This window comes from Streptomyces sp. NPDC057010 (assembly GCF_042673805.1).
Classification (GTDB): Bacteria; Actinomycetota; Actinomycetes; order Streptomycetales; family Streptomycetaceae; genus Streptomyces.
In genome coordinates this window covers 1-41,161 of sequence record NZ_JBHUSC010000057.1, presented here as the reverse complement: position 1 = coordinate 41,161, position 41,161 = coordinate 1, and the positions used below count along the sequence as shown (strand labels likewise).

At 73.6% G+C, this 41,161-nt stretch carries 41 protein-coding genes and 1 riboswitch; of the genes, 21 read left to right on the top strand and 20 right to left on the bottom strand.

Features of this window, described 5'->3' with window-relative positions; genetic code table 11:
* The 3 genes from ACFTXQ_RS31310 to ACFTXQ_RS31300 all read right to left on the bottom strand — a co-directional run.
* Positions 1–540 (bottom strand): reverse transcriptase-like protein (locus ACFTXQ_RS31310; protein WP_382647334.1); only part of this gene is annotated, 540 nt, incomplete at its 3' end.
* Positions 540–1,283 (bottom strand): zinc ribbon domain-containing protein, encoded by a 744-nt coding sequence (locus ACFTXQ_RS31305; protein WP_382647339.1) that lies wholly within the window; start codon positions 1,281–1,283, stop codon positions 540–542. The genes ACFTXQ_RS31305 and ACFTXQ_RS31310, both read right to left, overlap by 1 nt.
* Positions 1,280–2,137 carry a Nif3-like dinuclear metal center hexameric protein gene (locus ACFTXQ_RS31300; protein ID WP_382647331.1) on the bottom strand — a complete coding sequence of 286 codons (858 nt, stop codon included), beginning with the start codon at positions 2,135–2,137 and terminating at the stop codon, positions 1,280–1,282. The genes ACFTXQ_RS31305 and ACFTXQ_RS31300 overlap by 4 nt, the downstream gene beginning before the upstream one ends.
* 256 nt (positions 2,138–2,393) lie before the next feature.
* Here ACFTXQ_RS31300 and ACFTXQ_RS31295 point away from each other — a divergent pair, with 256 nt between their 5' ends.
* Positions 2,394–3,491, top strand: coding sequence for a hypothetical protein (locus ACFTXQ_RS31295; protein WP_382647329.1), 1,098 nt, complete (start codon positions 2,394–2,396; stop codon positions 3,489–3,491).
* Here ACFTXQ_RS31295 and ACFTXQ_RS31290 read toward each other — a convergent pair.
* From ACFTXQ_RS31290 to ACFTXQ_RS31280, 3 genes are read right to left on the bottom strand one after another with little or no spacing between them, the layout of a single operon-like run.
* Positions 3,478–4,419 carry a 3-oxoacyl-ACP reductase gene (locus ACFTXQ_RS31290; RefSeq protein ID WP_382647326.1) on the bottom strand — a complete coding sequence of 314 codons (942 nt, stop codon included), beginning with the start codon at positions 4,417–4,419 and terminating at the stop codon, positions 3,478–3,480. The two genes, ACFTXQ_RS31295 and ACFTXQ_RS31290, sit on opposite strands and share 14 nt — an antisense overlap.
* A gap of 34 nt (positions 4,420–4,453) precedes the next feature.
* Positions 4,454–5,530 (bottom strand): Zn-dependent alcohol dehydrogenase, encoded by a 1,077-nt coding sequence (locus tag ACFTXQ_RS31285; protein ID WP_382647323.1) that lies wholly within the window; start codon positions 5,528–5,530, stop codon positions 4,454–4,456.
* Between the two features lie 39 nt (positions 5,531–5,569).
* Positions 5,570–6,424: a MaoC/PaaZ C-terminal domain-containing protein gene (locus ACFTXQ_RS31280; protein ID WP_382647320.1), complete on the bottom strand. Its 855-nt coding sequence runs from the start codon at positions 6,422–6,424 to the stop codon at positions 5,570–5,572.
* Between the two features lie 216 nt (positions 6,425–6,640).
* Between ACFTXQ_RS31280 and ACFTXQ_RS31275 the strand changes: the two genes are divergently transcribed.
* From ACFTXQ_RS31275 to ACFTXQ_RS31260, 4 genes are all read left to right on the top strand, one after another.
* Entirely contained in the window at positions 6,641–6,994 is a 354-nt protein-coding gene (locus ACFTXQ_RS31275; protein WP_382647337.1) for a DNA-binding response regulator, read from the top strand.
* A gap of 158 nt (positions 6,995–7,152) precedes the next feature.
* Entirely contained in the window at positions 7,153–7,734 is a 582-nt protein-coding gene (locus tag ACFTXQ_RS31270; RefSeq protein ID WP_382647317.1) for an RNA polymerase sigma factor, read from the top strand.
* Positions 7,709–7,990: a hypothetical protein gene (locus ACFTXQ_RS31265; protein WP_382647314.1), complete on the top strand. Its 282-nt coding sequence runs from the start codon at positions 7,709–7,711 to the stop codon at positions 7,988–7,990. Before ACFTXQ_RS31270 ends, ACFTXQ_RS31265 begins: the two co-directional genes overlap by 26 nt.
* 9 nt (positions 7,991–7,999) lie before the next feature.
* A complete protein-coding gene (locus ACFTXQ_RS31260) occupies positions 8,000–8,485 on the top strand; it encodes a hypothetical protein (protein WP_382647311.1) in 486 nt (161 codons plus the stop codon).
* Positions 8,486–8,491: 6 nt separating this feature from the next.
* Here the strand turns inward: ACFTXQ_RS31260 and ACFTXQ_RS31255 are convergent, their stop codons facing one another.
* The 6 genes from ACFTXQ_RS31255 to ACFTXQ_RS31230 all read right to left on the bottom strand — a co-directional run bounded on the left by ACFTXQ_RS31255 (position 8,492) and on the right by ACFTXQ_RS31230 (position 16,696).
* Entirely contained in the window at positions 8,492–9,679 is a 1,188-nt protein-coding gene (locus ACFTXQ_RS31255; RefSeq protein ID WP_382647308.1) for a lipid-transfer protein, read from the bottom strand.
* A 12-nt stretch (positions 9,680–9,691) separates the two neighbouring features.
* A complete protein-coding gene (locus tag ACFTXQ_RS31250) occupies positions 9,692–11,824 on the bottom strand; it encodes an acyl-CoA dehydrogenase (protein WP_382647305.1) in 2,133 nt (710 codons plus the stop codon).
* 74 nt (positions 11,825–11,898) lie between these two features.
* The gene (locus tag ACFTXQ_RS31245) at positions 11,899–13,626 is read right to left on the bottom strand and encodes a serine/threonine-protein kinase (RefSeq protein WP_382647302.1); all 1,728 of its coding nucleotides are present in this window, start codon (positions 13,624–13,626) and stop codon (positions 11,899–11,901) included.
* A gap of 42 nt (positions 13,627–13,668) precedes the next feature.
* Positions 13,669–15,561, bottom strand: coding sequence for a protein kinase (locus ACFTXQ_RS31240; RefSeq protein ID WP_382647299.1), 1,893 nt, complete (start codon positions 15,559–15,561; stop codon positions 13,669–13,671).
* Positions 15,562–15,621: 60 nt separating this feature from the next.
* On the bottom strand, positions 15,622–15,888 hold the full coding sequence (locus ACFTXQ_RS31235; RefSeq protein ID WP_382647296.1) for a DUF397 domain-containing protein: 267 nt from the start codon (positions 15,886–15,888) through the stop codon (positions 15,622–15,624).
* Positions 15,848–16,696, bottom strand: coding sequence for a helix-turn-helix domain-containing protein (locus ACFTXQ_RS31230; protein WP_382647293.1), 849 nt, complete (start codon positions 16,694–16,696; stop codon positions 15,848–15,850). The genes ACFTXQ_RS31235 and ACFTXQ_RS31230 overlap by 41 nt, the downstream gene beginning before the upstream one ends.
* A gap of 84 nt (positions 16,697–16,780) precedes the next feature.
* Between ACFTXQ_RS31230 and ACFTXQ_RS31225 the strand changes: the two genes are divergently transcribed.
* The 8 genes from ACFTXQ_RS31225 (at position 16,781) to ACFTXQ_RS31190 (ending at position 25,611) form a co-directional block, all read left to right on the top strand.
* A complete protein-coding gene (locus ACFTXQ_RS31225; RefSeq protein ID WP_382647290.1) occupies positions 16,781–17,245 on the top strand; it encodes an ATP-binding protein in 465 nt (154 codons plus the stop codon).
* 27 nt (positions 17,246–17,272) lie between these two features.
* A complete protein-coding gene (locus tag ACFTXQ_RS31220; RefSeq protein WP_382647287.1) occupies positions 17,273–18,712 on the top strand; it encodes an FG-GAP and VCBS repeat-containing protein in 1,440 nt (479 codons plus the stop codon).
* Between the two features lie 129 nt (positions 18,713–18,841).
* A complete protein-coding gene (locus ACFTXQ_RS31215; RefSeq protein ID WP_382647284.1) occupies positions 18,842–19,489 on the top strand; it encodes a class I SAM-dependent methyltransferase in 648 nt (215 codons plus the stop codon).
* A 74-nt stretch (positions 19,490–19,563) separates the two neighbouring features.
* Positions 19,564–20,007: a hypothetical protein gene (locus ACFTXQ_RS31210; RefSeq protein ID WP_382647281.1), complete on the top strand. Its 444-nt coding sequence runs from the start codon at positions 19,564–19,566 to the stop codon at positions 20,005–20,007.
* A complete protein-coding gene (locus tag ACFTXQ_RS31205) occupies positions 20,004–22,151 on the top strand; it encodes a tetratricopeptide repeat protein (protein WP_382647278.1) in 2,148 nt (715 codons plus the stop codon). Before ACFTXQ_RS31210 ends, ACFTXQ_RS31205 begins: the two co-directional genes overlap by 4 nt.
* Positions 22,152–22,579: 428 nt before the next feature.
* Positions 22,580–23,515, top strand: a complete 936-nt coding sequence (locus ACFTXQ_RS31200; protein ID WP_382647275.1) for an N-acetylmuramoyl-L-alanine amidase — start codon at positions 22,580–22,582, stop codon at positions 23,513–23,515.
* Between the two features lie 160 nt (positions 23,516–23,675).
* A complete protein-coding gene (locus tag ACFTXQ_RS31195; protein ID WP_382647272.1) occupies positions 23,676–24,482 on the top strand; it encodes a hypothetical protein in 807 nt (268 codons plus the stop codon).
* A 118-nt stretch (positions 24,483–24,600) separates the two neighbouring features.
* Positions 24,601–25,611: an LLM class F420-dependent oxidoreductase gene (locus ACFTXQ_RS31190; RefSeq protein ID WP_382647269.1), complete on the top strand. Its 1,011-nt coding sequence runs from the start codon at positions 24,601–24,603 to the stop codon at positions 25,609–25,611.
* Here ACFTXQ_RS31190 and ACFTXQ_RS31185 read toward each other — a convergent pair.
* Positions 25,608–26,033, bottom strand: a complete 426-nt coding sequence (locus tag ACFTXQ_RS31185) for a hypothetical protein (RefSeq protein WP_382647266.1) — start codon at positions 26,031–26,033, stop codon at positions 25,608–25,610. The genes ACFTXQ_RS31190 and ACFTXQ_RS31185 overlap by 4 nt on opposite strands.
* Before the next feature lie 173 nt (positions 26,034–26,206).
* Between ACFTXQ_RS31185 and ACFTXQ_RS31180 the strand changes: the two genes are divergently transcribed.
* Positions 26,207–27,610 carry a DUF6923 family protein gene (locus ACFTXQ_RS31180; RefSeq protein WP_382647263.1) on the top strand — a complete coding sequence of 468 codons (1,404 nt, stop codon included), beginning with the start codon at positions 26,207–26,209 and terminating at the stop codon, positions 27,608–27,610.
* Positions 27,611–27,676: 66 nt separating this feature from the next.
* On the opposite strand, the gene ACFTXQ_RS31175 is transcribed toward ACFTXQ_RS31180, so the two are convergent.
* The gene (locus ACFTXQ_RS31175; protein ID WP_382647260.1) at positions 27,677–28,318 is read right to left on the bottom strand and encodes a hypothetical protein; all 642 of its coding nucleotides are present in this window, start codon (positions 28,316–28,318) and stop codon (positions 27,677–27,679) included.
* Between the two features lie 140 nt (positions 28,319–28,458).
* Here ACFTXQ_RS31175 and ACFTXQ_RS31170 point away from each other — a divergent pair, with 140 nt between their 5' ends.
* Positions 28,459–28,761, top strand: a complete 303-nt coding sequence (locus tag ACFTXQ_RS31170; RefSeq protein WP_382647257.1) for a hypothetical protein — start codon at positions 28,459–28,461, stop codon at positions 28,759–28,761.
* Positions 28,762–28,798: 37 nt separating this feature from the next.
* Here the strand turns inward: ACFTXQ_RS31170 and ACFTXQ_RS31165 are convergent, their stop codons facing one another.
* From ACFTXQ_RS31165 to ACFTXQ_RS31155, 3 genes are all read right to left on the bottom strand, one after another.
* Positions 28,799–29,887 carry a prenyltransferase gene (locus ACFTXQ_RS31165; protein WP_382647254.1) on the bottom strand — a complete coding sequence of 363 codons (1,089 nt, stop codon included), beginning with the start codon at positions 29,885–29,887 and terminating at the stop codon, positions 28,799–28,801.
* Positions 29,884–30,636: a class I SAM-dependent methyltransferase gene (locus ACFTXQ_RS31160; RefSeq protein WP_382647251.1), complete on the bottom strand. Its 753-nt coding sequence runs from the start codon at positions 30,634–30,636 to the stop codon at positions 29,884–29,886. The genes ACFTXQ_RS31165 and ACFTXQ_RS31160 overlap by 4 nt, the downstream gene beginning before the upstream one ends.
* Before the next feature lie 67 nt (positions 30,637–30,703).
* Entirely contained in the window at positions 30,704–32,026 is a 1,323-nt protein-coding gene (locus ACFTXQ_RS31155; RefSeq protein ID WP_382647248.1) for a glycosyltransferase family 4 protein, read from the bottom strand.
* A gap of 239 nt (positions 32,027–32,265) precedes the next feature.
* On the opposite strand from ACFTXQ_RS31155, the gene ACFTXQ_RS31150 reads away from it, so the two are divergent.
* Positions 32,266–32,898 carry a TetR family transcriptional regulator gene (locus tag ACFTXQ_RS31150; protein WP_382647245.1) on the top strand — a complete coding sequence of 211 codons (633 nt, stop codon included), beginning with the start codon at positions 32,266–32,268 and terminating at the stop codon, positions 32,896–32,898.
* Positions 32,899–32,926: 28 nt separating this feature from the next.
* Here the strand turns inward: ACFTXQ_RS31150 and ACFTXQ_RS31145 are convergent, their stop codons facing one another.
* The 3 genes from ACFTXQ_RS31145 to ACFTXQ_RS31135 all read right to left on the bottom strand — a co-directional run bounded on the left by ACFTXQ_RS31145 (position 32,927) and on the right by ACFTXQ_RS31135 (position 35,340).
* Positions 32,927–33,535, bottom strand: a complete 609-nt coding sequence (locus tag ACFTXQ_RS31145) for a hypothetical protein (protein ID WP_382647242.1) — start codon at positions 33,533–33,535, stop codon at positions 32,927–32,929.
* 108 nt (positions 33,536–33,643) lie between these two features.
* Positions 33,644–33,877: a ferredoxin gene (locus tag ACFTXQ_RS31140; protein WP_382647239.1), complete on the bottom strand. Its 234-nt coding sequence runs from the start codon at positions 33,875–33,877 to the stop codon at positions 33,644–33,646.
* Positions 33,877–35,340 (bottom strand): aldehyde dehydrogenase, encoded by a 1,464-nt coding sequence (locus ACFTXQ_RS31135; protein WP_382647236.1) that lies wholly within the window; start codon positions 35,338–35,340, stop codon positions 33,877–33,879. The genes ACFTXQ_RS31140 and ACFTXQ_RS31135 overlap by 1 nt, the downstream gene beginning before the upstream one ends.
* Before the next feature lie 184 nt (positions 35,341–35,524).
* On the opposite strand from ACFTXQ_RS31135, the gene ACFTXQ_RS31130 reads away from it, so the two are divergent.
* From ACFTXQ_RS31130 to ACFTXQ_RS31110, 5 genes are all read left to right on the top strand, one after another.
* Positions 35,525–36,622, top strand: a complete 1,098-nt coding sequence (locus tag ACFTXQ_RS31130; RefSeq protein ID WP_382647233.1) for an MBL fold metallo-hydrolase — start codon at positions 35,525–35,527, stop codon at positions 36,620–36,622.
* A gap of 80 nt (positions 36,623–36,702) precedes the next feature.
* Positions 36,703–36,843, top strand: a riboswitch (cobalamin riboswitch).
* A gap of 114 nt (positions 36,844–36,957) precedes the next feature.
* Positions 36,958–38,223, top strand: a complete 1,266-nt coding sequence (locus ACFTXQ_RS31125; RefSeq protein WP_382647229.1) for a prenyltransferase/squalene oxidase repeat-containing protein — start codon at positions 36,958–36,960, stop codon at positions 38,221–38,223.
* Positions 38,223–38,879: an SCO2322 family protein gene (locus tag ACFTXQ_RS31120; protein ID WP_382647227.1), complete on the top strand. Its 657-nt coding sequence runs from the start codon at positions 38,223–38,225 to the stop codon at positions 38,877–38,879. Before ACFTXQ_RS31125 ends, ACFTXQ_RS31120 begins: the two co-directional genes overlap by 1 nt.
* Positions 38,876–40,171, top strand: coding sequence for an energy-coupling factor transporter transmembrane component T (locus tag ACFTXQ_RS31115; RefSeq protein ID WP_382647224.1), 1,296 nt, complete (start codon positions 38,876–38,878; stop codon positions 40,169–40,171). Before ACFTXQ_RS31120 ends, ACFTXQ_RS31115 begins: the two co-directional genes overlap by 4 nt.
* Positions 40,168–41,161: ATP-binding cassette domain-containing protein (locus tag ACFTXQ_RS31110; RefSeq protein ID WP_382647221.1), on the top strand; the 994-nt coding region annotated here is incomplete at its 3' end. The genes ACFTXQ_RS31115 and ACFTXQ_RS31110, both read left to right, overlap by 4 nt.

Below are 41,161 nucleotides of genomic sequence, written 5' to 3'. Positions count from 1 at the left end.
GGCGGCGGCGGCACCGGCGGCGGCGTCCCCGGGCGGGCCCGACGGCGGCGGGGCGGCGGCCAGGGCGCGGGCCGCCGAGGTGTCCAGGGCGGCCGTGGAGGCCGACGGCTCCCACTGCCTGCCCTGCCTGCCCGCGTCCATCGCCTCGTTGGCGAGCCGGTCCGCGTGCTTGTTCTGCTCGCGCGGGATCCACTCGTACGTGACCTGGGAGGCGGGGAGGATCTTCGCCGCCTCCGCCGCCAGCGGCTTCATGTCCGGGTGCTTGATCTTCCAGCGGCCCGACATCTGCTCGACGACCAGCTTGGAGTCCATCCGGACCCGGACCTGCGCGTCCGGGGCCAGCTCCCGGGCGGCCTTCAGGCCGGCGATCAGGCCCTTGTACTCCGCCACGTTGTTCGTCGCGACGCCGATGTACTCGGCGCGCTCGGCCAGCGTCTCGCCCGTCGCCGGGTCGAGGACGACCGCACCGTAGCCGGCGGGCCCCGGGTTGCCCCGGGAGCCGCCGTCCGCCTCCACGACGAACCCGGCAGACCGCTGCATCAGATGCCCGAGTCCGCCGTACGCACCAGGATGCGGCCGCAGTTCTCGTGACGGACGACCTGGTCGCGGGCCGCGGCCTTGATCTCGTTGACCTCGGCCATGTCGAGCTCCAGCCGGCAGCCCTCACAGCGGCGCTGGTACAGGCGCGCGGCGCCGACCCCGCCCTGCTTGACGCGGATCTTCTCGTACAGCGCCATCAGGTCGGCCGGCATGGACGCGACGATGACCTCGCGGTCCTTGGTGACCTTCGCGGCCTCGGTGTCGAGCTCGCCGGTGGCGGCGTCGCGGCGCGCGGTGGCGTCCGTCAGCTTGGCCTCCAGGGCGGCGACGCGGTCGGTGAGCTCGGTGACGCGCTCCTGCGCGGCCTCCAGGCGCTCCATGACCTCCAGGACCACGTCCTCCAGGTCGGACTGCCGCTTGGCGAGGGAGACGACCTCGCTCTGCAGGTTCGCCAGGTCGCGGGCCGAGATGCCAGTGCCGGAGTCGAGCCGCTGCTGGTCGCGGGCGGCGCGCTGGCGCACCTGGTCCACGTCCTGCTCCGCCTTGGTCTGCTCGCGGGCGGCGTCGCTCGCCTGCGTCTGGGCCGCCACGAGCAGGTCGCGCTGCTGCGTCAGGTCCTTGGTCAGGGAGTCGACCTCGGCGTGCTCGGGCAGCGACTTGCGCTTGTGGGCGAGCTGAGACAGCCGGACGTCCAGGGCCTGGACGTCGAGGAGTCGGATCTGGTCGGCGGGCTCGGCGTTCAGTTGGGGGCTCCAGAGGTAGAAGGGGGTGTGACGGACGGCGCGTGGGCCGTCCACGGGTCGGTGACCGTGCGCGAGACGTGGGTCCGCAGACCCCAGCCGTGGCGCTCGGAGATCGCGTCGAGCTGCGCGGCGGCCTGCTCGCACCAGGGCCACTCGGTGGCCCAGTGGGCGGCGTCGACGAGGGCGAGGGGGCTCTGCCCGCGGGCCTCGGACACGGGGTGGTGGCGCAGGTCGGCGGTGAGGAAGGCGTCCACGCCGGCGGCCCTGACCTGCTCGAAGAGGCTGTCGCCGGAGCCACCGCTGACGGCGACCGTACGGATGGTCGCGTCCGGGTCGCCGGCCACGCGGATGCCCTGCGCGGTCTGCGGAAGGCGGGCGGCGGCGCGGGCGGCGAACTCGCGCAGGGTCTCGGGGTGGTCCAGTTCGCAGATCCGGCCGAGGCCGCGGCGGCCCTCCGGGTCGGTCGGGTCGGGCACCAGCGGGCCGGTGATGCGGAGGTCGAGGGCGCCGGCGAGGGCGTCGGAGACGCCGGGGTCGGCGGTGTCGGCGTTGGTGTGGGCGACGTGCAGCGCGATGTCGTTCTTGATCAGCGTGTGCACGACGCGGCCCTTGAAGGTGCCGGCCTCGACGGTGGTGGTGCCGCGGAGGTAGAGGGGGTGGTGGGTGACGATCAGGTCGGCGCCCAGCGCCAGCGCCTCGTCGGCGATCTCCTGGACGGGATCCACGGCGAACAGGACGCGGGCCACTTCGGCGTCGGGGTCGCCGCAGACGGTGCCGACGGCATCCCACTGCTCGGCGCGGGAGGGGGGCCAGAGTGCGTCCAGGGCGGCGATGACTTCAGAGAGACGGGGCACAGGCCAAGGCTACCGTCCGTGGCCCCGGGCTCCGCCCGGCTCCCGGGGCTCCGCCCCGGCGCGTGGGGGCGGCGCCATGGCGAGGTAAGCCTGACCATGCCCACTCACCCCAAACGCCCCGATATCGCACAGCACAATCGCCACCTCCCCCACAGCCGAATCGGGGGCCGGACACCCGTACGTGTGAAGCGTGCTGGGTCGTGTTGTTCGGCAGGAAGTGCGAAAACTAGCTTCGCCCCCGGAGGTGACGGCCCGGATGACTGTCTGTGCCACCGAGATCGAGATGACGACCACGGCCCCGTTCACGATCGCCGCGGACGGGTCGTACGCCGCCCGGCTCGCCGGGGACGGCGAGGCCCGCTTCGCCGAGCGCTGGACGCTGGCCGGGCCCGAGCCGTACGCGGTTCCGTTGCCGCTCGCGCAGCCCGAGGAGGCCGACAGCGAGGTGCTGCCGCTGGCCGACGGGCGGGTGCTGATCCGCCGGCGGGTCGCGGAACGGCACGCCTTCGCGCTGCTGTACCCGACGGGCTGCGCCGCGGACGGGCCGCGCACCGGGGAACTCCCGCTGGGCTCGGTGGCGCCGCAGGGCGCGGACCCGGACGGGGAGGACGTACGGATCCGCCTGCTGCCCCCGTCCCCGGACGGGCTCGGCGCCTTCGCCCTGGCCGTGACCGGCTCCGCGACCACGGTCTGGCAGGTGGCCGGCGGCGGCTTCGGGCCGGTCGCCCGGATCCCGGGCCGGTGCTCCGGCGGCGTGTGGCTGGACCGGACGGGCCGGATGCTGGCCCTGGACCGGGAGCTGGAGGGGACGGTCAAGGCCGTCGCCGTGGATCTGGGGCGCGGCGGGGAGGTGTCGCCGCTGCTGCAGATCGCGGAGGGCAGCGACGACCGGCTCCTGCTGGCCGACCCGGACAGCGGTCTGCTGCTGCTCCGCTCCGACGCGCCGGGCGAACCGCGCCTGGGCTGGGGGGTGTTGGGCAGCTCCCTGCCGGTGCGCTTCCCGGAGTGCCTGCGCGCGCAGGACGCGACCCCGTTCGCCGTCCAGCCGGGCCAGGCCCTGATGCCGGAGAGCTGCGGGGTCGCGCTGCGCTCGGCCGACGGCGGGATTGTCCTGTGGCGCCCCGCCGACCGGCACGTCTTCCGGCTCCCCGCGCCGGCCGGCTGGCTCGGCGGTACGGGCCTGTGGAACCCCGAGGGCCGCCTGCACCTCCCGTACGCGACCCCCCAGGTGCCCTGCGGCATCGTCGGGCTGTCCCTGCCGGTCTCCCCGCCCCCGCCGGTCCGTCTGGATCCGCCTCCGGCCCCGGCCCCGCGGCCGGTGCCGCTCCAGCAGGCGCCGCTCAGTCGTGCTTGAGGCCCAGGACCTCCGCCGCGGCGAAGGTCTCGTTCGCCGGGCGGGAGTCGTAGTGGGGGGTGAGGACCTCGTCGAGCTCCTCGTAGGAGAAGGCCTCCTTGGTCGTGTCGAACTTCGCGGCCACGCGGGGGCGTTCCATCACGACCACGATCCCGCCGTGGACGACGAACAGCTGTCCGTTGGCCTTGGCCGAGGCGGGCGAGGCCAGGTAGCCGACGAGCGGGGAGACGTGCTCGGGGGCGAGCGGGTCGAGCTTGCCTTCCTCCGGGACCTGGAAGCCGGCGAAGACGTCCTCGGTCATACGGGTGCGGGCGCGCGGGCAGATGGCGTTGGCCGTCACCCCGTACTTGGCCAGGGCCAGGGCGGTGGAGGTGGTCAGGCCGACGATGCCGCCCTTGGCGGCCGCGTAGTTCGGCTGGCCGGCCGAGCCGCCGAGGAAGGCCTCCGAGGAGGTGTTGATGATCCGGCCGTAGACCGGGCCGCCCGCCGCCTTCGACCGCTCGCGCCAGTGCACGGAGGCGAAGTGGGTGGTGTTGAAGTGGCCCTTGAGGTGGACGCGGATGACCGAGTCCCACTCCGCCTCCGACATCGAGAAGACCATCCGGTCGCGCAGGATGCCCGCGTTGTTGACCAGGACGTCGAGCTTCCCGAAGCTGCTCACCGCCAGCTCGACCAGCTCGCGCGCCTGCTCGAAGTCGGCCACGTCGCCCAGGTGCGCGACGGCCTGCCCGCCCGCGGCGCGGATCTCCTCGGCCACCTCCTCCGCCGGCGCGGCCGAGGCCTCCCCGGAGCCGTCCCGTCCGGGCTGTCCGAAGTCGTTGACGACCACGCTCGCGCCGAGCCGCGCGAGCTCGATCGCCTCGGCCCGGCCGAGCCCGCGGCCCGCGCCCGTGACGATGGCGGAGAGTCCCTCAAGTGGCAGTGACATCCGTACGGTTCCTCTCAGAACGGGTCGGGGTTCGTCAGAGTTCGATGCAGGTGCGCAGGGCCACGCCCGTGCGCATCTGGTCCAGGGCGTCGTTGATCTCGGCGAGGTTCACCCGGTGGGTGATCAGGTTCTCCAGGTCGATCCGCTTGGCCCGCCACAGCGCGATGGTGCGCTCGTACGAGCGGAGCACGTCGCCGCCGCCGTACATCGAGGGCAGGATCTTCTTCTCGTCGAAGAACAGCGAGAACATGTTGACCTGGTAGTTGTCGTCGAGGGCGCCCGCGCCGACGATGACCACGCTGCCGCCGCGCCGGGTCATCTCGTACGCCTTGTGCGCGGTCGCGGACTTGCCGACGACCTCGAAGACGTAGTCGAACCCCTCGCCCGCCGTGATCCGGTTCCTGGCGTCGGCGAACTCCTCGGGGGAGACCGCCTCGGTGGCGCCGAACCGCAGCGCCGCCTCCCGCCGCGAGGCGACCGGGTCCACGGCGATGATCTGCGCCGCGCCCTGCACCTTGGCGCCCTGGATGACGGATATGCCGACGCCGCCGCAGCCGATGACGGCGACCGAGGAACCGGCCTCCACCTTGGCGGTGTTGACGGCCGCGCCGAGGCCGGTGGTGACGCCGCAGCCGATCAGCGCGGCGATGTCGAAGGGCAGGTCGTCGGGGATCGGGATGGCGCAGGGGGCCGGTACGACCATCTCCTCGGAGAAGGTGCCGGTGCCGGCGAAGCCGAAGATGTCGGTGGCGGCCCGCTTGAAGTTGGGGGTGGCGACGTTCCCGAAGGCCTCCAGGCACAGGTGGCCCTGGCCGCGCCTGCAGGAGGGGCAGTGCCCGCACGGCGGCAGCCAGCAGACGAGGACGCGGTCGCCGATCTTGTGGCTGGTGACCCCGTCGCCGACGTCCGTGATCACGCCGGAGCCCTCGTGGCCCGGGATGAAGGGGGCCGGCTGGGGCAGTACGCCGCTCATCGCGGAGAGGTCCGAGTGGCACAGTCCGGTGGCCTTGATGCGGATCCTGACCTTGCCGGGGCCGAAGCCCACGGCCTCCATGTCGTCGACGACTTCGAGCTTGTCCTGGCCGATCTCGCTCTGCAGTGCTGCGCGCACGGTGCGGCTCCTTCTCCGAGGTGGATGACGCGTGGCGGATTACGCGTGTTCGACGACGGTGTCGGCGAGGACCGGCGCGTCGTCCCGTTCGACGGCGGTCACGGACACCAGGACGCGGCCGGGCTCCTGCCACATCCGGATGCGCAGCGTCTCGCCCGGGAAGACGATCCCGGCGAAGCGCGTGCGGTAGGCGCGGACCCGGGAGACGTCCCCGCCGAGGGCGGTGTCGACGACGGCCTTGAGGGTCATCCCGTACGAGCACAGGCCGTGCAGGATCGGCTGGTCGAAGCCGGCCAGCTTGGCGAACTCGGGGTCGGCGTGCAGCGGGTTCCAGTCGCCGGAGAGCCGGTAGAGCAGCGCCTGGTCCTCGCGGATGCGCCGCTCCTCGGTGCGGTCGGGGGCGCGCTCGGGCAGTTCCTCGCGCACGGAGGGGCCGCGCTCGCCGCCGAAGCCGCCCTCGCCCCGTACGAAGATCTGCGCGTCGCTGGTCCACAGCGGCCCGTCGGCGTCCGCGACCTCGGAGCGCAGCACGATGACGGCGGCCTTGCCCTTGTCGTAGACGGCGGCGACCTTGGAACTGGAGGTGGCCCGCCCCTTGACGGGGATGGGCCGGTGCAGCTCGATGGAGTGACCGCCGTGCAGGACGGCGGCGAGGTTGACGTCGATCCCGGGCGCGGAGAGGCCGCCCAGCATGGCCATGCCGGCGCCGGCGACGGTCGCGAAGCTGGGGAGGACGTGGAGCTTGGACTCCAGGGTGTAGCGCAGCTCGTCGGGGTCGGTGGCGGGCAGGCCGGCGCCGAGGCCGAGGTGGTAGAGCTGGATGTCCTTGTGGTCCCAGCCGATCTCCCCCTGGCGGGGGTCGGCGGCGAGGGCCCTGGCGGCATCGATCGGCATGAGGATGCTGCTCCTTGAGTTCTTCGGTTCCTGGAAGACCTCGGTGCGGCCGTCCGCACCGTCGGCCGCACCGAGGTCGTATGCGGGGCCGGCCCGGGAGCCGCCGTTCTTCTAGAACGCGTTCCAGTTCCGGCCGGTGAGGGAATGTATAACGCACGCCCCGGCAGTTGGGAAGACTCCTGACTTCACGTCAGATACGCTTTCCGGGTGGAAGAAATGCCCGTGGAACACCGCCAGGCCCGTGCCCTGCGCGTCCTGCTGGATCCGCAGAACCCGGCCCTGGCGCTCCAGCTCGGCCTCCAGCCGGACATCGAGGTCGTACGGGACCTGACGGCGCGGCCCGTGGTGGCGCTGGTCGAGGAGGTCGACGCCGTGACGGCCCTGCTGGCGGACGACCCCGAGTGCCGGGTCCTGGTGCTGACGGGCTCGGCGCATCCGGGCCTGCTGGACGCCTCGCTCGGCGCGGGCGCGGCGGGTCTGGTGCTGCGGGACGGACCGGTCGAGGACCTGGCGGACGCGATCCGCCGGGCGTCGATGGGCGAGACGGTGATCGACACCGGCCTGGGGTGAATCCTTATCCGGCGCCCCGGCCTCTTATGCGTGTGCCGACGACCACGTCGGCCATGACCTGGAGGTTGTCGTGATCGCTGTCATCGCCGGTGGCGCCGTGGCGCTCGTACTGCTCTGCACGTGCACGGTCTTCGTCCTGCGCAAGCGGGGTCGGGCCCGTGGCTGAACGGACCTGGCCGGGCGAAACGCTGATCGCCGCCGCGCAGCGCGGCGACGTCGACTCGATCACCGCGCTGGTGTCGGGATCGCATCCGCACGTACGCCGCTTCGCCCACGCGCTGTGCGCCTCGCCGGAGGACGCCGAGGACGCGGCCCAGGAAGCGCTGATCATCCTCTACCGCAAGATCGGGATGCTGAGGGCGTCGGGCGCACTCGCGTCGTGGATGTTCCGCATCGTCCGCAACGAGTGCCTGCGGCGCGCCCGGTCGGCGATACCGCGGGGCCAGGCGGCGCTGCCGGACGGCGCCGTGATGTCCGCCGAGGACGAGGTGGTGCTGCGCCTGGAAGCGGCCCGCGTGGCGAAGGCGGTCGCCGCCCTGCCCGCCGACCAGCGGAACGTGCTGATCATGCGGGACATCCAGGGCTTCAGCGGGCGCCTGGCCGCCGATGCGCTCGGGATCGGCACCGCCGCGATGAAGTCCCGGCTGCACCGGGCCCGCGCGGCCGTCCAGCTCGCCCTGCGGAGCACACCCACCGACCCGGTTCCCGGAGGCCATGATGAAGACGACGCCGACCACTGACGGCCGCGACTTCGCGAGCGCTTCGCTGCCACGGCACCTGGCGCGGGGCGGGATCGGATTCGGGGCGCTGATCGGCGCCTTCGCCCTCCTCCCCGTGGTCGGGGTGGCCAGCCTGCTGCTGGCGCCGGTCGGGGTGCTGGCGCTGCGCGGCTGCCCGATGTGCTGGGCCGTCGGGCTGGCGCAGACCCTGTCCAGGGGCCGGCTGCGGCGTGAATGCGTGGACGGCCGGTGCGAGTTGAGAACGGCCGGGCGATAGGTTGACCGGATGGGCCTTTTCGACAAGTTGACCGGCACGCGGCGCCCCGAGAGCGGTGTCGTACCCCTGCCCGCCGCGGAGGTCCGGGCCGCGCTGCTCGCGCTCGACGGCCCGGACGTCCGGTTCACCCTGCGCAACGGCACGCCGAAGGAGCGCGCCGACCTGGTGGCGGTGTGGCGGATCCCGCCGGGCCCGTGGCACCCGCGGCGCGGCCAGACCCGGCTGCGCCTGGTGCCGGCGGCGCGGGAGGTCCGCGCCCTGGACGAGCAGTGGGATGCCCCGGAGCCCGGGGAGCGGTCCTTCGGCGGTCAGGGCCTGAAGTACTCCCGCGGGCCCGTGACCTCGTTCTCCAAGCGCTGGACGATCGAACGCGGCCCGGACGGCCGCCGCCACCTCCAGGAGGAGTCCTCCTTCAGCTCCGCCCGCGTGAAGGCGCCTTTGCGCGACGCGGTCCTGGCGGCGGGCTGGACCTGGCGCGGCGTCTTCCGGCCGTAGCCGCCGTTACTTGCGCAGCAGGGTCACCACCGCCGCGCCGCCCAGGCCGATGTTGTGGGCGAGGCCCACCCGGGCGTCCGGGACCTGGCGGGGCCCCGCCTGGCCGCGGAGTTGCCACACCAGCTCCGCGGCCTGGGCCAGCCCCGTCGCGCCCAGCGGGTGCCCCTTGGAGATCAGGCCCCCGGAGGGGTTGACCACCCACCGGCCGCCATACGTCGTGGCCCCGCTCTCCACCAGCTTCCCGGCGGCGCCGTCCTCGCACATGCCGAGCGCCTCGTAGGTCAGCAGCTCGTTGATCGAGAAGCAGTCGTGCAGCTCGATCACGTCCACGTCCTCGATGCCCAGACCCGACGCCTCGAAGACCTGCCGCCCCGCCGCCGCCGACATCGGCTTGCCGACCACGTCGATGCACGAGCCCGAGGAGAAGGACTCCTCCGTGTCCGTCGTCATCGACTGGGCGACGATCTCGACCGCCTTGTCGTGCAGCCCGTGCCGCACGACGAACCGCTCCGACACCACGAGGGCCGCCGCCGCCCCGTCCGAGGTCGGCGAGCACTGCAGCTTCGTCAGCGGCGAGTGGATCTCCTTCGCCGCCAGGATCTCCTCCACCGAGTAGACGTCCTGGAACTGCGCGTTCGGGTTGTTCGCCGAGTGCCGGTGGTTCTTCGCGCCCACCGCCGCCAGCTGCGCGGCCGTGGTCCCGTACCGCTCCATGTGCTCGCGCGCCGCGTTCCCGAAGATCTGCGCCGTGGGCGGGGACATCTCGAAGCCGTGCCCGGCGGCCATGATCCCGTAGTGCCGGGCCACCGGGGACGTCTTGAAGTCGCCGCCGTCCGCACCGCCCCCCAGCGCACCCCGCTTCATCTTCTCGAAGCCGAGCGCCAGCACGCAGTCGTTGATCCCGCCCTCCACGAACTGCCGCGCCATCATCAGCGCCGTCGAGCCCGTCGCGCAGTTGTTGTTCACGTTGTAGACCGGCACCCCGGAGAGTCCCAGCTCGTACGCCGCCCGCTGGCCGGCCGTGGAGGCCTGGAAGCAGTAGCCCACCGGCACCTGCTCGACCAGCCCGTAGTCCACGCCCGCGTCCGCCAGCGCCGCGGTCCCGGCCTCCTTCGCCATGTCCCAGTACTGCCAGTCCCGCGACTCCGGCTTCTCGAACTTCGTCATGCCGACGCCCACGATGTACGACTTCATCACTGCTGCCCTTCAGTCCCTGGGAAGGCCGAGGATCCGCTCGGCGACGACGTTGAGCTGGACCTGCGTGGTGCCCCCGGCGATGGTCAGGCAGCGGGACATGAGCATCCCGTGCACCGCCCGCTCCCCCGCCCCCTCCCGTACCGCGCCCGCCGGGCCCAGCAGTTCGAGCGCGAGCTCGGCGGTCCGCTGCTGGTGCGGGGTCTGGACGAGCTTGCGCACGGAAGCGCCCGCGCCCGGCTCCAGCCCCGACACCTGCTGGAGCGTGGTGCGCAGCCCGATGCACGCCAGCGCGTGCGCCTCGGCGGCGAGCGCCCCGATGCGCGCCCGGTACGCCCCGTCGAGGTCGGCCGAGCGGGCGAGGAGGGCCTCCAGGCCGGTGTCGAAGGTCATCTGGTCGGCCATGTGGACCCGCTCGTTGCCGAGGGTGTTGCGGGCCACCTTCCAGCCGCCGTCGGCCGCCCCGACGAGCGCGTCCGCCGGGAGCACGACGTCGTCGAAGTAGACCTCGTTGAACAGGGCCTCCCCGGTGATCTCCTTGAGCGGCCGGATGTCGATGCCGGGGGTGTTCTTCATGTCGACGACGAAGTAGCCGAGCCCCTTGTGCTTCGGGGCGGCCGGGTCGGTACGGGCCAGCAGGATCCCGAAATCCGCACTGTGCGCGGAACTCGTCCACACCTTCTGTCCGTTGACCTTCCAGGAGCCGTCCTGCGCGCGCTCCGCCCTGGTCCGCAGCGAGGCCAGGTCCGAGCCCGCGCCCGGTTCGGAGAAGAGCTGGCACCAGGTGACGTCCCCGCGCAGGGTCGGCAGGACGTACGCCTCCCGCTGCGCGTCCGTCCCGTAGGCGATCAGGGAGGGCACGACCCAGGTGGCGATCCCGAGGTCGGCGATCCTGACGCCGGCCCGCCGCAGCTCCTGCTGGACGACGAGCTGCTCGACGGGCCCGGCGCCGAGCCCGTACGGGGGCGGCAGGTACGGGGCGGCGTAGCCGGTGGGGGCCAGCATCCGCCTGGCTGCCGCCGGGTCGAGCCCGCGGGCGTCCTCGATGGCGGTACGGGCCTTCGCGCGGTGCGTCTCGGCCCGGGCGGGCAGCTCCAGGCGGAGCTCGCGCCGCGCGCCCGCCGCCGCGAGCCGCACGGCCCGTACGCGGTGGCCGTCGCCCGGCCCGAGGAGCTGCCGGGCGACCAGGGCCCTGCGCAGGTGGATGTGGGCGTCGTGCTCCCAGGTGAAGCCGATGCCGCCGAGGATCTGGATGCAGTCCTTGGCGCAGGAGTAGGCGGCGTCGAGGGCGGTGCCGGCGGCGAGGGCGGCGACCAGCGAGCGCACCTCGGCGGGCTCGTCCACGGCCTGGGCGGCGTCCCAGGCGAGCGCGCGGGCCTGTTCCAGCCGGACCAGCATGTCGGCGCACAGGTGCTTGACACCCTGGAACTGCCCGATGGGCCGCCCGAACTGCTCGCGCACCTTGGCGTATTCGGCGGCGGTCTGGAGGGCCCAGGCGGCGGTGCCGCAGGCGTCGGCGGCGAAGAGGGTGCAGGCCAGGTCCCGGACCAAGGCCGCGTCCAGCTCCAGCAGCCGGCCGGGCGCCACGGCGACCCCGCGGGCCCGCACCTCGGCGGTGGGGCGGGTCGGGTCGGCGCTCTCCTGCGTACGGATGTCCAGCGCGGCGGCGTCCACGGCGAACCAGCGGGTGCCGTGCGCGGCTTCGGCGGCGAGCAGGACGAGGTCGGCCTCGCCGGCACCGAGCACCGGGGGCGCGACCCCGTCGAGGAGGTGTCCGCCGCCCTCGACGGCGACGGCGGTCAGCGTCCCGGGCCCCAGCGCCACGGCCCCGACGCGGCCGTCGAGCGGCTCGGCTCCGGCCCGGTCCAGCAGTACGGAGGCCAGCGCGCTCGGCAGGTACGCCCCGGGCAGTGCGGCCCGGCCCGCCTCCTCGACGACGACGGCCAGGTCGAGGAGGGTCCCGCCGTCGAGGTGCGGCTCCAGCAGCCCCTGCGCGGTCAGCGCGTCCCAGTAGGCGGGCCGCGTGCCGGTCTGCGGCGGGGTGTCGAGCAGCTTGCGGACCTCTTCGGGCGGCACGGCGCGCGCCACCCAGCCGCGCACGGCCTCGGCCAACTCCCGCTGCTCTTGCGTGATTCCGATGCCCATGCGCGCAGACTAGAACACGTTCCAATCTGACGGAAGGTCAGATGGGAACGTGTTCTCCGGCGGCTCCTGTCGGCTCAGCGGCTCGCGGCCTTCAGCGCGCCCCGGGCCACCTCCTTCGCCTTGGTCTCGCAGTCGCCCTTGGCGTACGGCTTGGCCTGGAGGCCCACCCAGACGGAGAGGTTGCCCTCGCGGACGGAGAGCACGCAGCTCCAGTCGGCACCGGGGGAGCCCCAGAACGCCTCGGTACCGAACCCGAGGCGGGGCGCGTCGCGCTGACCGATCTGCTCCACCTGGAAACGCCGCTTCTGCGTGGCCGCGTTGGCGTCCGCGTCGCCGCCGCGGCTCAGGTCCCACCGGACCTGTCCGGCCGGCGAGGCGGCGGTGTGCAGCCCGTCCCAGTTGCAGCTCGCCAGCACCTCCGTGACCGTCTCGGAGCGGGTGTCCCGGGCCGGCGCCCCGAACGCGAGCGACACCTTCCCGGACGCCGCGTTGCAGGCCGGAACGCCCGTGTAGGCAACGGGAGCCACCGCCCGCTCCCGCACGTACAGCGCAACCCCGGTCCCGCCCACGACAAGCACCCCGGCCGCCACCACGGCCGCAACCCGCCACCCCCGCCGCCGACCCGACCCCGCCGAGCCCGCATCCGGCAAGGGCGCATCCGGCCCCGCCAAATCCAGCCCCGCCGGGCGCACATCCGGCCCCGCCAAATCCAGCCCCGCCGGGCGCACATCCAGCCCCGCCAAATCCAGCCCCGCCGGGCGCACATCCAGCCCCGCCAAATCCAGCCCCGTCGGCGTTTGAGGCGCCGCCGGAGGCACATCCAGCCCCGCCGGCGTTTGAGGCGCGGGGGTCCGGGGGCTGGCCCCCGGCAGCGGCGCCGCACCCGCAGGACGGCCGTCGACCAGCCGGTCGATCCCCGCCCGCTGCTCCGCGAGCATCCCGTACACCGCAGACGGCCACTGCCGCCCCGCCGGTGCAACCGCCCCGATCAACTCCCGCAACCGCTCCGGCGACGGCCGGTCGGCCGGATCCTTGGCCAGGCACGCGGCGACGACCTCCCGCAGCCCCGCAGGGACCCCGCTCAGGTCCGGTTCCCCATGTACCACCTCGTACAGCATCCGCAGCGCGGAGGACCCGGCGAACGGACTGCGCCCCGTCACCGCCATGACCAGCACCGACCCGAGCGAGAAGACATCACTCGCACCGGTCAGCGGCTTGCCCTCGGCCTGCTCGGGCGACATGTACGCGGGCGAGCCGACGACCCACCCGGTCCGCGTCAGCCCGCTGTCCCCCTCGGCCTCCGCCTCTCCCTCCGTCACCCGCGCGATGCCCAGGTCGATGACCCGTACCCCGTCCTCCGCGAGCAGCACGTTGTCCGGCTTGAGGTCCCGGTGCACCAGCCCGGCCCGGTGGATCTCCACCAGCGCCGACGCCAGCCCGGCCGCGAGGCGCCGTACGACGTCCTCCGGCAGCACCCCCACCGCCTCGACGACGGCGCCCAGCGAAGGCCCGGCCACGAACACCGAGGCCAGCCACGGCGTCGCGGCGTCCGCGTCGGCGTCGATCACGGCCGCCGTGTACGCACCGGCCACCTTGCGCGAGGCGGTGACCTCGCGCCGGAACCGGGCCCGGAAGCCCTCGTCGTCCGCGAAGTGCGCGAGCACCTGCTTGACGGCTACGAGCCGCCCGTCCGGCCCGGCCGCGAGCAGCACCCGCCCCATGCCGCCCTGCCCCAGCACCCCGAGCACGTCGAACGGCCCCACCCGCTTCGGTCCCGAGAACCCCGGCCCCAGCTCGTCCATACCACTCCCCCCATACGGGGAGGGATCATACCGAGAGGGCCTTCAGGACCGTTCGTAGTAGTAGCCCTCGCCGTGCGACGGCCCCACGTTGTGCTGGAGCCCCTTCGGCTCGCTCTTGGTGAAGAACGACGGGTCGAGGGTCCCGCAGAACTGGTTGTCGGACTTGCTCTTGTCCTCCGTCGCCGCACTGACGTTCATCCTGGTCCCGCCGGTCACGGACACCACCTTGGCCATGTACTCGCAGTGGCCCATCTGGGAGTTGGAGATCAGGCGGACGGCCCCGGTGCGGGTGACGGTGACCGTGTCCGGCTGGCCGAGGTTGAACTGCCCCTTGTAGGTCCAGGAGCCGACGAAGTACGCGGGGACCGCGTCCCCGCCGGACGAGCCGCCACCGCTGGGCGAGCCGCCGCCGCTCGGCGAGCCCCCGCCTCCCGGGGTGGGCGCGGTGCCGGTACCGGCACCGCCGTTGTTGCCCCCGGCGGCGGGGCCCGCGGCGCTGCCCGTGGTGGCGCTGCTGCCGGCGGCGGTGTTCCCGCCCGGGGACCCGGAGCCCCCGCCGGGCGTTCCCGCGCCTGCCGCGGCTCCCTGGGCGGCGGCGCCGCCGACCTGGCCGCCTTCCGGCGTGCCGCCGGGGCTCTGGGTGCTCTGCGGGCTCTGCGTGCCCGGGCCCGGCGAACCGCTCGCCGCGGAGGGGGCGCCGCCCGCGCCGGGCGTCACCGGCGCACTGCTCGCCGGGGAGGACGCCTGGGGCGGCGTCGTGCCACCGCCGAACGGCTGGATCAGGGCCACCGTGCCGCCGCCGATGCCGAGCACGAAGACGACCGGGACCGCGATGGTCCACGGCCGCTTCCGACGCCGCCGCTCGCTCTCGGAGGAGGTGTCGGCCGCGGCCGCCGCCCCGACCACCGGCTCCGCGGAGCCGTCCTTCGCCCGCAGGCCGAGCGTCGCCCGGTCGGTGGGCTCCACGCCGGTCTCCGGCGCCTCCCGCTCCGGCGGCGCCGCCTCCGCGTCGAGCAGCCGCGCCGCCTGCTGGGCGAGCCGCGCCACCACCCCGGGCGGCAGCCACGCACCGCCGAGCGCTGCCGGACGGCTCCGCTCCGGATCCTCCAGCAGCTCCTCCACACCGGGCCGTTCGTCGACGTCCTTGACCAGGCAGCGGCGGATGAACGCCCGCAGGCCCTCGTCGCGCACCCGCTCCAGCTCCGGCTCGCCCTCCACGATCTGGAACATCACCGCGTGCTGGTTGCTGACCCCGCCCCCGAAGGGCAGCCGTCCGGTGGCCGCGTACGTCAGGACGCAGCCCAGCGTGAACACGTCGCTCTTCGCCCCCGCGCGCTGCCCGCGGACCTGCTCGGGCGACATGAACCCGGGCGAGCCGACGACCATGCCGGTGCTGGTCAGCAGCGATTCGACGGAGGTCTCCAGGGCCCGCGAGATGCCGAAGTCGATGACGCGGGTGCCCTCAACGGTCAGCATCACGTTCGACGGCTTGAGGTCGCGGTGCACGATCCCCGCCGCGTGGATGTCCTTCAGCGCGTGCAACAGCCCCTCGGCGAGGGCGTGTACGGAGTCCGCGGGCAGGGGCCCGTGCCGGCGCACGATCTGCTCCAGCGAGAGCCCGGGCACGTACCCCGTCGCCACCCAGGGCCGCTCGGCGTCGGGATCCGCGTCGATGACGGGCGCGGTGTACCGCTCGCCGACGCGCCGGGCGGCATCGATCTCACGGCGGAAGCGGGCCCGGAACTGCGCGTTCGAGACGTGCTCCTCGTGCACCACCTTCACGGCGACGGTACGCCCGCCCTCGGACCGGGCCAGGAACACCCGCCCCATCCCACCGGCACCGAGCCGCCCGAGCAGCAGGTACGGCCCGATCCGGCTCGGATCAGCGGCGGCGAGCGGCTTTATGCCGCCGTCGACGTTGTCGTCCTCATCCATGCGTTCCGTTCCCCCGTAGATCCCCTGTGGTCGTCCGAACTCGCCTCAGGGTAAGGGGGATTACGACGACAAGGCCCTCACGAAGGCGGTGAAGGCGACGGGGCTCACGGTGAAGGCGGGGCCGTCGGGGTTCTTGGAGTCGCGGATCGCGATGTGGGCCGGCTGGGCGGCTACCTGGACGCAGTCGCCGCCGGTGGTTCCGCTGTGCGAGGACTTCCGCCAGGCGGCGGCGCCGAGCGGGGCGCACTCGACACACTCGCCACCGCTGGTCCCGCTGTACGACGACTTACGCCACTGCACGCTCGCCAGGTCCAGGCTGGTCCCCATAACGCTCCTCCATCACCCGTGCGATCAGCGCCGCCGAGTCCTCCGGAGAGAGGGCTGCGGCTTGCAGTCGAGCGTATCCGACGGAACGCTCCCTGATCACTTGCGGATTGGCCGTCATACGCCCCGAGTCGTAGCTCTCCGAGTAGAAGAGATCCGGGTCGTCCTCGAAGCGGAGAAGCGTGAACGATCCCATCATCCCGGTGTGCTGACCAGCCGAGAAGGGCAGCACCTGAACCTGCACCCATGGTCGCTCAAGGAAACCCAACAGGTGAGCCAGTTGATTCCGCATGATCTCCCGGCTTCCGACCTCCCGGTGCAGCAGCGCCTCATCCAGGACCACCCACAACACCGGCGGGTTCTCGCGGGCCAAAATGCGCTGCCGTTCCATTCGCGCCGCCACCAACTCGTCGACCTTGTCTGGAAAATCGACACTCAGCAACGCCCGCGCGTAGGGCTCGGTCTGCAACAGCCCGTACACCACCTGCGCTTGGAACGTGGAGATGTACGCAGCCTTCGCCTCCATCTCCGCGTACGGCTGGAACCAGGTCGGCAGCTGGCTGCGCAGGACCAGGCCCACCAGCCGGGAGAGATAGCCGCCCGTACCCAGAGCCGCATCCACCCGTTCCGAGAACTCCCGCGTCGGCACCTTCCTGGCCGTCTCGATCTGGCCGATCAGGGAGGCCGTGCAGAAGATGATCCCGCCCAGAGCCCCCTGCTTCAGCCCGGCTTCCTCTCTCAGGCGGCGGAGTTCGGCGCCGTAGTAGTCCAGCGGGGAGGCACTGGGATCGAGTTCGCGGATGTTGACCATGAGGCGGTCACCCCCAAGTTCACGCCGTGCGGCGTTCGTTTCGGTCTGTAGCCGAGCGTAACCAGACCGCTCCACGCTGGTGGCATGAATCACGCAACTGACCGCTCTCCGGTGGGAATCGGCGGCAGCTACCGCATGGGCTTCACCGTGGGTGAGCACTCGGCCCGGCACATGCGGCGCATCCTGCGGACGTATCTCGACCGCTGGGGCCTGGACGGGCTGGCCGACGACGCCGAGCTGGCGCTGACCGAGCTGGTCGCCAACGTCGTACGGCACGTGCCCGGGCGGGAGTGCGTCGTACTCATCCTGCGGCGGCCGGAGGGGCTGCGGGTCGAGGTCGCCGACCCGTGCCCGGGGCTCCCCCGCCCCTCCCGCGGAGGCGACGCGCTCGCGGAGGGCGGCCGGGGGCTGCTCCTGGTCGAGGCGGTCACCGACCGCTGGGGCACGGTCTCGATCCCCACGGGCAAGACGGTGTGGTTCGAATGCGACGCAAAACAGCCTCATCCTCCCCGTACAACCATTGCGCGAGGCGGCCGGTCTACTCGGTGATCTTCCTGCTGACCCGAAGGACCCCGTATGCGACCGACCGTACGCACCGCCCTGGCCGCCCTCACCGTGGCCGCCGTCGCCGGTGGCGGCCTGCTCCTGCCGACGGGAGTGGCCGCGGCCGCCCCCCTCCCCGCCCCGAAGGCCGACTTCAACGGCGACGGCTTCGCCGACGTGGTCGTGGGCACGCCGAACGCGGACGTCGGCGAGGTGCGGGCGGCGGGCCAGGCGGTCGTGCTCTACGGGTCCGCCTCCGGGGTGACGGCGTCCAAGCGGCAGCTGCTCACCCAGGCCTCGCCCGGCGTGCCCGACGACCCGGAGGCCGGCGACGGCTTCGGCGGCGTCAGCGCGGTCGGTGACTTCGACGGCGACGGCTTCTCCGATCTGGCCGTGACGGCGCACTGCGAGGACAAGTGCGCCGGCGGGCTCACCGTCGTATGGGGCTCCAAGAGCGGGCTGACCGGCGGCGTCACGCTCGACGACCCCGACAGGATCGCCGAACCCACCGTCAACAACCGGCGCACCTGGGGCGGGAAGCTCGCCGCCGGCGACTTCGACGGGGACGGCAAGGACGAGCTCGTCGTGGCCGCCTCCGCCGTCGCCCCCGCGACCACGAGCAGCACGCTCTACACGTTCAGGAACATAGCCAGGTCCGGCGCGCAGGCAGCGCCCGCGAAGACCCAGGTGGCCTTCCGCCTCACGACGTCCCTCGAAGGCATCGCGAGCGGGGACGTCAACGGCGACGGCCGGGACGACCTGGTGCTGGCCGGCACCGTGAACAGCCTGAACCACTACGTGCCCGGCAGCCCCACCGGTCTGCTCCCCGCTGCCGCGAAGCCGATCGCGGCCGGCAGCTCGCAGGCCATCGGCGACATCAACGGCGACGGGTACGGCGACGTCGTCATCGGCAACCGGTACGGGGCCAAGGGCGGCCAGGTCCTCGTCGCCTACGGCTCGGCCGCCGGTCCGTCCGCGACGCCGGTCGCCATCGACCAGGACACGCCCGGAGTGCCCGGCGTGGACGAGCAGAACGACGGTTTCGGCGTCTCCGTCGCGCTCGGCGACGTCGACGGCGACGGCTACCAGGACCTGGCGGTCGGAGCCTACGGCGAGGCCCTCGGCACGGTTTCGAACGCCGGAACGGTCCACCTGTTCCGGGGGTCGGCGTCCGGCCTCGTCACGGGCACCGGCGTGGTGGCGCTGAGCCGCAACTCCGCGGGAGTCCCCGGTGACGCGCGGCGGGCCGAGCAGTTCGGGGTCGAGACGAAGCTCACGGACGTCAACAAGGACGGCAAGGCGGACCTGATCGTCGGGGCCCCCGACGCGGACGGCGTCAACGCCGGCTCCGTCACCTACCTGCAGTCCAGCGGCACGAAGGTCGGCGGCACGGGCTCGCGGATGATCGTCCCCGCCCAGGTCGGCCTGACCCCGAGGGGCAGCCTCGCCTTCGGCGCCCACTTCGACCACTGACCGATCCCCGCTCAGGGTTCGGGTGCGGCGCCCCCGCAGCGGCGCCGCACCCGAACCCGGCACCCGCCATGGCCCGCTACTCGGCGGTAGGGCAGCATGGGCCGCCCAGCCGCAGCTCAGGAGGAACCCATGGCCGCCACCCCCAAGCCGGAGACCCTCGCCGCCTTCGAGGCCGCCAAGGGGTTCATGCCCGTACGGGAGGGCCTCGCCCTCTACGAGGCGGCCGCCGGGGCCGCCGCACTCGGGCTCCCGCTCCTGGAGGTCGGCACGTACTGCGGCCGCTCCACCATCCTCCTCGCCGACGCCGCCCGCGAGGCCGGGGTGCCGGCCATCACCGTCGACCACCACCGCGGCAGCGAAGAGCAGCAGCCCGGCTGGGAGTACCACGACCCGACCGTCGTGGACCCGGAGATCGGCCTGATGGACACCCTGCCCACCTTCCGCCGGACCCTCCACCGGGCCGGCCTCGAAGACCACGTGATCGCGATCGTCGGCCGCTCCCCGCAGGTCGCCGCCGCCTGGGGCGGCCCGCTCGGGTTCGTGTTCATCGACGGGGGCCACACCGACGAGCACGCCACCGGCGACTACGAGGGCTGGGCCCCGCACGTCGCCCCTGGCGGGACGCTCGTCATCCACGACGTCTTCCCTGACCCGGCCGACGGCGGGCAGGCCCCGTACCGGATCTACCTCCGCGCCCTCGCCTCCGGCGCCTTCGAGGAGGTCTCGGTGACGGACTCCCTCCGCGTCCTGCGGCGCACGGCCGGCGGGCAGCCGTAGGGAAGACCCCCGATGGTATGAAGGGACCGGCCCTCGGGGCCAGTTGGGGTTCCGGTGCACGGAGGGGGACGACAGTGCTCGTAGAGGCGCTCACCATGCTCGCCGCGACGGCGGGCGGCACGCTCGTACAGGCGATGGCCACGGACGCCTGGGAGGCGTGCCGCGAGCGGGCGGCCCGCCTGCTGGGGCGCGGCGATCCGCAGGAGGCAGCCCGCCAGGAGGCACGGCTGGAGCGGGCCCGGGAGGAGCTGGCCGAGGCCGCCGCGGACCGGCCGGAGGAGGGCGAGCGGGCCGCGGCCCGGCAGGCGGCGGCCTGGCAGACCCGGTTCGAGGACCTGCTGGAGGACTCCCCGGAGCAGGAGCAGCGGCTGCGCGAGCTGGTGGCCTTCCTCCAGGAGCAGCCGGCGGCGGACTCCGCCGCGGCGCAGGTGACCGTACACGCCACCGCGTCGGGCCAGGCGCAGCAGGCGGTCCAGGGGCAGGGGACGCAGCACAACACCTTCCAGGCGCCACGATGACCGTCGAAGGGGTCGAAGGGGCCGGGCCGGCGGGCCCGTTGCACGCGACCGCGTCGGGGCAGGCGCAGCAGGCGGTCATCGGGCAGGGCGTCCAGAACAACTACTTCTACGGGGCCTCCGGCCAGGCGCGGCCGGGTGTCGTCCTGAACACCCTGGTGCCGCCCCCGTCCATCCTGGTCGGCCATGCCACCCGGCTGCCGGAGTTGGCCGCCGCCTGCGGGGCCGCCGTGGAAGGCCGGCGCGGGCCGGCCGTCGCGCTGCTGCACGGACCCGGCGGGTCCGGCAAGTCGGCGCTGGCCCGCGCGCTGGCGGAGCGGCTGGCGGACGGGTTCACCGATGCCCGGCTCGAAGTCGACCTGTTCGGCTTCACCCCCGGCAGCGTGCCCCGCGAGCCCGGCGACGTCCTGGCCGAACTGCTGTGGCTCGCCGGGTTCAGCGGATCCGACATCCCCGCCGGCACCCCGGCCAAGGCCCAGCTGTGGCGGGCCTGGCTGGCCGGCAAGAACGTCCTGCTGCTCCTCGACAACGCCCGCGACCGCGAGCAGATCGAGCCGCTGCTGCCCGGTCCGTCCAGCGGCGGCCGCTCGCTGGTCCTGGTCACCGGCAGGTACCGGCTCGACGGGCTGGAGACGGCCGTACGGGCCGGGCTCGACCAGCTGGAGCCTGCGGCCTCCGTGGAGCTCCTGCTGCGCGTGGCGGGGAGGCCGGTGGCGGAACCTGGCGGGGAGCGGGCCGGGCAGGCCTCCGAGCTGGCCGAGCTGGCCCGGCTGTGCGGCCACCTCCCGCTCGCCCTGCGCCCGGTGGGCGCCCTGCTGGCCGAGATGGAGCCGCGCGTGCTGCTCGCGGTGATGCGCTCGGCCGCGTACCCCCTGGAGCAGCTGGACGACGCCGACCAGGACGCGGCCGCCGCGTTCCGGGTCTCGTACGACGCGCTGAGCGGCGATCTGCAGCGGGTGCTGCGCACCTGCGTGTGGCACCCCGGCCCGGACTTCGACGCCGCCTCGATAGCGGCCCTCTCCGGCATGCCCGCGGAACTCGCCACCGTGAAGCTGGTCCGGCTGCTCCAGCGCAGCATGCTGACCTCGCTCCCGCAGCACCGGTACGTCTTCCACGACCTCTTCCTCGCCTACGCGCGCCGACTGGTCGGCGGCCAGGACCCGGAGGAGGCCGTGGAGCACGGCCGGCACAGCCTCTACCGGCACCTCGACGACGTCATCGGCACGGCGCACGGCCTGGTGTACGCGGCGGCCGCCCCCACGGCCGGGACCGGGCCGTTCGACAACCCGGACCACGCGCGGGTCTGGACGAACGCCGCCTCCGAGGAGCTGGCGGGGGCGGCCGCCGCGGCCCTGGCCGAGGGGGGCTGGGAACTGGGCGGCAGCCTGGCCGTACGGACGGCCCGGCTGCTGTACGTGGAGGGGCGCGACGAGCGGGCGCAGGCGCTCTACGAGGATGTCCTGGCGGCGGCCGAGCAGGCCGGGGACCAGGCGGGGCAGGGCCGGGCCCACACCGCGCTGGGGGACATCGCGAGGGGCCGGCTCCGGTACGAGGAGGCGGTCGCCCGGTTCGAGCGGGCGGCCCGGCTGCTGGCGGGGGCCGGGGATCCGGCCGGGGAGAGCGACGCGCTGCGCGGGCTCGGCGAGGTCGCCCGGGCGCGCGGCGGGCACGAGGCGGCGACCGGGCACTTCGAGTCCGCCCTGCGGCTGGCCCGCACCGCCGCTGACCCGGCGGGCCAGGGCTACGCGCTGACCGGACTGGGGCACGTGGCCCGGGCGCGCGGGGACCTGGCCGGGGCCGGGGCCCGGTTCGGGGAGGCGGTGGAGCTCCAGCGGCGGGCGGACGACGGCATCGGCCTGGCCTACGCCCTGCGCGGGCTCGGGCACGTCGCCCGGGCGGCCGGGGACCTCGACGCGGCCGCGGACCGCTTCCAGGAGGCGATCCTGCTCCACCAGCGGGCGGGCAACCGCTTCGGCCAGGCCTTTGCGCTGACCGCGCTCGGCGGGATCGCCCGGGAGCAGGGGCGGCACGAGGAGGCCGCGACCTACCTGGAGGACGCCCTGGCCCTCCACCGGGCGGTGAACAACCCGACGGGCGAGGCCCAGACCCAGTCCGAACTCACCGCCCTGGCCGCCGCCCGTGGGTGACCCCGCGACGGCCCTTCGCCGCACGGTCCCGCTGCGCGGAGCGGGTCCCCTACCCGCCCTTCCACCGTTCCCCGGGCTCCGCCCGGACCCGGTCCTCAAACGCCGGACGGGCTGAAAGGCCCTGGGGCTCCGCCCCAGACCCCGTACGCGCGCTCCGCGCCCGTGCCCTCAAACGCCGGGCGGGCTATATCCAGCCCCGCCGGCGTTTGAGGCGCGGGGGGTCCGGGGCGGAGCCCCGATCCTGTGGCTGCACCCGTGCACTCGGGCGGGCAAAATCAGCCCCGCCGGCGTTTGAGGCGCGGGGTCCGGGGCGGAGCCCCGGCAGCGGCGCGCGGCCCAGGACCCCCGCATACATCCGATAAGCACACCACGCCCCCGGATGGCCCACGATCCGCACCCCCCGGGAGGCCCCGGCATAGCATCGCCGGGTGCGCTACGACGACAGCCCCCCACGCCCCGAAGCCGCCGCGTCGGCCGATCCGGACCACCGGCCCTGGTTCACGCGCCGCTCCACCCTCGTCATCGCGGCCGCCGCGCTGGCGCCGACCTTCCTGGCGGGCTGGGTCCTGACCCAGGTCCTGACCGGAGCCGCCGCGGACGGCCACGACGCGAAGCCGCCCGTCGCGCCGAAGGCGGGCCCGGCGGCGACGGCCACCCCTGAGACCTCCGCGGCGGCGCCCGCCAAGGGACCCCTCGCCGGCCGCACCGTCGTCATCGACCCCGGCCACAACACCGGCAACTTCGACCACACCGACGAGATCGAGCGTCAGGTCGACATCGGCACCAACCTCAAGGAGTGCGACACCACCGGCACCACCACCAACTCCGGTTACATGGAGGCGGAGTTCACGATGGACGTGTCGGTCCGCGCCCGCGCCCTCCTGGAGGCCAAGGGCCTGAAGGTGGTCCTCACCCACGAGGGCGAAGACCGCGCCTGGGGCCCCTGCATCGACGAGCGCGCCCGTATCGGCAACGGGGCGAAGGCGGATGCCGTCGTCTCCGTCCACGCCGACGGCGTCTCCGCCGGAAACCGCGGCTTCCACATCATCCTCCCCGCCGAGGTCAAGGGCGGTGCCGCCGACACCGCGCCCATCGTCGGACCGTCCCGGCAGCTCGGCGAGCGGATCGCCTCGAACTTCGCCCGGACCACCGGCTCCTCCCCCGCCAACTACCTCGGAAGCGGTACCGGTTTGGTCATCCGCGACGATCTCGGCGGACTGAACCTGTCAACTCGGCCCAAGGTGTTCATCGAATGCGGCAACATGCGTGACGCCAAGGACGCGGCGCAGCTGACGAGTCCGGAGTGGCGGCAGAAGGCGGCCCAGGGCATCGCGGACGGCATCGTCGGCTTCCTCGGCGGGTAGTCCAAGCGGGAGTCCCGCCGGGGCTCCCGGTGGGACCACCCGACGCCCCGACCCTCTCGGCCGCCGGAGAGATCCGTACCATGGTGCCGCCCGCCCCGCTGCAGGCACGCTGCGACCGCGGCACCACGAGACGACCGAGACCGAGAAGGACACCTAAGACGTGAACATCCGCTCCCTCACTCGAGGCGACGGCGTGGTGATCGGAGCAGCGGCGCTGCTGTTCATCGCCTCGTTCCTCGATTTCTACTCCACCACCGGTGGCGACTTCCCCAGCGCGTGGGACACCGACGCCTACCACCTGGTGCTCCCCAGCGTCTTCCTGATCGGCTTCATCGCCGCAGGCCTGCTCATCGCGGCCCGCTTCCAGCCCGAGACCCGCAAGGTGCTCGGCCTGCCCCTGGCGGCGTGGGGCACCGTGCTCGCCGTGTCGGCCGCCTGGTCGGCGCTGTGGTCGCTGATCACCTGCCCGAGCCAGTTCGACCTGGGCGCCGGCGCCATCATCACCTTCCTCGCCACGCTGGCCCTGGCCGGCGTGGCCGTCGCCGGCGCGAAGATCCCGGCGCTGGCCGGCCAGCTGGTGCCGGAGCCGAAGCCCGCCGCCGTCCCGCCGTACGGGGGCCAGCCCCAGCCGGGCGCCGGGTACGGGTACCCGGGCGGGCAGCAGCCGCAGCCCTACGGCAACACCCCGCAGCCGGCCCCGCCGTACGGCGGCACGCCGCAGGACGCGGGCCAGCAGGCTCCCGCGCCCACCCCCGCCCCGGCGGCGGACTTCGCCCCGTTCTGGTTCGCGGTGCCGGTGGCCCGCCCCCTCTTCGCCGAGGACGGCTCTCCCACCCAGATCGCCGAACTCGCCCCGGGCACCTGGTACCTGGCCGTCGAGCAGCGCGGCGCGTCCGCCCTGGTCGCCCAGACCCAGGACGGCCGCCGCGGCGTCCTGAACGACACCTCGGGCATCCAGCGCGGGTGACCTCCGGCCTCACCGGCGTTTGACGCGCAACGGCCCCCCGCCCCTTCCGGGCGGGGGGCCGTTGCCCTAGAGTCACCTGACGCTCCGTCAGAAACGGCACCTCCCGGAGGGGACCGGCATGCGTCTCGGACTCGCACTCGGCTACTGGGGCCGCGGCCCCAACCCGGACCACCTCGACCTCGCCACCGAGGCCGAGAACCTCGGCTACGACTCGGTCTGGACCGCCGAGGCCTGGGGCTCGGACGCCTTCACCCCGCTGACCTGGATCGCCGCGCACACCTCGCGGATCCGCCTCGGCACCGCCATCGCGCAGATGGCCGCCCGCACCCCCACCGCGACCGCCATGCACGCCCTCACCCTGGACCACCTCTCCGGCGGCCGGATGATGCTGGGCCTGGGCCTGTCCGGGCCGCAGGTGGTGGAGGGCTGGTACGGGCGCCCGTTCCCCGCGAGCCCGCTGACCGCGACCCGCGAGTACGTCGACGTCATCCGCCAGGTGCTCCGCCGGGAGGGCCCGGTCGCCCTGGACGGCCGCTTCCAGCAGCACCCGTACCGCGGCGAGGACGGCACCGGTATCGGCAAGCCGCTCAAGCCCATCACCCACCCGCTCCGGGCCGACCTGCCGGTCCTGCTCGGCGCGGAGGGCCCGAAGAACATCGCACAGACGACGCGGATCGCGGACGGCTGGCTCCCCCTCTACTGGTCGCCGACCCGCACGGACGTCTACCAGGCCTCGCTGGCCGAGCTCCCCGAGGGGTTCATGATCGCCCCGATGGCCCGGGCCAGGGTCTGCGACGACGTCGCGGAAGGACTCCTCCCCGTCAAGGCGATGCTCGGCTTCTACATCGGCGGCATGGGGCACGCGGCGCGCAACTTCCACGCCGACCTCATGGCGCGCATGGGCTACGAGGAGGAGGCCCGCCGCATCCAGGAGCTGTTCCTCGCAGGACGCAAGGAGGAGGCGGTCCTGGCCGTCCCGGACGCGTTCGCCGACGAGATCTCGCTGATCGGGCCGCGGGAGCGGATCGCGGAACGCCTGGAACTGTGGCGCAAGGGCCCGGTCACCGACCTGCTGGTCACGGCCCCGGACCCGCACACCCTGCGCGTACTGGCGGAGCTCAACACCTAGGCGGAACCGGAACCGCAACCGGATCCGGCATCGGCCTGCGGCAGGGCCTCCAGCAGCTCCCGCAGGTCCAGCGGCATGACGGCGATCTCGACGCTCCCGCCGCCCTCGTAGGCGCAGGTCACGATCCGCGACCCGGGGTTGATGGACATCCCCTCCTTCACGGACGGGGCCCGCACGTCGGTGGCGCGGCCGCCGGGCAGCGGCAAGGGCTCGCCCCGCGCCGGGACCCAGCGGGCCGCGCCCTCGCCCTGGTCCGCGTACAGCCGCCCGGGCCGCCAACGGCCCTTGCCCGCCGGTCTCCGCGCCATGCCGGGGATCCCGGCCGCGGGACCGGCGGCCACCCGCGCGAGGTGCTTGCGCCGCAGCAGCCATCCGGCTCCCGCGGCGCCGAGGACGACCACCACGATCTCGATCACGTTCACCGGACCCATTCAAACAGGTCATGAACGTTCCGATGATCGGAAAAACACCCCGGCATTTCTCTGGTGCATTGGAGCGAACTCCCTACTCAAAGCCCGAGCCGCGATATTCGACCCCACATTCCTTGTGCTGATCCTTGTCCGTCACATCCGCCTTGCGTGAAAGGTGCATGTTCGTGATTCGAGGAACCAACGGGCCGAAGCACGGAAAGCGGCGGCTGCGCGCCCTCTCGGCACTGAGTGCGGTGGGAATCGTCGCAGGAATCGCCGCCGGCCTGCCGGCGTCACCGGCCGGCGCCGCCCCGGCCCCCGGAGCGGCTGTCGCGCAGAACCCGTCCCACGGGAAGAACGGTGTCGAGTGCGACGGAAAGGTCTACGCCTCGTTCGGTGACGTACCGGGAGCCGACCAGCTCTACACCGCCGACAGAGGGCCCGGAACGTACCGGTTCACGCCGCTGGGCACCCCGCCGGAGTCCCTCTACAACGCCATCGGCGTGAACCCGCGCGACCGCTTCCTCTACGGGACCACGTTCGGGGACACGAACACCGAAAACCACCTGCTCCGCTTCAACCGTAATGGCGACGCCACCGACCTCGGTGCCCTTACCGCCAGCCCCGGTGTCGATTTCCCCGCCGCCCTCTACATCTCGGGCGCGTTCGACGACAAGGGCCACTACTACATCCTGGCCGACGACACGGACAGGATCTTCATCGTCGACGTCAAGACCCGCAAGGTCACGGGCTTCATCGAGGTCCCGGGGCTGGACGACCCGACCCTCGACATCTTCGACTTCGCGTTCCGCGACGGGTTCCTGTGGGGCTCGACCCAGGACGGTGCCATCGCGCGCATCCGTATCTCCGACGGAACCCTGGACCTCTTCCCCGGGGTCCTTCCGGGCGGTTCCGACTTCGGCGGCGTCTTCGTCTACGGCAACGGCGATCTCGGACTCTTCCGCAACGTCAACGGAGAGCTCTTCCGGGTGCACGTGAAGAACGCGACCTCCGCCGACCCCGAGTTCACCATCCTGTCGACGCAGGACCAGGACCCCCAGCAGGAGCTGGTGAACCTGGACGCCACCTCCTGCTTCCTCGACTCCAAGGCCGACCTGGCGGTGGACAAGACGGGCCCCAGGGAAGTCACGTCCGGCAGCGAGATCACCTACCGCATCACCGTCACGAACGTGAGCGGGGACGAGGACAAGGACAAGCACCCCGGCAAGCACCCGGGCAAGCACCCGGGCAAGGGCAAGGACCACGGGAAGGGCAAGGACAAGGACAAGGGGAAGGACGACGGCACGGGTGACTCCTCCGGCTGGACGCTGACCGACCAGCTCCCCGCGGAGCTCGTGTCGCCCACCACGTCCACCGAAGGCTGCGAGATCACCGACGGCCTCCTCTCCTGCACGGGTGGCCCGCTGGCGAAGGGCGACAGCGTCGAGATCGAGGTGACCGGCACCGCGGCCGACGTCGCGGAGCCCACCACCGTGAGGAACACCGCCACCGTGTTCGGCGACGACAAGGACCCGCGCAAGGGGAACGACACGGACACCACCTCCACCCTCATCACGCCCAACCCGTAGTGCCACGGCGCCGGCCGGGGTCCGTCGGACGGGCCCCGGCCGGTGCCGGCGGGAGTGGCGCTCCCGCTATCCGCCGAGCTGCGACAGGCTCGGCACCTGGTCCGTCACCTCGGCGCCCGCGCTCTTGCCGGCGCTCTTGACCCCGTCGATGACGTTCTTGAAGGAATCGATGTCGGCATCGCCCGCCTCGCCCTTGCGGAGCTTGCTGCCGAGCCCCTTGAGGGACTCGATGCCCGCGGTCAGCGGGCCCATCGCCTTCGACAGGAGCGGGTCGCCCTTGGCGTTGTCGGCAGCCGCCTTCAGCCGGTTGTAGGCGAAGGCGCCGGCGAGGCCGGCCTTGATCAGCGCGAACGTACGGCCCTTCGCGCCCTTCTTGAACTTGCCGTCGCGGAACGGCTTGACGATCCACTGGTACGTGGCCCCGGCCGCGAGCCCGGCGTTGGCGACGAAGCGCGTCTTGGCGAACTTCTGCCGCTCGGCCGACGTGCTGGGCGACGGCTCCGCGGCCGCCAGCTCATCCGCCTCGTCGGCGGCCGGCTCGGCGGCGGCGAGGGCCGCCAGATCCGCGACGGCGGCCGACGTCACCTCTTCCTGCCGCCCCGCGCCACCGCCGCTGCTGCCGCATGCGGTGGCACCGGCGACCAGCGCGGTGGACAGGACCAGCGCCGTGAGGGCGCGACGGATTCGGACGGTGGGGGGTACGGCCACGATTGCCTCCGGGGACTGAGGTGTCCCCCGCAGCCTCCCCCCCGCCCCCGGCCCGCACCACCGGGGCGACCCGTTCGGGTTCACCGCGCCGGGTTTACCGCGCCGGGTTTACGCCGCGTCCGGGCGGCAACACGCGCTGTATGAGAACTCACAGTCGAGTACGCCCCCGCGGGAGCAGTCAGGCAGGCCGGGCCGTCGCACTGGTGGCGGACGTGTTCGCCTTCGTGATCGGCCTGTGGATCCTGCTCTACCTCCTGGACGCCAACCAGGGCAACGGCCTGGTCGACTTCATCCACGACGCCGCCACCTGGCTCGCCGGCTGGTCCTACGACCTGTTCACCTTCAGCCGTGAATGGGTCCAGGTCGTGATCGGCTACGGCATCGCGGCCGTCGCCTACGTCCTCATCGGGCACGCCGTCGCCGGCTGGCTCTACCGTCGCTGAGCGGGTGCCGGCGCCGGCACCCGCTCCCGCTCCCCGCTCACCCGCAGCAGTCGGGCTCCAGGCCGGCCGGCAGCGAGCCCCCGCCGAACACCTCGGCGGTCGCCTCGTCCCCGCCCAGCGCGGCAACGGCGAGCAGCAGCGACCCCGCCGTCCACGTCGTCTGCTCCACGGGCCACACCGCGCCGTCCTGGAACACGTACCCGGTCCAGTACATCCCGTTCTCGGCCCGCAGGTGCGTGATCGACCGCAGGATCTCCAGCGCCCGGTCCGACTCCCCCATGGCCCACAGCGCGAGCGCCAGCTCGCAGGACTCCCCGCCCGTCACCCAGGGGTTCGGCAGGACGCACCGCACCCCCAGCTCCGGGACCACGAACTCCTGCCACCGCTCCTCGATCCGCGCCTTCGCCTCGGCTCCGGCCAGCGCCCCGCCCAGGACCGGGTAGTACCAGTCCATCGAGTACCGGGACTTGTCCAGGAACCGCTCCGGGTGCCGCCGTATCGCGTGCCGCAGCGCCCCCGCCGCCAGCTCCCAGCCGGGCTGCGGCTCCTCCCGGTGCTCGGCGATGGCCAGCGCGCACCGCAGCGCCTGGTGGATCGAGGACGATCCCGTCAGCAGCGCGTCGGTGACGGGCGAGCCGTCGGCCTCCCGCTTCCAGCCGATCTCCCCGCCCGGCTGCTGCAGGCCGAGGACGAACTCCACCGCCGCGTACACCACCGGCCACATGCGGTCCAGGAAGGTGTCGTCGCCGGTCGCCAGGTAGTGGTGCCAGACCCCGACCGCCACGTACGCGACGAAGTTGGACTCCCGTCCCGCGTCCTGCGGCTCGGCGGTGTCCACGCCGTCCGCCCGGTCGGCGTAGGCCGCGTACCAGGAGCCGTCGTGGTTCTGGTGGGCCGCGAGCCACTCGTACGCCTTCTCGGCGGCCGCGTGCTCCCCGGCCGCGTCCAGCGCCATCGCGGCCTCGGTGTGGTCCCACGGGTCCAGGTGGTGGCCGCGGAACCACGGTATGGCCCCGTCCGCCCGCTGCGCGGCGAGGATCCCGGCGACCGTCTCGGCGGCCTGCTCGGCGGTCAGCACCCCGTTCAGGACGAGGTGTTCGGGTGCGGTGCGCTCCGGCGAGCTCACTGGGCCGAGTCCGCGGGACCGGCCGCGCCGACGGGCAGGTGCGGCTTCGTCGCGTACGCCACGAAGCTCTTGCCGATCACCGGGTTGAGGGCCTGCTCCGCGAGCCGCGTGACCAGCGGCTTCTTCATGATGTCCCAGACCAGCAGCTTGTGGTACGCCTTGACGGGCAGTGCCTTGTCGTTGTCGACGCCGAAGGCGCACTTGAGCCACCAGTACGGGGAGTGCAGCCCGTGCGCGTGGTGCGTCCCGTACGGCTTGAGGCCCGCGGCCTCCATCTTGCCGAGCAGCTCGTCCGCCTTGTAGATGCGGATGTGGCCGCCCTCGACCTCGTGGTAGGCGTCGGAGAGCGCCCAGCAGATCTTCTCGGGGCCGTAGCGCGGGACGGTGATGGCGATGCGCCCGCCGGGCTTGAGCACGCGCACCATCTCGGCGAGCACGCCCTTGTCGTCGGGGATGTGCTCCATCACCTCGGAGATGATGACGACGTCGAAGGACTCGTCGGGGAAGGGCAGCGCGAGCGCGTCGCCCTCCATGGCGGTGGCCGTCGCGCCGGCCGGGGCCTCGCCGGCCTCCTTCATGGCGGCGAACCACTTGGCGACCTCGCGGATCTCCTCGCCGTTGCGGTCGACGGCGACCACCTGGGCGCCTCTCCGGTAGCACTCGAAGGCGTGCCGGCCTGCGCCGCAGCCCAGATCGAGCACGCGGTCGCCTGCGGCGAGCGGGAACCGGGAGAAATCGACGGTCAGCACGGGGTCCTGCCTTCGCTGTCGCGGGGGTGTTCGGGGTTGCACATGAGCTGGCGTAGGTAAGGGGAGGTCACCGGGCGCGGCGGGGCGACGCGGCCGCCTGCGCCTGCGCGATGGCGGCGCGGTAGTGCGCGGCCGTGGCCTCGGCGGCCTTGGCCCAGGTGAAGCGGGTCAGGACCCGTTCGCGGCCGGCCGCGCCGAGGCGGGCCCGCAGTTCGGGGTCGCCCAGCATCCGGCCCAGGGCCGCGGCCAGGGCGCCCGCGTCGCCGGGGGGCACCGCGAGGCAGGTCTCGCCGTCGGGTCCGGAGACCTCGGGGATCGCGCCGCCGGTGGTGGCGACGAGCGGGGTGCCGGTGGCCATGGCCTCGGCGGCGGGCAGCGAGAAGCCCTCGTAGAGGGAGGGCACGCAGGCGACCTGCGCGCTGCGCACGAGGTCGACGAGTTCGGCGTCGGTGATGCCCTTGACGAAGCGGACGGCGTCCTGGAGCCCGTACGAGGCGATGGCGCGGGCGACCGGCCCCTCCTCGGCGCGCTTGCCGACGACGACGAGGTGAGCCTCGGGCTGTTCGGTGCGCAGCTTGGCGAGGCCCTCGATGAGGTGCACGAGGCCCTTGAGCGGGACGTCGGCGCTGGAGGTGGTGACGATGCGGCCCGGGACCTCGGCGACGGAGGCGTCGGGCGACCACAGGTCGGTGTCGGCGCCGATGTGGACGACGTGGATGCGGCCGGACTCCACGCCCAGGTGCTCGGCGATCTCCTGCTTGGAGGAACCGGAGACGGTGAGGACGGAGGGGAGCCGGCGGGCGACGCGGCCCTGCATGCGCGTGAAGGCGTACCAGCGGCGCACGGAGGCGCGCTTCTTGCGGTCCTTCGCGGCGGCGAGGTCGAGTTTGCGGTCGACGGTGATGGGGTGGTGGATCGTCGTCACCAGGGGTGCGCCGAGGTCCGCCAGCAGCCCGTATCCGAGGGTCTGGTTGTCGTGGATGACGTCGAAGTCACCGGCGCGGGCGGCGAGATGGCGGCGGGCGCGCAGCGAGAAGGTCAGCGGCTCGGGGAATCCGCCGGTCCACATGGTGGCGACCTCAAGGGCGTCGATCCAGTCCCGGTACTCGTCGCGCTTGGGGGTGCGGAAGGGGTCGGGCTGCCGGTAGAGGTCGAGGCTCGGGAGCTCGGTGAGCGTGGCTCCCGTGTCGAGGACCGGGTAGGGCTGTGCGCCGATGACCTCGACGGAGTGCCCGAGTCGTACGAGCTCGCGCGAGAGGTGGCGGACGTAGACGCCCTGGCCGCCGCAGAACGGGTTCCCCTTATAGGTGAGGAGTGCGATACGCAGCGGGCGGTCGCCGTCGGTGGCGGAACCCGCGAAAGGGCTCTTCACCATGGCCTCAGCGGTCACTCTCGGCCCCCATCTCCCTGCACTTTCGCCGGAGCGTAACCGCTCGGATAATGTAGAACAAGTTTCAGACTTGATCCGTCGAAGAGCATTGAATCTACCGGCCGGAAACCACACCGTAAGAGGCGGAGCAGGTGATTCGCGCCACGGCTGCGGCGCCTGCGATGCTGACCCCCGGACCAGCCCGGAATCAGCACCCCGCATGCCCCTGCAACGACACGGAACGCCATGGAACGGGACACATGACAGCGGAAGCGAAAGCCGTCAGCACGGTCACCACACCGGCGTCCCCTCCCCTGACGGAACGCCAGGAGGCGCGCCGCCGCCGGATCCTGCACGCCAGCGCCCAGCTGGCCAGCCGGGGCGGCTTCGACGCGGTCCAGATGCGGGAGGTCGCGGAGTCCTCCAGCGTGGCCCTCGGCACCCTCTACCGGTACTTCCCGTCCAAGGTGCACCTACTGGTGGCCACGATGCAGGACCAGCTCCAGCACATGCACACCACGCTGCGCAAACGCCCGCCGGCGGGCGACGATCCGGCGGCGCGGGTGGCGGAGACCCTGATGCGGGCCTTCCGGGCCCTGCAGCGGGAACCGCACCTGGCGGACGCGATGGTCCGTGCCCTGACGTTCGCGGACCGCAGCGTGAGCCCGGAGGTGGACACGGTCTCGCGGCTGACCACGGCGATCATCCTGGACGCGATGGGCCTGGAGGCCCCGCCGACGGCGGAACAGCTCTCGGCGGTCCGGGTCATCGAACACACCTGGCACTCGGCCCTGATCACCTGGCTCTCGGGCCGCGCCTCGATCGCCCAGGTCAAGATCGACATCGAAACGGTCTGCCGCCTGATCACCCTGACGTCCCCGGAAAAGTCCTGAACCGGTCGGTGGGGGCGGGGATCAGGGGTCAGGGGTAGCCGGCTTCCTGCAAGCAGACGGAGATGATCCGCTGCCGCTCCTCCGGCGTCGCCGTCCCGGGAACCCTGGCGGCGCAGTTGGCCTCCGCCTCGGCGCGCCCGCTTTCGTTCGGGTCGACCTGAGGGGTCGGCCGGTCGGGCGGCTCGACTTGCGGAGGCTGGTCGGCCGGCGGGTTCGGCTCGACCGGCTGGGGCCGCTCGGTCGGAGTCGGTTGGACCTGGGGAGGGGTCCAGGGGTAGCCGTACTCCTGCATGCAGGCGGACATGAACCGCTGCCGGTCCTCCGGCGTCGCCGTCCCGGGGGCCCTGGCGGAGCAGTTGGCCTCGGCACGCTTGGCTTCGTCCCCCGGGGCGACCGGCGCCGGCGGTGACGGCGGGCGCGGAGACGGCGGGCGCGGTGACGGCGGGGGCGGAAGCGGCTGGTGTGCGGCGCCCGCGGCCCGGCCCTCGCCGGCGGCGCTCGGAGCGACCGCCGCCGCGGGCTGGGCGACCAGCCCGCCGACCACGAGGACTTGTGAGAGGGCGAACGCCGCGAGGAGCGGCCGGGCAACCGGCTTCGGACGGCGGCAGCAGTGCATGGCCGCGACCTTTCTGAGCAAGTGCCTTCGTATCGCTCTTTTCAGTCAACGGCCGCCCCCGGGGAATGTCAATCGGGGCCCGAACGGGCGGATCCGGCCCCGGAACACGAGTTCCGGGGCCGGATCCGGCTACTCCTCCGGCGGGAAGACCGGTTCGCCCGTCGCCGCCAGCGTGATCATGATGGCCTCGACCGGGCAGCCTTCCGCCGCCGTCAGGATCGGCTCGTTCGCGTCCGTTTCCGGGGTGCGGGGATGGGACTGGCGTGCGGAGTCGAGGCTGAAGCCGTCCGGGGCGTGGTTCACGCACATGCCCGAGCCGATGCAGACGCCCCGGTCCACCTCGACCTGCCAGCGGTCTCCCATCAGGCACCCGCCTCGTAGCCGGCCGGCAGGTGGATCATCTTGTGCTCCAGGTACTCCGACAGGCCCTCGGGGCCGAACTCCCGCCCCACACCGCTGTTCTTGTAGCCGCCGAACGGGCCGAGCATGTCCAGGCTGAAGGTGTTCACGTTGAAGGTGCCCGTCCGGATACGGCGGCCGAAGTCGATGCCGTGGTCCACGTCGCCGGTCCAGACGCTGCCGCTCAGGCCGAAGTCGGAGTCGTTCGCGATCCGGGCCGCCTCCTCCTCGTCCCCGTACGGGATCAGGCAGACGACCGGGCCGAAGATCTCCTCGCGGGCGATCCGCATGGAGTTGTCCACGTCGCCGAAGAGGGTGGGCTCCACGTACCAGCCCCGCTCCAGGCCCGCCGGACGGCCGCCGCCCGCCAGGACCTTCGCGCCCTCCTCCTGGCCGATGCGGATGTAGTCGAGGGAGCGCTGCTGCTGGCGCCGGGCCACGAGGGGGCCGAGCTGGGTCGCCGGGTCGAGGGGGTCGCCGACGACGAGCGCGCCGGCGGCCGCCGCGAGGGCGTCGGCGATCTCGTCGTAGCGGCCGCGCGGGGCGAGGACGCGGGTCTGGGCCACGCACGCCTGGCCGTTGTTCATCCAGGCGGCCGGGACGATCCCGGCGATGGTGGTCTCCAGGTCGGCGTCCGGGAGGATGACGGCGGCGGACTTGCCGCCGAGTTCGAGGGTGACGCGGGTGAGGTTGCGGGCGGCGACCTCCATCACCCGCTTGCCGGCCGCGACCGAGCCGGTGAAGGCGACCTTGTCGACGCCCGGGTGACCGACCAGGTACTCGCTGACCTCCCGGTCGGCGGGCAGGATCGACAGCACGCCCTCCGGCACCCCGGCCTCGCGGGCGATGTCGGCGAGGATGAAGGAGTCCAGCGGGGACTCGGGGGACGGCTTGAGGATGACCGCCGAGCCGCTGAGCAGCGCCGGGGCCAGCTTGGCGGCCGCCACGAACTGCGGGACGTTCCACGGGATGACGGCCGCGACGACGCCGACCGGCTCGCGGCGCACCAGGATCGGGCCGAGCACGCCCTGGCGGTACTCCTCGTACGGGTAGGCGCGCGCGACGGTGATCGCGGCGTCGTAGACCATCATCGGGCCGAGCGCCTGGGCGAGGACGCTCCAGGAGTACGGCGATCCGTTCTGGGAGCTGATCGAGCGGGCGATCTCCTCGTGCCGGACGGCTATGGCGTCCTTGATGCGGGTGACGACGGCGATCCGCTCGTCGAGGGACATCCGGGGCCAGGGGCCCTCGTCGAAGGCCTTGCGCGCGGCCTCGACCGCCCGGTCGACGTCCGCCTTGGAGGCGTGCGGCACGGAGCCGATGACCTGCTCGGTGTGGGGGGAGACGACCTGGATCGTGTCGGTGCCCTGCGGATCCGTCCATTCCCCGCCGATGAACAGTTGTCCGTGTTCCACGAGCTCGGTCATGGCTGATGCCTCCTGCGGCTTGGCGTTCCAGAACTGATACCAGTTCTAGTTGGAGGAGTCCACGGCCAGGACGGAACAGCCGGGAAGATCCAACGACTAGTCAGGAGCCCTTGAAGATGGTCGACTTGGGCTACCAGTTCAAGTGGAACAAGTTCTCGTTCCAGGAGCCAGACAGGGGGACCTCATGCCAGAGGACAGGTCACAGGACATCCCGCGAACCACTCCGCAGGACGCCCCGCAGGACGCCCCGCACGTGACCGACCACGGCGGCGGGGTGTGGGCGGTCAAAGTCCCCATCCCCGACAATCCGCTCGGCCACACCCTGGTCCACGTCCTCGACACCGACCGCGGCCCGGTCCTCGTCGACACCGGCTGGGACGACCCCGCCTCGTGGGACACCCTCGTCGCCGGCCTCGCCGCGCTCGGCACCGCCGTCGCCGACGTCCACGGCGTCGTCATCACCCACCACCACCCCGACCACCACGGCCTGTCCGGCAAGGTCCGCGAGGCCTCCGGCGCCTGGATCGCGATGCACGCCGCCGACACGGAGGTCGTCGTACGGACCCGGGGCGCCGAGCCCGGCGTCTGGTTCGACTACATGAGCGAGAAGCTCGCCGCCGCCGGAGCCCCCGAGGAGCACATCGCCCCGCTGCGCGCCGCCCGCGCGAGCGGCCGCATGCGCACCCTGCCCGGGCTGCGGGCCGCCGTGCCCGACCGGGAGATCGTCCCCGCCGAGCTGCTGCCCCTCGCCGGGCGCCGGCTCCGCGCGATCTGGACCCCGGGCCACACCCCCGGCCACGTCTGCCTGCACCTGGAGGAGGAGCACCCGGCGAACCTCCCCGGCAACGGCCGCCTCTTCTCCGGCGACCACCTCCTGCCCGGGATCTCCCCCCACATCGGCCTCTACGAGAACCCGGAGGACACCCGCGTCACCGACCCGCTCGGGGACTACCTCGACTCCCTCGAACGCATCGGCCGCCTCCGCCCCGCCGAGGTGCTCCCCGCCCACCAGCACGCCTTCACCGACGCGCCCGCCCGCGTACGGGAGCTGCTGGACCACCACGAGGAGCGGCTCACCGGCCTGTGGGCGCTGCTGGCCGAGCCGCTCACCCCGTGGGGGCTGGCGGAGCGGATGGAATGGAACCGGCCCTGGGAGCAGATCCCGTACGGCTCCCGCAACATCGCCGTCTCGGAGGCCGAGGCCCACCTGCGGCGGCTGGTGAAGCAGGGCCGCGCGGAGGCCGTCCCGGGCAGCGACCCGGTGACGTACCGGGCCCTGTGAGCCGCGCCGCCGGGCCCCGCCGGGCCCGCCGGTAAGGGGCGCTGCCGCCCGGCGCCACCGGGCACGCGGGCTACGGGCCGGTAGAGTGAGGCCGTCGTCCACACTTTCGTACGGGGGGAAGCCGGTGCAATTCCGGCGCTGACCCGCAACCGTGACCCACCCCCGGCGCCACACCGGCGCCGCCCGGGCGGGGAGCCGGAATGCCCCGTACCGTCAGTGCGCGGCTCGCGTCGCCGGGGCCCCCGGCGGCCGGCACCGTCGAGGTAAACGGAGCCGGAGCCCGGTGCCTGTGCGTGCCTGCCTCCCGCTCCCCAGCAGGAGAGGCACCCGCCCCCATGATCGTCCGCCGCAGCGCCGCCGCGCTCGCCGCCTCCGCCGTGCTGTGCGTGGGCGCGGCCCCCGCAGCCCTCGCCGACACCGCGCCGCCCGCCTCCCCCTCCGCGCCGCCCGTGATCCCCTCCGGGCTCTACGGCAAGAACGACCCGACGTACGACGGCGTGTGGCGGCAGTCCTTCGCGCTGCTCGCCCAGGACACCGTCGGCATCAAGCCCGCCGCGCAGGCCGTGGACTGGCTGACCGGCCAGCAGTGCGCGAACGGCGCCTTCCCCTCCTTCCGCGCCGACACCGCCAAGGCCTGCGACGCCTCGACGTTCATCGACTCCAACGCCACCGCGGCCGCCGTACAGGCGCTGGCCGCGGTCGGCGGCCACGACGAGACGGTGAAGAAGGCCGTCGGCTGGCTGAAGTCCGTACAGAACGCGGACGGCGGCTGGAGCAACAGCCCCGGCGGCGCCATGGACACCGGTACGGACGCCATCTCGACCGGCATCGTGATCAGCGCCCTGGTGGCGGCCGGCGAGAAGCCGGCCGAGGTCAAGTCGAAGACCGGCAAGTCGGCGTACGAGGGCCTGCTCCCCTTCCAGCTCGGCTGCACCGCCGAGCCGGCCGCCGACCGGGGCGCCTTCGCGTACCAGCCGGCCGACGGCAAGCTGCCCGCCAACGCCCACGCGACGGCCGCGGCGGTGCTGGCCGGCCTCGGCAAGGGCGCGGCCGTCGTCCCGACCGGTACGGACACCCCCGCCGCGGCGCTGACCTGCCCGGCGGCGGACCCCGCCGACCCTGCGGCCGCCGCCCAGGGCGGGGCCGGCTACCTGGCCGAGGCCCTGAAGAAGGACGGCCACCTCACGGCCGTCACCCCGGGCGCAGACCAGCCGACCCCGGACACCGGCAACACCGCCGAGGCGGTGATCGCCCTGGCCGCGGCCGGACACAAGCAGTCGGCGGCGGGCGCGCTGGAGTGGCTCAAGGGCAACTCGGCGCCGTGGGCGAAGGGCAGCCCGGCGGCCCTCGGCACGCTGATCCTGGCCGCGCACGCGACGGGCACCGACCCGAAGTCCTTCGGCGGCGCCGACCTGGTCTCGGAGCTGAACGCGACCGGCCCCGCCCCGCAGGGCGCGGACACGAGCGCGACCGAGGTGAAGAGCGAGAAGGGCGAGGGCTCCGGCAACCAGAACGTGTGGTGGATGATCGGCGCGGGCGCCGCGGCCGGTGTCGGCATCGGCATCCTGCTGAGCGGCCGCCGGAAGAAGAACCGGCTCTGATGCGCCGCGTTCCCGTACCGGCCCTCGCCCTGGCCCTCGGCCTCGTGCTGACCCTGCTGGCCGCCGCGCCGGCGCTGGCGTCGAGCTACCGCTACTGGTCGTTCTGGGACGGCGCCGGCGGAACGTGGGCGTACGCCACCGCGGGGCCGTCGACGGCCCGCCCGGCGGACGGCTCCGTGCAGGGGTTCCGCTTCGCCGTGAGCAAGGACGCCGGGGACCAGGCGGCGCAGCCGCGGGCCGCGGCCGACTTCGGAGCCGTGTGCGGGGCCACCGCGCCGGTGGAGGGCCGCAAGCGGGTGGCGGTCGTCGTCGACTTCGGCGTCCCGGCGGACGCCCCGGCGGGCGACGCCCCGCCGCAGGCGGAGCCGCGCACGGCCTGTGCGCAGGTGGCCCCGGAGGCCACGGCGGCCGAGGCCCTGGCGTCGGTCGCGAAGCCGCTGCGCTACAACGGCGCGGCCCTGCTGTGCGCGATCTCGGGCTACCCGGAGCAGGGCTGCGGCGAGCCGATGGCCGACGCCCCGGCCCCGTCCGCCGTCCCCTCGGCGGACGGCGACACCGGCGGCGGCCCGTCCGCCGGGCTGCTCGCGGGCCTCGCGGCGGTGGCCGCCCTCGCCGCGGCCGCCGTCTGGCAGTCCCGCCGCCGCCGCTCCCGATGACGCAGCCACCAGGCGGCACCCGGCCGGGGCCGGCCACCCGCGGTCGACCCACGACCCGCACGGGTGGTGCGGGTGGGTATGCCGGCCGGCCGCAGGCCGGCCGTACCCCCACCGGAGCCGCACCCGGCGACGGGACCCCGCCCCGGCGGAGCCGCCCCGCGGCGCACGACCCCTCGCAGGGGCCTACGTACAAAAAATGGAAGGCTCCCGAGGCCCGCCGCGCGACGTCCCTGCACGCGGGAGCCTGGTGGCTGTGGGCCCTCGGTCTCGCCACCGCCGCCTCCCGGACCACCAACCCGCTGCTCCTCGGCCTGATCGTCGGCGTCGCCGGCTACGTGGTCGCGGCCCGCCGCAGCTCCGCCCCCTGGGCGCGCTCCTACGGGGCCTTCCTCAAGCTCGGCCTCTTCGTCATCGGCCTGCGCCTCCTCTTCTCCATGCTGCTCGGCTCCCCCATCCCCGGCACGCACCTGCTCTTCACCCTCCCGGAGGGCCCGCTCCCCGCCTGGGCGCAGGGCATCCGCTTCGGCGGGAAGGTCACCGCCGAGCAGCTGGTGTTCGCCTTCTACGACGGCGCGAAGCTGGCCGCCCTCCTCGTCTGCGTGGGCGCCGCGAACGCCCTGGCCAATCCGGCGCGGCTGCTGAAGTCCCTCCCGGCCGCCCTGTACGAGGCCGGGGTCGCCGTGGTCGTGGCCATGACCTTCGCGCCGAACATGGTCGCGGACGTCGCCCGGCTGCGGACCGCGCGCCGGCTGCGCGGCCGCCCCACGGGCGGGGTGAAGGCCATCCTCCAGATCGGCCTGCCGGTGCTGGAGGGGGCCCTGGAGCGTTCGGTCGCGACGGCCGCGTCGATGGACGCGCGCGGCTACGGGCGTACGGCGCAGGTCCCGCCCGCCGTCCGGCACACGACCAACGTCCTCACCCTCGGCGGCCTGCTCGGCATGTGTGCGGGCACGTACGGGCTGCTCGCCGCGGAGGGCGCCGCCTACGGGCTCCCCGTGCTCGGCATCGGCCTGGCGGCGGCGCTGGCCGGGCTGCGGCTGGGCGGGCGCCGGTCGGTGCGGACCCGGTACCGGCCCGACCGGTGGGGCGTGCGCGCCTGGCTGGTCGCCGGCTCGGGTGCGGCCGTCGCCGCGCTCCTCATGTACGCGGGCTCCGCCGATCCCGAGGGCCTGCGGCCGGGGGTGGTCCCGCTCGTCGCGCCCGCGCTGCCGCTGTGGCCGGCGGCCGCGGTCCTGATCGGCCTGCTGCCCGCCTTCGTGGCACCCGTACCGCCCAAGGAGGCATCCCCGTGATCCGCTTCGAGCAGGTCTCCGTCAGGTACGACGGCGCGGCCGGTCCCTCGCTCCAGGGCGTCGACCTGGTGATCCCGGAGGGCGAGCTGACGCTGCTGGTCGGCCCGTCGGGCGTCGGCAAGTCCACGCTGCTGGGGGCGGTGTCCGGGCTCGTACCGCATTTCACCGGGGGCACGCTGCGGGGTCGGGTGACGGTGGCGGGCCGTGACACCCGCACGCACATGCCGCGGGAGCTGGCGGACGTGGTGGGGACGGTCGGCCAGGATCCGCTCGCGCACTTCGTGACGGACGTGGTGGAGGACGAGCTGGCGTACGGGATGGAGTCCCTGGGCCTGGCACCCGCGGTGATGCGGCGCCGGGTGGAGGAGACCCTGGACCTCCTCGGCCTGAACGAACTGCGCGACCGGCCGATCGCCACCCTCTCCGGGGGGCAGCAGCAGCGGGTCGCGATCGGCTCGGTCCTGACGACGCATCCGCGGGTCCTGGTCCTGGACGAGCCGACCTCGGCGCTGGATCCGGGGGCGGCGGAGGAGGTGCTGGCCGTGGTGCAGCGGCTGGTGCACGACCTGGGGACGACGGTCCTGATGGCGGAGCACCGGCTGGAGCGGGTGGTCCAGTACGCGGACCGGGTGCTGCTCCTGCCCGCCCCGGGCGCGGCCCCCGTCCTCGGCACCCCGTCCGAGGTCATGGCGGTCTCGCCGGTCCACCCGCCGGTGGTCTCCCTGGGCCGCCTTGCGGGGTGGTCCCCGCTCCCCCTGTCGGTCCGCGACGCCCGCCGCCTGGCCGCGCCGCTCCGCCACCGCCTGGCTCCCGCCGGGGTACCCGGTCCTGCGACCCACCCGTCCGCCCCGGACCCCGCGCCTCAAACGCCGGCGAGGCTGGATTTGCCCCCGTCCGCACCTGGCTGCGGTACCTCCGGGCAATCCAGTACGCCGGGCGCAAAGGTGCAGGCTGACGCCGGCCGAAATCCAGCCCCGCCGGCGTTTGAGG

Excerpts from the sequence above, each read along its gene's own strand:
- ACFTXQ_RS31295 (WP_382647329.1), top strand. The coding sequence starts at position 2,394 with ATGACTGTCTGTGCCACCGAGATCGAGATGACGACCACGGCCCCGTTC.
- ACFTXQ_RS31290 (WP_382647326.1), bottom strand. The coding sequence starts at position 4,419 with ATGTCACTGCCACTTGAGGGACTCTCCGCCATCGTCACGGGCGCGGGC.
- ACFTXQ_RS31280 (WP_382647320.1), bottom strand. The coding sequence starts at position 6,424 with ATGCCGATCGATGCCGCCAGGGCCCTCGCCGCCGACCCCCGCCAGGGG.
- ACFTXQ_RS31275 (WP_382647337.1), top strand. The coding sequence starts at position 6,641 with ATGCCCGTGGAACACCGCCAGGCCCGTGCCCTGCGCGTCCTGCTGGAT.
- ACFTXQ_RS31265 (WP_382647314.1), top strand. The coding sequence starts at position 7,709 with ATGATGAAGACGACGCCGACCACTGACGGCCGCGACTTCGCGAGCGCT.
- ACFTXQ_RS31260 (WP_382647311.1), top strand. The coding sequence starts at position 8,000 with ATGGGCCTTTTCGACAAGTTGACCGGCACGCGGCGCCCCGAGAGCGGT.
- ACFTXQ_RS31255 (WP_382647308.1), bottom strand. The coding sequence starts at position 9,679 with ATGAAGTCGTACATCGTGGGCGTCGGCATGACGAAGTTCGAGAAGCCG.
- ACFTXQ_RS31250 (WP_382647305.1), bottom strand. The coding sequence starts at position 11,824 with ATGGGCATCGGAATCACGCAAGAGCAGCGGGAGTTGGCCGAGGCCGTG.
- ACFTXQ_RS31245 (WP_382647302.1), bottom strand. The coding sequence starts at position 13,626 with ATGGACGAGCTGGGGCCGGGGTTCTCGGGACCGAAGCGGGTGGGGCCG.
- ACFTXQ_RS31240 (WP_382647299.1), bottom strand. The coding sequence starts at position 15,561 with ATGGATGAGGACGACAACGTCGACGGCGGCATAAAGCCGCTCGCCGCC.
- ACFTXQ_RS31235 (WP_382647296.1), bottom strand. The coding sequence starts at position 15,888 with ATGGGGACCAGCCTGGACCTGGCGAGCGTGCAGTGGCGTAAGTCGTCG.
- ACFTXQ_RS31230 (WP_382647293.1), bottom strand. The coding sequence starts at position 16,696 with ATGGTCAACATCCGCGAACTCGATCCCAGTGCCTCCCCGCTGGACTAC.
- ACFTXQ_RS31225 (WP_382647290.1), top strand. The coding sequence starts at position 16,781 with ATGAATCACGCAACTGACCGCTCTCCGGTGGGAATCGGCGGCAGCTAC.
- ACFTXQ_RS31220 (WP_382647287.1), top strand. The coding sequence starts at position 17,273 with ATGCGACCGACCGTACGCACCGCCCTGGCCGCCCTCACCGTGGCCGCC.
- ACFTXQ_RS31215 (WP_382647284.1), top strand. The coding sequence starts at position 18,842 with ATGGCCGCCACCCCCAAGCCGGAGACCCTCGCCGCCTTCGAGGCCGCC.
- ACFTXQ_RS31205 (WP_382647278.1), top strand. The coding sequence starts at position 20,004 with ATGACCGTCGAAGGGGTCGAAGGGGCCGGGCCGGCGGGCCCGTTGCAC.
- ACFTXQ_RS31190 (WP_382647269.1), top strand. The coding sequence starts at position 24,601 with ATGCGTCTCGGACTCGCACTCGGCTACTGGGGCCGCGGCCCCAACCCG.
- ACFTXQ_RS31170 (WP_382647257.1), top strand. The coding sequence starts at position 28,459 with ATGAGAACTCACAGTCGAGTACGCCCCCGCGGGAGCAGTCAGGCAGGC.
- ACFTXQ_RS31150 (WP_382647245.1), top strand. The coding sequence starts at position 32,266 with ATGACAGCGGAAGCGAAAGCCGTCAGCACGGTCACCACACCGGCGTCC.
- ACFTXQ_RS31140 (WP_382647239.1), bottom strand. The coding sequence starts at position 33,877 with ATGGGAGACCGCTGGCAGGTCGAGGTGGACCGGGGCGTCTGCATCGGC.
- ACFTXQ_RS31135 (WP_382647236.1), bottom strand. The coding sequence starts at position 35,340 with ATGACCGAGCTCGTGGAACACGGACAACTGTTCATCGGCGGGGAATGG.
- ACFTXQ_RS31130 (WP_382647233.1), top strand. The coding sequence starts at position 35,525 with ATGCCAGAGGACAGGTCACAGGACATCCCGCGAACCACTCCGCAGGAC.
- ACFTXQ_RS31125 (WP_382647229.1), top strand. The coding sequence starts at position 36,958 with ATGATCGTCCGCCGCAGCGCCGCCGCGCTCGCCGCCTCCGCCGTGCTG.
- ACFTXQ_RS31120 (WP_382647227.1), top strand. The coding sequence starts at position 38,223 with ATGCGCCGCGTTCCCGTACCGGCCCTCGCCCTGGCCCTCGGCCTCGTG.
- ACFTXQ_RS31115 (WP_382647224.1), top strand. The coding sequence starts at position 38,876 with ATGACGCAGCCACCAGGCGGCACCCGGCCGGGGCCGGCCACCCGCGGT.